This is a genomic window from Wohlfahrtiimonas chitiniclastica DSM 18708 (genome assembly GCF_000375345.1).
Taxonomy (GTDB): Bacteria; Pseudomonadota; Gammaproteobacteria; order Cardiobacteriales; family Wohlfahrtiimonadaceae; genus Wohlfahrtiimonas; species Wohlfahrtiimonas chitiniclastica.
The window spans coordinates 115043-172713 of sequence record NZ_AQXD01000002.1 but is presented as its reverse complement, the minus strand read 5'-3'; the positions used below and the strand labels follow the sequence as shown (position 1 = coordinate 172713).

Sequence of the window (57671 nt, the reverse complement as noted above, 5' to 3'; positions counted from 1 at the left end):
TAAATCATGAGACTTTTTCATCCATGATCACCTGAGTTTTCCTATGTTTTGATAATGATAAATAAAATTTATTCTGAGATTCATTTTTTATCTGATATATCTATTTATCAGCCAGATATTTCAAATATAAATTAAAAAATCTTATTAAGAGGTAATTTATGATCAATGCAGAAATCAGTAAAAATGTAGAGAAATTTGTTGTATTCAATGAAATGTCGCAGTTTGACATGGACAAAATGCATCTCATCAGCGCGAATCTGCATGAGATCATCCCAAGATTATCGAATGATTTTTATTTAGATTGGCAATCACATGCTGGCATGTATTTCCCCGAATTATCTGAATCCATGGTTAAACATCTGGCCACTGCATGGTTGCGTAATTTCTTTGATTGTCCAAACTCCGCCCATGAAAAATATGCCAATACCTTATGGGCACTTGGTGAATTACAGGCACACGATCGCCTTGCTCCCGTTGTGATGGCGGCCATCATCCCCTTCATGCAATCTGCCATTGAGCAGTTCATACAGGTAAAAGATCATGCCATTGCCTACCATGTGCGCTTAGAATTAGCGACATCACTATTTAAAACCTTGGCAATGAATGAAAATATCTTATATCATTGTGTGGCTTATTAGTTTTAGACAGCCCTTTCGGGCTGCCTTAATCACTGCTAAATTACAATGTATCCATCAGTGATAACCAATTTTGTATGCCTACCGGTAAATCCACAACTAAAAATGGGACAACGATATAGCACATAAATTGTTTGGAACTCATATAGCTCCTCCTTTATTTATGTAGGGTATAAGGGCTGCCTAGTAGATTGACCAGTCATTGATCAATGATCGATCAATAGTTTTGCAGTCTTGATTTGATTATGATCTACCTTATAAGCTACAATAAATACGCCAATATTCTGTTTGTAATACTTATTATGAATAGACCAAAGCGGTTTAACCGCTGTTAAAGCTCAGTCGTTTCGATTGGGCTTTAATTTTATAAATATATGATTTTACATTTCTCTAAAGATTTCCTCCTGCAACTGTCGAAGTTGTGCCACATCAATTAAGTGGCCGCCAGAAGCTGTCATTTGAAGCATCATTAAGATGTCTTCAATGTATTCATTCAGTTTTTCTAATTCTTGTTGGTGTTTATTATTTTTAAGGGCTTGAATCTCTTCATCCGTAATGGCGGATAAAAAAGCGATGATGTCATCAGGTTCTTCATTAATTTGCTGAATCAACTGATCTAATCTCATTCAAGCCCTCATGTCATTAAATGTCAAAAATTTCGTCTTCTGAGTCATCTAACACGCTGTTTAAGCGATAGTTGGTATTGTCTGACTCTTGGTTTGCATTTTGCGTTTTGTTCAAATCTAACCAGTTATCCATCCAAACCAATGGTTTAGTTTTGATCACAGGATAAGGATTGTCCACGCCTAAGAAACGATACAAATCTTGGGCATTGTAAAGCACCCATTCATTCAATAATGTTTCATTCAAACCAACAATGGAGCGATTTTCACTGAACAAATATTTGTTCCAAGAGAACTCTTGCTCGATCACTTCACGAATGATGTTTTCCACATCCCCACGAATCTCACTGAGCACCACTTGCCACTCTTCATCCGCTAAGAGAATCTCTAAAATCGCTTCATCCATCATCACGTGCACTTGCTCATCTTGGGCAATTTTTTGCACCAATTTTGCAATGCCTTGGAAGATGTTTTGCTCAGCTAAGGCAAATGTACAGGCAAATGAGCTCATGAACTCAACTTTTTCTAAGCAGTAAAGCGCCACAAAGCCTTTAAGCACCACTTGCTTTAAAGTTGGATCATTTTTATCCACTTGACCCAACTTATAGAGCGCACCATATTTAGACAACTCATTGAAGGTTTCAATCACGGTGGTGGAACGATTTAAAACTTCATCGTTCTTCATCACTTCTTGGAACACTTCTTTAGGATCAGAGATGCATTGACGAATGATTTCTGAATACGTCAAAGCATGTAAGTTCTCAACTTCAGATTGCTTAGAGAGCATTGCCCAAAGCTCACTGTTTGACACAAAAGGTGCAAACAATGGTGCAATGGCACGCGCCGCCACAGAGTCTAATTCCCACTGGAATGCAAGGGTTTTGACCATAATGTCGTAGTTATTTTTTGAACAGTTCAACAAATCCATGCGTGACTGTTCAAGATTCACTTCGTCTTCAGTCCAGTCCATGGACTTTTGTAGCTTATACAAATCAAACAACTTTGGATAAGGCACATTGACGCTGTCGTATAAACCGAGCGCTTCACCTAACACTAATGGATAACGGCCTGTTTGCCAGGCGCTGTTGTCCTGGTTAAAAATTGAGGCTGGCTTACTCTCTTGCATGGTATTCTCCTATAAAGTACAAGCGCCGCCCGCACACCCTTTATCTTCCACGGTTTCAACAAAAGATTCATGGATGATGCCTGAGGCGCTGTTTAAATAATAACGCGTTTTACAGCCCATCTTCATCATATAGATGTAATCTTTGAGCAACTTACTTGTGGAGATATTTCCCTCTTCTTTTAAGTTTAAGTAAAGATCCGCCGAAATGGCTTGGCCTGTAAACTTCTGAATAATCGCATACATGTCAATGAGGTCTTTCGACTCTAAATTCCATGCGATGTCATAAAATGGTCCCAATTCATCTAAGTCTGGTGCTAACAACAAGTTTTTATTATTGCTTGATGTTTTCATCACACGAAGGTTACGAATCGGGTAAACGCCATTGGTGGTGTTGGTCAATTGACTTGATGACTCAACTGGCATCATTGCTTCTAACACGCTGTGACGGATGCCGCCTTGCGCTTTGATCTCTTTACGAAGGGTTTCCCAATCAAACAATAAGGCTTGATTGTGTACCTCATCCACGGCTGTGCAGTAAGTATCGATGGGTAACCAACCGTCTGGATATTTAGTTTTACCAATCCATTTCGCATTGCCCTTCTCTTTGGCTAAACGAAGCGATGCTTTATGCAACCAATAGCTGTGGCGTTCTGCGATTTGATGGATGTAATTTTTACCCTCTTTAGAGGCATAACTTAATTTTTGTTTCGCCATTTCGTGGGCAAGGTTTGTGATGCCAACGCCAATGGAGCGACGCGCTTGGGCGGTTGTTTTCAATGATGGGAATGGATATTCCATCAATTCGATCACGTTATCAATCATCAATGCGGTGTAATACGCCACATCTTCATATTCTTCAGGTTCAACGCGGCCAACCACAATCGACGCTAAACTACATAAACCAATTTCACCTTCAGGATTTTCAGAATAAAGATCCTGAATGTCGCGGAAAGGTTTGGTTGGCAATGCAATTTCTAAACACAAGTTACTTGAATAAATGGTGTCTTTAAATGGCGTGTGACGGTTCATCTCATCGATGTACGTCATGTAGATTCGGCCAGTTTCAGCCGATTCAGTTAAAGCTTTGACTGCAATGTCACNGGCTTTAACGATCTGTTTTTTGCAATCTTTGGCAAAGTAGAATTCATACAATGATTTAAATTTATCATAATCATTGGCATAAAATGCATCGTATAAATCTGGCGCGATTTGATAGCTGATGAGCATCCAATCTTCATTTTTCGCCACTTTTTCGACGAATAAACGGTTAGAGAGCATCGCGTAATCGATGTCACGGATACGTTTTTGTAAAACAGTCGTTGGGTTTTTCAACACCAACAGATCATAAATTTCAGGATCTAACACGTTAAAGTAAACGGTTGCACTGCCGCCACGGCTTGATTGCATGTTTGCATGCACCGCACTTTGAATCATGCGGTAATACGGTAATTTACCTTGATGGATCACGCGGCCTTGTTTAACCGGATCACCTTTTGAACGGGTGAGCAAGTGCGCGCCAATCCCTGCAGAGGCACACGTCATCATATAGGCAATGTGATCACCTGTGGATAAACTGTCCACATTGTCGCCGGTGGTGTAAACGCAGCAAGATGCATAGCCTTTATGTGGCGTACGCATGTTGATCAACATCGGCGTTGGCGTGTTGATTTTCAATTCGTTTAAATAACGATAGAGCTTTTTGATGTCTTCCATGCGACGAGCTTTTGGCTGATTTTGCATGTTTTGCATCGCCATGCCCATGAACATGAATTGTGGGGACTCTAAGCAATAACCCGTCACACGATTTTGAATCAAATACTTATCTTTCATTTGACGCAGCGTGGTGTAGTTATAGTTGATGTCAATGGTGTGATCTAACACGCGATCTAATTCGATGAGCTCTTCGTCGGTGTAATCCATCTTTTCCCAATGACCGAGTTGAATCATGTGGTGATAAAACACAGTTAAGGATGGAATTTTACGAAAACCACCAAACGCTTCTTTATAGATCGAGCCAATCAAAAAGCGACCGGCCATTTTTAAGTGTTTATGATCTTCACGTTCAACACACGCATCAATCATCGCTTTGTGAAGCTCAAGGGTTGTGCAGCCGTCATAGCACTTTCGATACGCTTCTAAAACAATGGCACTCCAATCAACCTCATAATGTGCTGCAAACTCCGCCCATTTATTCAGTTTTTCAGCATCAAACTCTTCGCGTTCGCCACTGCTTTTTAAAATGTATCGAATCATTTCCCTCACCCACGTTTTTGAACTGTAAAAAAATAAAAAAGCGAGGAAAACAAAAAGCACACTGTCATTGCCAAGTCGCTTCTAGAAGCTTCCTCGCCTCTAAAAAATTTATTCCTAAGGGGTGAATGATCACCACTTAGGAAAGGCGCGCATTATAGCATTTTAGAAAAAAAATTTTTGATCTTTTTATACCCTCATTGTCCCTATTGACAAAAGTTGATACTTCATAAACTATTGATTTTAAAAATATTACACAAAAACTGATGAATTTTAAATAAAAATGATTCTCATTTAAATAAGTCTATAGGATTCAACTCAAAACTGCAATATTTCAATGGATCAAGCCTTTTTTTGACTAAAATTTTGGGCAATTTTTTTGCCCATTTAATTTTTTTACAGCGCGGTTAAAAATGCTGCGGCTCCAAAAAGAACACCCGGCGCATTGGCCACCGCAATCGGGTAATCTTTTTGCTTTAAACCATAAATGACCCAAAGTAAACAGTTCACCATCGCGGCAAAGGGCTGCACAGGATTGCCTTTATGCCCGGCAAGATTATCCATGATCTGCGGAATGTACGACACATACATGCCAACGGCAGTACAAGTGGCCACCCAACCTAAAATTTTAACGCTCATCTCTCCTCCTTAAGATTGATATTGTTATAACAGCGATGAGGTTAAACGTGCCACTTTCTCAATGAAGCGCTGCGTTGCACTGCGGCGTTCCCATTCAACAGGATCTAAGCGCACTGAATGCTCAAGGTCTTTATTGAACTCATCACACATTTGCTGGCCAAGGGCTTCATCGTATAGCATGCCATTGACTTCAAAGTTGAGGTTAAAACTGCGGTTATCCATATTGGCCGTCCCAACGATGCTAAATTTTCCATCAAACACTGAGGTTTTTGCATGAATAAACCCTTTTTTATAACGATAAATCTCAACGCCTGCATTCATTAACGCGGTGTAATAGGATGACGATGCCAGCTGCGTGATCAAGGAATTGGTGGCATATGGCACCAACAATTTAACCTTCACGCCACTTAACGCGGCATTTTTAATGGCTTCCATCACACTTTCAGAGGGCACAAAATATGGCGTTGTGATGAGGATTTCCTCTTTTGCCAACATAATGGCGCGCAGCACCGTGTACATAATCATGGGATATTTAGAATCCGGGCCACTGGCGGCAATTTGTGCAATGGTGCCGGATTCTTGGCGCATGTGACTTGGGAACAGCGGATCGACAATCAATTTTTCCTTAGAGCAAAACTGCCAATCACAAAGAAAAATGTATTGCAGCGAATACACAACTGGCCCTTCGACGCGCATGTGCATATCACGATGATACACTTTTGAATCGGGTAGATTAATGTAATCATCGCCAATGTTGATGCCGCCCACAAAGCCAATGCGCCCATCAACCACGATGATTTTACGGTGATTGCGATAATTTAAGCGGTTTGCGAGCGCAATCCAAATAATCTTACGAAACGGATAAACCAGCACGCCATTTGCCTTTAACTCCGCCACATAATCGCCGCGGATCGCTTTACTGCCAAAATCATCATAAATGAGGCGCACCGTCACGCCTGCTTTGGCTTTACGGATCAAAATCTCTTTGATTTGATTGCCGATTTTATCATTACGAATGATGTAATATTCTAGGTGAATGGTCTCTTTGGCATTCTCAAGGGCTTCGATGATGTTCGGGAAGGCATTTTCCCCGTTGATCAAAATCTCAACTTTATTGCCAATGCTGATTTGATCGGCAAAATCATGCCCCACCAATGTGGCTAAGCTTTTAAATTGATCCACCGCGGCGCTTTTATAACTCAAAGCTTCGGTTGAGATTTTCTCAATGTAGGCTTCAGCGCCCTTTTCTAAATCCTTATTCATCAATAATTTTTTAGAATACATCTGATTGTTGCGGTAATTGACGCCAAGGGAGAAATAGAGCACCACCCCAAACAGCGGCACAAACCAGATCAAGGTTAAATACCCCAAAGTTTTGGTCGCGCCCTCTTCATTGTTGATGATGATCACCGTCACCGTCAAAATGGCCAAAAAGTAGAGGATCGTGAAAACCCCCATGTATGTACCCCAGTTTGTGATAATATCGTCAAACAGCGCTTGCATTTATCTTCCTTGTTCTTTTATGAGTTTACTCAACAGTATAGTCAATGGATTGAAAATCTATGAAAAAATATCAAACGGGCCTCATTTTCGGTAAATTTTTCCCACTTCATCCTGGCCACGTCCTTATGATGGAAAAAGCTTTATCAACTGTCAATGAACTCTATGTTTTTGTGTGCAGTGACACCGAGCGCGATCAAGCCTTATTTGAACAAAGCCAAATGATCAAAATGCCCACACGCAAAGAGCGCTTAGCATGGTTTGCGCCGTTAGTGGCGAAGCACCCGAATCTTCACCCGATTGATTTTAATGAAGATGGCATCCCATTTTATCCAAATGGTTGGCTTGAGTGGTCAAACCGCGTCAAAGCCGTTTTGACAGCTCAAAACATTCATGCCGATGTGATTTTCAGTAGCGAGCCACAAGATGTTGCGCCCTATGAACAGTATTTTCAATTGCCCGTGCAACTCATTGATCCTGATCGCGCTGCCATCAACATCTCCGCCACAAAATTGCGCACCGATCCTGATGCTTACAAAACTTACTTATTAGATGCGGTTTACCCCTATTTTTTTGATTAAAGTGGTGCTAACTTACTAGATCCATCAAAATCTAATCTCATAAGGACAAAGGTTATTTCACCATGGATAATTTAATCCGCAATATCCTCACGGCGCGTGTTTACGACGTCGCTGAGCGTACATCACTCGACTTTATGCCACGCTTATCTAAGAACTTACAAACCAATATTTGGATCAAGCGTGAAGATACACAGCCGGTTTTCTCTTTCAAAATTCGTGGCGCTTACAACTGCATTTATCAACTCTCCCAAGAAGCGCGCCGCAAAGGCGTGATTTGTGTCTCCGCCGGTAACCATGCACAAGGTGTGGCATTAAGCGGTCAAGCCCTTGGCATTGACACAACCATCGTCATGCCCATTACCGCCCCTGCCCTTAAAGTCAATGCCTGCCAAGCGCGCGGCGCGAATGTGGTGCTCTATGGCGATAACTTTGATGATGCGAGCGAATACGCGGTGCGCCTTGCCAATGAAAGCGGCAAAACTTTGATTCACCCGTTTGATGATTGGGATGTGATTGCCGGTCAAGGCACCATTGGTAAAGAGATGATTGAGCAGCAACCGGATTTAGATGCCATTTTTGTCCCCGTTGGCGGTGGCGGTTTGATTGCAGGTGTTGCCGCTTACATCAAATTCATTGCGCCTCATTGTAAAGTGATTGGCGTGGAACCTGTGGAATCGGCCTCCATGAAAGCGGCGCTTGATCAAAATGAGCGCGTCAAACTCAAGCAAGTGGGCACCTTTGCCGATGGCACAGCGGTCAAACAAATTGGCGAAAACACTTTTGAAGTCGCAAAAAATTTAGTGGATGACATTGTGTGCGTCACCACCGATGAAATCTGCGCGGCGATGAAGGATATTTTTGAAGACACGCGTGCCATCACAGAGCCTTCCGGTGCGCTTGGCGTTGCGGGCATTAAAAAATATTTAGAGATGTATCCCGACATTGGCTTTAAAAATGTGGGCAATATTTTAAGTGGTGCAAACATCAACTTTGACCGCTTACAATACGTGGCAGAACGCACAGAACTTGGCGAAGGGCGCGAAGCTTTATTGGCCGTCACCATTCAAGAAGAGCCCGGCAGCTTCTTAAACTTTGTCAATGTGATTGGCAAACGCCACATCACTGAGTTTAATTATCGTTATTCCAGTGACCGCCAAGCGATTGTCTATGTGGGCATTCAATTGCAGCAAGGCAAGGCGGAAAAAGAGAGCGTCATCGAAGCGCTCGAAGGTCATGGTTTAGCAGTGGTGGATTTAAGTGACAATGAATTGGCAAAACTCCACATTCGTCACATGGTGGGCGGTAAAAAGCCGCGCTCAATTAAAGGCGAGCGTTTATTGCGCATCATCTTCCCACAGCAGCCCAATGCCCTCTTCCAATTTTTGCACACCCTCAATGTGCAGCTTAATATCACACTCTTCCATTATCGCAACCATGGCTCGGATTATGGCCGTGCGTTGGTGGGCTTTGCCGTGACAGAAGAGAATGAAGCCATCTTCCAAGACTTTTTATCTAAACTTGGATATGACTACATCGAAGAGACGGACAATCCTGCCTACGAACTCTTTTTATAATTAAAATGAAGGGGATGAATGACATCCCCTTTTTGATTGTCATTTGATAATAATTACCATTTGGCATAAGCTATGCCTTTGCCGCTTTAGCCGATGCCATGAAAAAACTCAATTACTTCGAAAAGATCATCCAGCCCTTTGAATCTACCCCCAATCAAACGCCGCCCACGAGTTTATGGGGCTTTTATGCCTTTTATTTAAAGCAGGTGAAAGGTCCGCTCATTGCGCTCTTCATTGTGGGATTTTTCACCGCGATTTTGGAAATTGTGCTGTTTAAATACATCGGTGAAATTGTGGACATCATTCAAGCGGTCAAAAACCCCGCAGAGCTGTTTGAAAAACATGCCAGCACATTCATATGGATGATGGCCGTCATTGTCCTCATTCGTCCTGCGGTGTCCCTCATTCACGACATTTTGATGAATCAGGTGCTCACCACCAATTTCACTTCCCTCATTCGTTGGCAGCAGCACAATTATTTGATTAAGCAAAGCCTGAATTTCTTTCACAGTAATTTTTCAGGCGGGATTGCAAGCCGCGTGATGAGCACAGGGCAATCAATCCGCAATTCCGTCTTAATGCTCACCGATTCGATGTGGCGCGTCACCATTTATGCGGTGACAACGGTTGTGCTCTTTGTGGAACTCAATATTTTGCTTGCCCTCCCAATGATCGCTTGGATTGTGGCGTACATTCTATTGCTGCGCTATTTTTTACCGAAAACCCGTGAGCGCTCCCATCAATCGGCGAAAGCCCGTTCGCGCTTAATGGGGCACATTGTGGACAGTTATAGCAATATTTTAACGCTCAAACTCTTTGCCCACTCTGATCGCGAATCTGCCAAAACTCATGAACACATGCGCCATCAAACGGACATGGCGCTTTACTCAACGCGCCTTGTCACCGCCCTTGATTTCTCCTTAACGGTACTCAATAGCTTGTTGATCGCCTGCACCATCATTGTTTCCCTGCTTCTTTGGCAAAATGCCCTCATCACCGCAGGTGCCATTGCCTTTACGTTAAGCTTGGTGATCCGCATCAATACCATGTCCACATGGGTGATGAAGGTGGTCAATGCGATTTTTGAGGACATCGGCAGCGTGCAAGATGGCATTAAAATCATGACAGCCAAACATGACATCATCGATCACCCTAATGCCCATACATTAAGCGTGACCGAAGGCGCGATTGCCTTTGATCACATTCATTTTAGCTATCATGCTGACAAACCCATTTATCAGGATCTCTCCTTAACGATTGCCCCAGGAGAAAAAGTCGCCTTAGTCGGGCCATCGGGCGGTGGTAAAACCACGCTAGTGAATCTACTGTTACGCTTGTATGAGGTGCAACAAGGGCAAATCACCATTGATGGACAAGCCATCGAAACCGTCACGCAAGAGAGTTTACGCAGCAATATTGGCGTTGTGGCGCAAGATACGGCGCTCTTTCACTGCTCCATTCGTGACAATATCCTTTATGGCAATCCAGATGCCACCGATGATAGGATCAAAGCCGTCCTCACACAAACCAAAGCCCTAGAATTTGTGCAAGATTTGGTGGATCAATATGGTAATAAAGGGCTTGATGCCATCGTTGGGGAAAATGGCGTCAAATTATCCGGCGGACAACGCCAGCGCATCGCCATTGCCCGCGTGTTACTGAAAAATGCTCCCATTCTCGTCTTAGATGAAGCCACTTCCGCCCTTGATTCAGAATCTGAAGCTGTGATTCAAGAGCACCTTGAAACATTGATGGCAGGCAAAACAGTGATCGCCATTGCCCACCGTTTATCCACCATTGCCAAAATGGATCGCTTAGTGGTGATCGATGGTGGCAAAGTGATTGAAACGGGTACGCATGATGATTTGGTGGCTCAAAATGGGCTCTATGCCACCCTTTGGCAGTATCAACAAAACCAATGAATGAAAAATTTTTGAGAATCGTTTGACAACGCTCAGTTTTTACTTTAATTCTATGTGTATGCCGATTTGAAAAAACAGCTTGCGGGCATAACAGCTAAAGCGTCCATCTCTTTTATAAGGATCTTCCTTACGTGCTTCACGTATAGGCAAGTCAAATCAATCGGCATGGTTGAATTGATTTTGTTTTGGAGATTCCCATGTCACATGCATTACCCATTTTAGATTTTTCTCAGTTCCGTGCAGGCGGCGAAGCGCAAGCAAATTTTATTGCAGAGCTTGCAGACGTCACGCACAACATTGGCTTTTTTTACCTAAAAAACCACGGCATTGATCAAACATTGATTGATGATGCGCTCAGTTTATCAAAAGCATTTTTTGCGCTGCCCATTGAAGATAAATTGGCCATCGAAATGATTAACTCACGCCATTTTAGGGGCTATACGCGCCTTTATAATGAGATCACCCGTGAACGCCCCGATGGCCGCGAGCAGCTTGATTACATGCCAGAATATGACGCCTTGCCACTTGAGTCGATTCCCGACCATCAGCCTTGGCTGCGTTTACAAGGGCCCAATCAATGGCCGTCGCAATTGCCACAACTTAAACCCACTTTACTTGCCCTACAAGCGGCACAAGTGGCATTGGCTAAAGAACTCCTCAGTGCCTTTGCACAAGCCCTTGGGCAACCGGCCGATGCCTTTGCCCACACATATGCACACAAGCCTTCTGTATTGTGTAAAGCGATCCATTACCCAGGTACAGAAGATACCAAACAAGGCGTTGGCATCCATAAAGATGCAGGTTATTTAACCTTTGTGTCCCAAGATGAGACATCCGGGCTTGAGGTGTTAAAAGGGGATCAATGGGTCAGTGCCACGCCGATTCGTGGCACTTTTGTGGTGAACATTGGCGAGCTCTTAGAGATTGCTTCCCAAGGTTATTTAAAAGCAACGCAGCATCGCGTCACAACGCCGCCTGTGGGCACCGATCGCTATTCGCTCGCATTCTTCTTAACCTCACAATTAGATGCCACGGTACCACTTTTGGATTTGCCAGCGCATTTGCAGCCTGCCAATTTTGCCATCACGCAAGACCCCAAAAATCCGCTCTTTACGGAGATTGGTAAAAACTTCCTCAAAGGCCGCTTGCGCTCTCATCCGGATGTGGCGCGCGCCCATTATGCTGATCTTTTGGCTCAATTTTAAGGACTGAACATGAAAAAAATCTTACTTCTACTTTCCATATTACTCTGTTTAACGGCGTGTTCTGACCCTGCGCCAAAGGCACAGACCACACAACCAACGGTGCGTTTGATCTCATCGCCTGGAGATTTTGCAGACATGATCCGCGAGCACATTGGCCCTGAGCTTGAAAAGCGAGGCTTTCGCTATCAATTGAGTGAAACCACCAATGGCATTTTACCGAATCAAGCGGTGATTGAAGGCTCGGCTGAAGCGAATCTCTTTCAACACAAACCCTATTTAGATGAATACAATGCACAGGTCAAAGGCGATTTGGTGCCGCTTGCCCAAGTGCCAACGGCGCCGCTTGCCATTTATCGTGCGCGCTTATCGAGCCTTGAGGATGTCAAAGAAGGCAGCAGCATCGGCATCCCGAATAACGTCACCAACTTTGCGCGCGGCTTACGCATTTTAGAATCCCTCGGCTGGATTGAATTAGACCCGAATGCCAATCCCATCACGGTGTCTGAAAAGGACATCATCAACAATCCCAAAAAAGTCAAAATCGTTGCCATTGATGCCGCCCAAGTGGTGCGCTCGCGCGTGGATTTAGATTATGCCATCATCAATGGGAACTTTGCTCAAGATGCCAAAATCCCTGAGGATGACATTTTAAAAACTGAGCCTGGCAAACTCTTTGTGAATTGGATTGTGGTCAAAGATGGGCAGCAAAACAGCGATTGGGCACAAGCATTGGTGGAAATCGTCAATAGCGAGGATTATAAAGCATATGTGAAGGCAAACTTCCCAGCCTTTTATAACCTACCGCCAGCTTGGGAATGATATGATGGGGCTTTGAGGAGTGCATATGGCAACCATTTTGGTCAATGACGTTGAGCTTTACTACACACAAACCGGCAAAGGGGCGCCGCTCCTTTTCCTGCATGGCAATGGTGAAGATCACACCACTTTCACGCCGCTCATTGCCGAACTCAGCCGTGATTTTACATGCTATGCCATCGATAGCCGCAATCATGGTAAAAGCGCTGTGCACCCTGATTATCATTATGATGCCATGATGAAGGACATTCACGCCTTCATCACCGCCTTAAACCTTGCGCCGGTACGCATTGTGGGCTTCAGTGATGGCGCCATCATCACCATGCTGCTTGCCATGAGATACCCTCAATTGGCAGAGCGCATTGTGCTCCTTGGGCCGAATCTATCCCCCAATGATTTTACGCCCGCTTGCACACGCTATGTAGAGCGCTTGTATCGCTTAGATCCAAACCCTTTATACAAAATGATGCTCGAAGAACCGAACATTTCACCGGAGGATTTGCATGCCATTAGCGCAAAAACCCTCATCATGGGCGGAGAAAATGATGTATACATCGAGGGAACATTTGAAACCATTGCCCACAACATTGAGGGCGCGCAATTATTTATTCTAAAAGATCACGACCACGGTAGCTATATTGTGCAAAATGATTTAATTTATGCATGGCTGTATGATTTTCTAAAATAGACTATAATTCACTTGGAGAATTGCTTTTATGCCAGAAACAAGGCATGATAATACAGTCAATTTGTTATCCAACTTTAACAAGGAGTTATACAATGAAAGGTTTATTAAAAGTAACAGGTTTAATCGCTTTAGGTTTAGTGGCTACAGGCTGTGCAACAAACGCACAAAAAACAGCTGATGAAGCATTGGCAACTGCAAATGATGCTAAAAGCATCGCATTAAATACACAAGCACAGTTTGACCGTTATTTCGCAAAAACTCGTTACAAATAGTCGTTGATTTGTTAACTGTATAAAATGCATCAAAGCCTCGAGCAATCGAGGCTTTTTTCTTATTCGCTTTTTGCTGAGCGCTCTAACAGATGGCTCATTGCTAAATGGGGCGGCAAATTCTCCATTAAGATTTGATACACTTCATTGACGATTGGCAGTTCAATGCCCTGCGCCTCGCCAAGCATTTTCATATTGATGACGTTGTTCGCACCTTCTACCACTTGAAACACCTTCTCAAAGGCTTCTTCTTTCGTCAAACCCTGCCCGATGAATTGCCCAAAGCGGTAATTGCGTGACTCTGTACTTGTGGCGGTTAAAGTGAGATCACCGACGCCTGCGAGCCCTAAAAATGTTTCCACCGATGCACCGAGTGATGTGCCAAGGCGCGTCATCTCTGCTAAACCTCGGGTGATTAAGGCGGCGCGTGCATTACAACCAAAGCCTAAACCGGCAGAAATCCCCGCTGCGATCGCAATCACGTTTTTATATGTGCCCGCCAGCTGTACGCCAATGGGATCTGAGTTTAAATATACCCGCATGTGGTGATGATGAAAAAGCGGCAAAAAGGATTTGGCATCGCGCTCATTTTTCGAGGCAATGGTGATGGCGGTGGGTAAATGGCGCGCCACTTCCGATGCAAAGCTTGGGCCCGATAACACCGCTTGCACAGGGTAATCAAACAGCTCATCAATCAAGGTTGAGAAAAAGCGATTGCTGTCATGCTCTAAGCCCTTTGTGGCATTAATGAAGGATAAGCCCGGGCGCTGATACTCCTTGATCTCATTTAAAATGCCTTGCAAGGCAAAAGATGGCACCACAAACACCAATTGATCACATTGATCCACCACTTCTTTTAATTGTGTCGTGGCGGTGATGTTCTCAGGATACACAATGTCCCCTAAATATCGTGGGTTGGTGCGAGTGTTGTTGATGCTTTCTACATCTTCGTTATTAAATCCCCACAGCATCACATCCTGACATTTTGCGATGTGAATGGCCAATGCACTGCCCCAAGAACCGCTACCGATCACGCCAATCATACATTCTCCCCATAAAAATAAAGCCCGCAATGCGGGCCTTATAGTATATAACGTTATGTGACTTTAGTCAGGTCAGATTAGAAATCGTGACGGATACCTAAAGAGAACACATCGTTGTGACGTTTTGCAGATTCAGATTCACCAGTTTCTTTAAACTTACGGTTTTCTTTTGCAAATTCCGCCCATACTTTTGTACGAGTGGATAATTTTTGTTCAAAACCTAACGCCCAAACAGTCATTTTATCTTTTACTTTAGGCTCAACTTCATACTTGTAGTTAGTTGTAGATTGACCTACAGTTGCACGTACTGTGCTGAAGTAATCAGGACCGAATGAGAATTGTGCACCAACGTCCCAACCTTTAGAAGAGATTTTAGCTTGGTCTTGACCATTTTTACGACCACGTTCTGCACCACCGAAATCAGCGTTTACGCCGAATTGTTCGTTAGCAAAACCAACGTTCAAACCGTAAGCGTTACCACGTTTTGCATTTTTGTACATATCTGTACCTAAGTATGCAGCTTTAGCGTAGAAACCAGATTCGTGCTCATAGTTTAAACCTACAGTGTAGATGTCAAAACCTTTGCTCTTATTATTCGCTGCATCATATGCAGTTGTTGGATATTCACCAAACTCATTTGCTTTAACATCTGGCGCTTTAGCAATGCCCGCTACAGTGAAGCTGAAACCTGAGAAAGAAGGTGATACGTAAGCAATAGAGTTACCTACACGTGTTGGCATTTTACCATCAAAATAAGCTGTTTCAAAAGAACCATCCTTTTGTTGTTGTGCAACACCTGCAGTTGGTTTTGCAAATACAGCTGCTGTTGCATAACGCAATGCAGAAGTGTAGTTACCGTTGAATTCGTCAGCGATTGTGCCAGCGTTCAAAGATTCAGTGAATGGGTTGTTTTGACGACCTAAAGCAACTGTACCCCAGTCACCTGTTAAACCGATATAAGCCAAACGGTTTTCAAAGCCTTCGCCGTTAGCGTCGCCATTCATACCGTTAAAGCCCCATTCTAATTGATAGATAACTTTAGTGCCGTTACCTAAATCTTCAGAACCTTTTAAGCCTAAACGTGAACCGAAATCTTCCATTTGAAGGCCACGTTTATTCTTAGTTACTTCACCATTAGCTTTATTTAAGCCAAAATGATTTTTTTGAACTTCTGCGCCTAAACGGATAGAACCGTATAAAACTGTTTCAGCAGATGCTGCTGTGAATGCCATTGCACTCGCTAATGCTACTACTACTAAGCTCTTTTTCATATCTTAAGCTCCAAATTGATTAAAAATAATTTAGATATTTAATGAGTCAACTCTCATATCTATCCATGTGGCTAATTTAATACTATTTGTGACTTTAATGCAACTATTTTTTTCATTTTTAATACATTTTGTTGTTGCATTATTTACACAGAAAAGTTTTTTTAAATTTATTTAATATAAATCAATGATTTATATTGTTGTATTTAGGATACATCTATTTTTGCACGGCCAACTTTTTTATCGCCAAACGGACAATTTCTTTTGCTTGGTTTTGTTTTGTGTCGGTTTTCAGTTCATATTCCGTGTGATTTGTATCAATAATGACAATATGATTCTCATCTTGCCCAAAGACTTGACCATTTGAGACATCATTTGCACAGATCATATCTAGCCCCTTAGCCACCAATTTGCCTTTGGCATAATCAACGACGTGGTCGGTTTCCGCCGCAAAGCCAATCACAAAGGGTTTATCCTTACGCGCGGCAACGGTGGCTAAAATGTCCGGGTTTTTCACTAATGTTAAAGTGAGGGTTTCTTCACCGACTGTTTTTTTCATTTTGTGTGTGGCAATGGTTTCTAAACGGTAATCGGCCACCGCTGCTGCTCCCACAAAGATGGCCGCCTCTGTGATGACGGCTTCCACCGCCGCAAGCATCTCTTGTGCACTTTCCACCGGCACAATGGTGACGGCAGTATTGGGTTTTGCTTCACATCGGCCCAGCACCAAAGTGACATCCGCCCCCGCTGAATGAAAAGCATCTGCCAAGGCTGTTGCCATTTTACCGCTTGAATGGTTACTGATGTAACGCACAGGATCAATGGCTTCACGCGTTGGCCCACCGGTGATCACCACTTTTTTCCCTGCGAGCGGTAAATCCTTAGGCTGGCGATCCGCCATTAAGCGCACGGCAATGTGCTCAGGTTCTGCCATGCGCCCTTCACCCACTTCGCCACAAGCTTGTTCACCGCTTTCGGGCGCGATCATCACATAGCGCCCGCTGTCCGTTAATGTTTGGACATTGTTCACCGTCATGGGATGAGACCACATCAAGCGATTCATGCTTGGGGCAATGTGAATGGGTTTTGGGGAGGCTAAACACATCGCGCTTACTAAATCATCCGCTAAGCCGTGGGCTAATTTTGCCAACATGTTCGCACTGCACGGCGCAATGATGATTTGATCTGCCCAGCGCGACAATTCAATGTGCCCCATACCCATTTCATGGGCGGGATCTAAAATGTCATCCACCACAGGATGACCCGACAAAGCTTGCAGCGTCATCGGCGCAATGAAGGCTTTTGCACCCTTAGTCATCACCACACGCACTTCACACTCAGCTTTTCTCAATAAGCGCACCAAGTGCGCTGCTTTATACGCGGCAATGCTGCCGGTAATCGCCACCACAATCTTTGTCATACGTTCCTACAGTAAAATGATGTCAAACTGCTCCACATTATATAAGGCTTCGGCTTGCAGTTTAATGTTGAGTTTCGTGAAGGTTTGCAATTCTGCCAAATGATGCGCCTCTTCATCTAGAAGCTGCTCGATCACATCCGCCGCCGCTAAAATCAAAATGCCGCTGATGTTTGGATACTGCTTCGCTTCCCTAACCACTTCGCGGAAAATCTCATAGCAAATGCTCTCTTTGGTTTTAATGTACCCTTTGCCTTGGCACGTTGGGCATTTTTCACACAAAATGTGCTCTAAACTTTCGCGCGTGCGTTTGCGGGTCATTTCCACTAAACCAAGCGATGTCACCGCGCTGATCGTTGTGCGCGCATTGTCCATCGCTAAGTGAGATTGCAACTCATCAAGCACGCTTTGCTGATGCTCAGGATTGGTCATGTCAATGAAATCAATGATGATCATCCCGCCTAAATTGCGTAAACGCACCTGATGCGCAATTGCACCTGCGGCCTCTAAATTGGTTTTAAAAATGGTCTCTTCTAAGTTGCGATGCCCCACATATGCGCCTGTATTGACGTCAATCGTGGTCATCGCTTCCGTTTGCTCGATGATGATGTAACCGCCAGATTTGAGCGACACATGGTTAGAGAGCGCCTTTTCAATCTCCTCTTCAATATTATAGAGATCAAAAATGGGTCGTGAACCTTTATAAAGCTGCAAATTGTCCAATGTTTCTGGCAGAAAATCCTCTGCAAAGCCGCGCATTTTTTCAAAAGGCTCAGCGGCATCCACGCGAATTTGCTGAATGCCACGCCCCACGTAATCACGCAAAATGCGTAGCTCTAATGGGAAATTGCCATAAATGAGATCGCCCGCTTTTGATTGCTTGATGCGATCTGACACATTGTCCCAAAGGCGCGATAAAAACTGCATGTCCGCACGCAATACCCAAGGATCAACACCTTCTGCGGCTGTTCTGGCAATGTAAGCGCCGCCCAATTCTGCTTGATATTGGGTTAAATGCTCTTTCAAGCGCGTGCGCTCTTCCTCTTGCTCAATGCGAATGGAAACGCCAATCACGTCGCTTTCGGCCAAATAGACTAAATAACAAGAGGGAATGGAAATTTGTGTGGTCAAGCGAGCGCCTTTGGTGCCAAGAGGATCTTTGATCACCTGCACCACCACTTCTTGACCTTGATGCAAAATGGCTGTGATGTCCGCTTTTGGCGGCGCGATCACAGGTTTTTCGTCATTGGTGCCGCCTTCATCTTCATCGGGTAACACTTGCTTTTCCAACTCTAACGAATTGCGCACCGTATGAATGTCATTGACATGCAAGAAAGCAGCCCGTTCTAGACCAATGTCCACAAAGGCTGCTTCCATGCCGGGCAATACTCGGACAACTTTGCCCTTATAAATATTGCCCACCAAAAGGTTTCGATCCGTCCTCTCAATTAATATTTCTTGTAAAACACCATCTCGCATCACGGCTGCGCGCGTTTCATATGGCGTTTTATTAATTAAGATTTCGTCACTCATATTCATCCTTTAGTTCGCTTTTCTTTCTAACATGGCAACGGCCGGTAACTCTTTGCCTTCTAAAAATTCTAAGAAGGCGCCGCCTGCTGTAGAAATGTAAGAGATGCTTGGCGTTAAACCAAACTGCTCAATCGCCGCAACAGTGTCCCCACCACCTGCAATGGAGAATGCTTGGCTGTTTTTAATCGCATCCCCCACAGCTTTAGTCCCTTCTGCAAAGCTTGCAAATTCAAACACGCCCACAGGACCATTCCATACCACAGTTTTAGAGGTTTTGATGAGCTCTGCATAGAGTTTTGCCGTTTCTGGGCCAATGTCCATGATCATGTCATCGCTCGATACATCGGCAATTTTCTTAACGGTGGCTTCTGTATTCGCATCAAAGGCTTTACCCACCACCACATCCACAGGCAATGGAATGTTTTTACCGGTGGCTTTTGCTTTATCAAGCAATGCTTTGGCATCTGCCACTAAATCAGCTTCCGCTAAGCTTTTACCTACGCTAAAGCCTTCTGCCAATAACAATGTATTGGTGATGCCGCCGCCCGTAATGAGCACATCCACTTTGTCTAACAATTGATTCAATACGGTGAGTTTTGTTGAGACTTTTGAGCCACCCACAATCGCCACGATCGGATGCTCCGGTGCCATTAAACCTTTTTTCAAGGCATCTAACTCTTGGGACAATACCATGCCTGCACAGGCAACTTTTGCTGCATCACCCACGCCAACTGTCGAAGCTGCTGAGCGGTGCGCCGTTGCAAATGCATCCATCACAAACACATCACACAATGCGGCCATTTTTTTGGCCAATTCAGGATTGTTTTTGCCTTCACCCACTAAAAAGCGCGTGTTTTCTAATAATTTCACTTTACCGGGCTCAACGGTGACGCCATCAATCCAATCTTTCACTAAAGGCACATCAAAGCCCAATTTGTCGCTGAGCCATGTTGCGACAGGTGCAAGGCTGTATTCTTCATTGAATACGCCTTCTTCCGGACGACCTAAATGAGACATCACCAATACGCCCGCACCTTGTTTTAAGGCTTGCTCAATGGTTTGCATGGATGCCACTAAACGCGCATCAGAGGTGATTTTGCCATCATGAATCGGCACGTTTAAATCTTCGCGAATCAATACGGTTTTACCAACGAGGTCCAAATTTTCCATTTTGTTGTAACGCATAATAAACTCCTTAATTGATTGTTTCTAAGTATTTTTCAACATCCAATGCTGCCATGCAGCCGGTACCCGCGGATGTAATGGCTTGGCGATACACCGAATCCATCACATCTCCACAAGCAAATACGCCCGCAACACTTGTCGCTGTCGCATTGCCTTCAATGCCTGAACGCACTTTGATATAGCCATCGACCATCTCAAGTTGACCTGTGAACATGTCCGTATTTGGGTGATGACCAATGGCAATGAACACACCTTGCACGGGCACAGATTTCACAGCATCCGTTGCCACATCCAAAATATTCACACCTTGCACCACAGCGCCATCGCCCGCCACTTCATGCAACACGCTATTGAGATGGAGCTCAATTTTACCTTCTTCAACCTTTTGGTATAACTTTTCCACCATGATTTTTTCAGCGCGGAATGTATCGCGGCGATGAATCACATGCACTTTTGAGGCAATGCCACTTAAATAGAGTGCTTCTTCCACCGCAGTGTTACCACCGCCCACCACAACGACTTCTTGATCTTTATAGAAAAAGCCATCACATGTGGCACAAGCAGAGACGCCTTTGCCTTTATAAGCCTCTTCAGAGGGCAAACCTAAATATTTTGCGGTCGCGCCCGTTGCGATGATCAAGGCATCACATTCATAGGTGCTGCTGCCACCTTCTAAGATGAATGTAGAACCTGAAAGATCGACTTTTTCAATGTGATCCCAAATCATCTCTGTGCCAAAGCGCTCTGCATGTTCTGCTAAACGCGCCATTAATGCTGGCCCTGTTAAACCTGCTTCGCCGCCTGGCCAGTTGTCAATTTCTGTGGTGGTCATTAATTGACCGCCCTGCTGAATCCCTGTGATGATCACAGGTTTTAAATTTGCACGCGCCGCATACAATGCCGCCGTATATCCCGCAGGACCTGATCCTAATATGATCAATGGATGTTTGATTCGTTCACTCATAGTTGTCCATCTCAGCCAAAAGTTTCATTATACAAAAGATTTCACTTTTTAAGGGCGCAAAAAAACCCACTGTCAAAGTGGGCTTCTTTTTTAGCCATCTTATAGCATCGGCTTAATTGCTTCGGATGCTCGTTTGATGTCTAGGAAGATCAAACCTAAACGAGCATTTGACTTACACATGACTGATAAAACTGCATCATTACCCGCAGATGTCATAATGACATAACCAGAAGCCCCTTTAACCAACACTTGCTCTAACTCACCTCTCGCTAATTCCTTAGCGATACGTTCACCTAAAGATAACATTGCCGCACTCATCGCACCGACGTGATCTTCGTCCATACTTGCCGGCAAGAGTGAACTCATGATTAAACCATCTGTCGAAATAATCGCAGAAGCCTCTATATCCGCAGATGTACCATTCAATTCACTTAAAATTGAGTTCAACACTTCTTCACGCATATACTTATCCTTTTATTATATCTCTAGTTCTTTTTGAACTTAACATTGCCATATCGATATACTAACACCCATATTAAATCTCGAAAAGCTTTTTGATTTAAAAAAGGGATACCCGCAATCGTCAAGGTAAATTGATTACCTGAAACGTCCATAGCATAAATACCCAACTGCGTCATACCCTGATAGTTCGTAATACCCACACCAACATGGCTATGTCCGCCTAAAATATTAGAAACCGTTGCGTAACTATCATCATACAAAGCGGCTAAACGCGTACTCATTGCTGCTATTCCGTTCAGCTCTTCATCAGGAAAACCAACGTTACCTAATAAGAACCCTAGTTGATCCGAAAGTAACGCTTTCCCTAAACTAGAATACATTGATAACATTGACGGCAGATCATTCTCGAAGTTAATCATTGGCACTGAGACAACTTTAGTCTCCGCCTGAATGAAATGCATAATCTCTAACTGGTAAAAAATGGCTTTAGCCAATTTGATTTTATCAGCAGCAAAGCCGGTCAATTGACAAATCAAATCATCCGATAATTCGGGACTTTCCTTCATACTCAGCAACTTCAACAAGACATTACGCACCGCCTGATTGGTCGTTGACTTCTGTACTGCATATAACGCGCCTTGGGCCGTTACTGTAATATATTTTTTTCCTATCATCGTTCGTTAGCCTTTACAACCATCTTCTCGACCAGTTTAAGAACATCATGTTTTTTCCTAACGTCCGCGGTCATTGTATCAGAAAGCGATGGGTGATATTGAAAAATTGCGTTTAAAAATAGATCGATTTCCCCTTGATCAAACCCTTCAGTTTGTGTCACACCCACGATGCAAGGCGTGCTTTCGATCACTTGCAAATATTCATATAAAATTTGACCCACTTCTTCGACTTTAATGTGGCGCATGCTCAGTAATAAAATGGTGCCAATGGTGCCTTGCATTAAAATGTCATGCATAAAATGGAAACGCTCTTGTCCGGGCGCTGCGTAGATATGCAATTTCAAGCCACTATTGAACGGCAAAATACCATAGTCTAAAGAGACTGTCGTATCGCCTTTAATTGACGCCACTTCATCACTGGTTTTTTTACAAGTTGTCACAACATTATCTTCGCCGCATAAGCTTTTGACTGCGGTGGTTTTACCGCTGGCAACAGGACCGACAAATAATATCTTATATTGTTTCATTTATTTATACCTTTAATTGCTTTATAGCTTTTGTAACTCTGACAACAACGTATTTAAATCCAATTGATTCCTGTTTTTATGATCCTCAACTTTGCGATCAAAATAACCGTAAAGATCGCACATCGTGTAATAGGAAAAGATGTGGTACGGATTGACTTCCGTGAGTAATTCCGCAGTATCGCGCAATGATACATTGCGATAGCGCCAAATGTTCTCCATCTCTTTTGCGTGCGGCAGCGTTAAAACCATCTTCGCTTGCCCATCGTGCTTCATTAAACCTAAGGGCTCTTTGATGTCTTTACCATTGATGATTCGGCCATTTGCCCCCATCAACACCGCGCGGCACATGATGCCTAAGGCATCCCCATACGAATATTGCTCATACCGATTTAACAATGATAAAAATTCTGCCTCAGAGGCCACGGCTTTAAGCACAATCTCATCTTTTGTGGCTTTTGAAAAATCATGCAATCTTTCCACTGCTAAGTTTGATAATACAATACCATCGGCAAATATAAATACAATACCATCGAGATAATCAAAATAGTAGATCGGGCCTTTTTTATCCATTTTGAGGACTTTTTCAAAAAGCCACACACTCGCATGGTCGGCCATGTCCACAAAGCACTCCTCTTGATTGCCATATAGACAAGAGGAATCATACAAATCTTTCCCCGCCGTTTGTTCTAAATAATTATCATACGTGTATTTTGTGAGCCCTTTTCGATCGGTCAGCTCATCTTGCCAAGTGCTAAAAAGCTGATAATCGAGCTTTGCGGATGCAGGTTCTGCGGGCGCTTCTGACGCGACGGCGCCGTTTTGAGCAATCTTGGCAAACATATTTTGCCCCGCTTTATGTTTTGCCATGTAACTTGGGTCTAAAAATTTGGCAAAAGGATTACCGGTGGCTTGTGCATCAGCAATGACTTCATGTGGGGTTTCTTCTACGGCAAGAGCCTCAATAGGCGCGATGGCCGCAACCTTTTCAAGCACCGCCATGAGCTCATCAATTTTGATGGGTTTTTTCACAAAATAGGGATGATCCCACTGCTCTGGCATGACAGAGAGAATGATGGTGTGATCATCTAAATGTTTTTGTAATGCCTTTTTCCCTTCAATGGAGTCGGCATCAATCAATGTGATCGTCCCTTTATCTGCAAGGACAAAACGATCTTTTGATTTCAATTTCAAAAATTGGGCAATGCTCGCGCGAAACCTAGCATCGGCGCCTAACAGTTCTATGGCTATGTTCATGCTCGATCAAATCAATAAGGGTTGGCAATAAAATCAAAAGTGCCTTGCACATCTTCTGTCAAGACACTTTTACAACTGCGTGGCAAAGGTGTACACGGATGCACACTCTTTTCTAAATGATCATAAAAAAAGAGCAACCAATCGTCATCTAATTGAAACATGCCATCTTTCGTCACTTTAGTGCGATCGATGCTCTGTTCTGCATCTGAGACAATGAAATAGTCTAATAATGCGCCCACTAAGTTTTCCGCATCCCCATGTTTGAGTTCAAACTGAATGCGCAACACATGATCGTTCGTTGTCGCTTGTTTGTTAATGATGGAGCTCAAAAACTCCTCACGACGCATTATCTCCATGACACTTCCCCCTCTACTTCCTATTTTTTAGATTCTGCCAAAATTTTACCAATTTTTTTTGATCTGAGCGCGTGTAAGGTTGCTTAATGTGAAGTTTATTGAGATCTTCTTGACCAGGATACAAGATCTTGTCATTAATAAGGTGCTCACTCACGTAAGGAAACGCCGCTTCGTTTGATGTGGCGTACTCAACATAGTTCGCGGAACGGGCATTGTTTTGAGGATCTAACATAAAATTAATGAAGGCGTAGGCTTCATCTTTGTTCGGTGCATCATCTAAAATCGTGAACTGATCAAACCAAACCAGGCTGCCCTCTTTAGGCACAAAATATTTAATGTCCACACCTGTGTTTGCCTCTTCAGCGCGCGCACGGGCTAAATACACATCCCCTGACCAACCAAACGCCACACACGCATCCCCATTGGCCAATGCTGAAATGTATTCAGAGGAGTGGAATTTTTTCACATACGGGCGAATCTGTTTTAACGCATCATACGCTTTGTCTAAATCTTTTTGATCGGTGGATTCTGCCGGAATGCCTAAATACATATTGATGACCGGCAACACTTCACTTGGGTTATCCACCATGTAAATGCCGCAGCTTGCCAATTTCTCAGCATATTTTGGATTCATGATGAGTTCTAAAGAATCCGTTGGCGCATCTGGAATCAATTCTTTAATTTTATTGGCATCATAGGCAATGCCCGTTGTGCCCCAAAAATAAGGCACAGAGTGCTCATTCATCCCGTTAAAGGCGCTCAAACGCTCGGTGACAAATGGCCAAATGTTTTTGAGATTAGGAATTTTATCCGCTTCAATGGGTGCTAATTTATTCGCTTGAATGAGGTAAGCCACCGTATAATCCGAAGGCACAACAATGTCATAACCTGAATTACCGGCCAAACTTTTTGCCAATAACACATCATTGCTGTCAAAGGTGTCATACACCACATCAATGCCCGTCTGTTTAGTGAATTCTGTGACGAGCTCCGGATCAATATAATCCGTCCAGTTATAAATGCGCACTTCTTTCGCAAATGCCGTGGTGCCTAAGGCCATTAAACCGGTCAAAGCAGCTAAGCGGCTAAGTTTACGAACCATTGTTGTCATCAATTCCCTCTCCTATCAAAGTAAAAACAAGGTGAACGGGCACCTTGTTTATGGTTTAACCGAACGGATTAGTCCGCGCGGAAACTGTCATGACAGCTCTTACATGTGCTGCCTAGTTTACCTAATTGTGCTTTTAATGTGGCTTCAGAGCTTGCCGCTGTGATCATCGCTTCGCTCTCTTTCACAAAGTTTGCCGCATCTTTTTGGAACAATTCTGGTTTTGTATTGATTTCAGAACGCACTTTAGAACCTGCATAGCTGCCTGGAATGAACACTTCATCTAAAGAGATGGCCATGGCATTCATCACTTTTGCAGCTTTTTCAGCTTTAGCGGCATCAAAAGGAATTTCACCTTTGGCCATGCCCGCTAATGTGCCCATTTCCCATGCAGCGACTTGGAACATGGATTGACGCACTTTTTTCGCTTGTTCTAAATCTTGCGCAAAACCTGCACTCATCGTGGCAACAGACAAAGCAGCCAATAATGCTAATTTCTTCATTATTTTACTCCCAAATTATTAATATTTTGACAACCGGTGTGATTAGATCACTGAGTGATTATAACGAAAATATCCGCATTGTTTAAATTCTTTACAGCCCTTTACTCACGAAGTGCTTGATAAAATGCAAAAACTGCCAATAAGATGAGAAAAACGCCCAAGAAATCTTCTAAATGATGCCAACTGACGATCGTGGCAACCAGCGTTGCTGCACCGAGCAATCCATACACTTTGCGTGTGGTTTGTTTGGCTTGAATTTTCTGATATTTTTCCAGCGTTTTCTCATTAAGATCCGTTTTAAACTGCCCGCGCACCATGTCTTGGGAGATCAAATAGAGATTTTGCATGGCGTCCGGTAAATGATCAATCCAGCTTGGAATGGCGTTTTGATACTTACGCAGCACCGTTTTCGCGCTCTTTTGATTTTTCACAAATTTAACTAAAAAGGGTTTAGCCGTTTTCCATAGATCCAATTCAGGATAGAGTTTGCGCCCAATGCCTTCAATGTTAAAGAGCGTCTTTTGCAACAATACCAATTGCGGCTGCACCACCATATTAAAGCGGCGCCCCGTTTGAAAAAGACTCAACAACAATCCGCCAAAGGAAATTTCACTGAGCGGCTTATTGAAAATCGGCTCACAAATGGAACGAATGGCAGATTCTAACTCTTCAATCGAAGTATCTGCGGGCACCCAACCAGATTCCACATGCAATTCTGCCACGCGGCGATAATCACGGTTAAAGAACGCCAAAAAGTTACTGGCCAAATAGTGTTTATCTTCTTCACCGAGTGTACCAATGATGCCGTAATCCAGCGCAATGTAAGAGGGATTCGCAGGGTCGGTGGCATCCACAAAAATATTCCCAGGATGCATGTCTGCATGGAAAAAGCTGTCCACAAACACTTGTTTAAAGAAGACTTCCACGCTGAGCTCTGCCAATTTAGGAATATTGACGCCAAGGTCACGCAACGTTTCCACATGATCCACCGGAATGCCGCTGATTTTCTCCATCACCATGATGTTTTTAGAAGTGTATTCTAAATAAATGTGTGGCACATACATCTCGTGGCTGCCTTCAAAGTTGCGTTTTAATTGCAAACCATTGGCCGCTTCACGGGTTAAATCAAGCTCGCTTAAAATGGTGCGCTTGTATTCTGCCACCACTTCCACCGGGCGAAGGCGATCACCGCCGGCCACATATTCTTCCACCGCTTCTGCAATCATCTCCATCAATTGCACATCTCGTAGGATCACTTTTTGGATGTTTGGGCGCACCACTTTGACCACAACATGATCACCATTTTTAAGGATGGCGCTGTGCACTTGGGCGATTGATGCGGCCGCCATCGGCACTTCATCAAACTCACGGAACACTTCACTGATCGGCTGCTTTAACGCGCGCTCAATGATCTCAATGGCGATGTTTGAATCAAAAGCCGGCACATTGTCCTGAAGCTTTGAGAACTCCTCAATGTAATCTTCCGGAAAAAGATCATTACGTGTAGAGAGCACTTGCCCAAGCTTCACAAATGTGGGGCCAAGGGCTTCAAGGGCTAAGCGAATGCGCACCGGTAACGGCGTGTCCTTATATTTATTCAGCAAGTTGACTAAGGGCTTTAAAAACACAAAGAGTCTGAAGAATGGAATCAAAAACACCAATTCATACAAACCATAACGCATTAAAATCCAATGAATTTTTAACGCACGAAGCCAACGTGAGAACATAGATTACCCTTTTAGATTAAAAAACAAAGCCGCGGTGAATCGCCACGATGCCGCCCGTTAAATTTTTGTATTCCACTTCATCAAAGCCCGCTTCTAGCATCATCGCTTTCATGGTTTCTTGATCCGGATGCATGCGGATGGACTCTGCTAAATAGCGGTAGCTGTCTTCATCATTGGCGATGATTTTACCCATCAATGGCAAAGCTTTAAAAGAGTAAAAATCATAAATGGGTGCTAAGCCCGGGGCAACAGGTTTTGAAAACTCCATCACCACAGTGCGACCGCCAGGTTTTGTCACGCGGCGCATCTCTTTGAGGGCTTTGAGCTTATCTGTCACATTGCGTAAACCAAAACTGATGGTGACCAAATCAAAGGTATTGTCCGGAAAAGGAATCTCTTCTGCATTGATGATTTTAAAGGAGATCATTCCGCCAAAGCCTGAGTTGATGACGCGCTTTCTGCCCTCTTCGAGCATCGATGAATTGATGTCTGACAACACCACATGCCCTTCATCACCCACACGCTTGGCCACCTTCATGGCGATCTCGCCAGTGCCACCGGCTAAATCGAGTGCCATTTGCCCTTTACGCGCGCCTGTTAATTCAATCATGGTGCGTTTCCATAAGCGGTGCACACCCATGCTCATGACATCATTCATTACATCATATTTAGATGCAACCGAGTGAAACACTTCAGCAACGCGCTCTTCTTTTTCATCTTTATCAATGGTTTCATAGCCAAAGTCGATTTTTTCTTTGTCACTCATGACTCTCATTCCTTTCATGCAAAATTATGGGCATCATGATAGCAGAATTTGACGCAAATCTTGATAAACCGTTTCAGTTTGTGGCTTGATGCCATGCCAAAACTCAAAACTGAGCGCCGCTTGCTCCACAAGCATCCCTAAGCCATCATAAATTTTAACCGCGCCCTGTTTTGCTAAATAATCCATAAAGACGGTGGGTTTTGCACCATACATCAAATCATAACCAATGGTTTGAGCATCCATCGTACAAGGGAGCGGCGTGAATTCACCATGTAATGAACTGCTTGTGGCATTGATGATCACATCAAAATGCCCCGTTAAATCCGCCCATTCTAATGCAAGCACATTGCCTGATGCATTAAATTGCTCAGCGAGCGCAACAGCTTTACTGAATGTGCGATTGCTGATCACAATTTCTGACGGCAACTGATGCAACAACGGCCCTAAAATGCCTTTCGCAGCGCCCCCTGCCCCTAACACCAAAATGCGGCGATTGCTCAATTCAACGCCACAACGATCTTTCAAATCACACATCAAGCCATTGCCATCGGTATTGTGCCCAAAGATCTCACCATTTTTAAATGCCAGGGTATTGACGGCGCCCGCCTCTTTCGCTTCCACCGTTAAGTGATTTGCTAAACGAAAGGCATTTTCCTTAAAAGGCACCGTAACATTTGCACCTTGTAAACCTTGATCCATGAGCGCTTTGAGCGCACCTTCAAAATCATCGATTGGCAAACAATACGCAGAATAATCGAGCTCAATGTTCATCAATGCTGCAAATGCCGAATGAATCATCGGTGATTTAGAGTGGGCAATCGGATTGCCTAAAACGCCATACAATGGGTGCATTTATTGTCCTCGTAAAAATAGATTGTCTAGTTCCGTCAAACCAATGGACATCCAAGTTGGGCGCCCATGATTGCATTGATCGGCGCGTTCGGTGCGCTCAATGTCACGCAGCAGCGCATTCATCTCTGGCAATGTCATTTTGCGGTGATGACGAATCGCACTGTGGCACGCCATTGTGCTCAAAATTTCATTAATGGCCGCTTTGATCTTTTGGCTAGAGCCATAACGCTCAAAATCCTCAATCACTGCGGTGATTAAAGCATCCACATCACCATTGACAAGCGAAGCGGGCACTTCACGGATCACCACTTCTTTATCTCCAAAGACATCTGCCACAATGCCCACGCCTTCTAATTCTGCCCTAAATTCTGCCACCGTTGCCACATGGCGTGCACTTAAAGTGATCACTTTCGGGATCAATAAAGGTTGGCGCACCAATGGCTCACCGTTGTGAATGTTATTTTTAAAGCGCTCATAAATGATGCGCTCATGCGCCGCATGCATATCCACCAACACCAAGCCTTGCTGATTCTCTGCCAAAATATAAGCGCCATGCAGTTGCCCAAGGGCATAACCTAAAGGCGCATCGTCATCGCTCACATCTGTTGCCGCCGCTGCTTTAGAGTTTGGCACAAAGCTTGAGAGTGTATCTTTCTCTTTGTCCCCTAAACCAAGCGCCGCATAGACATTCACTGGCTCACTTTTCGGCGCCACATATGTAGAATGACCACTGCTGTATGCCGCTTTAAAATTGAGGCGACTTTGCTGTTGTGGGCGCATCGATTCAATGGGTGCACTGTGTCGCATGGGGCTTTCGGTCTGCGCTTCGATTTCCAACAAGGGTTTGGCCACCACTTGATGAATGGTGCGAAAAAGAAAATCATGCACAAAACGCGATTCCCGAAAACGCACTTCATGCTTTGCAGGGTGCGCATTGACATCCACGCCTTCAGGATCCATCGTCAAATAAACAATGAATGCAGGATGGCGCTGACCATACAATACATCTTGATACGCTTGTTTAATGGCATGCGCCACAAGGCGATCTTTCACCATCCGACCATTGACATACACAAACTGCCAATCGGTTTGTGGGCGCGAAAAGGTGGGTTTGGCAATCCAACCTTTTAAGGTGAGATCCCCACGAATGTCTTCCATCGTATGAGTGAAGTAAAAACATTGATCCAAAAATTCTTGGCTAAAAATGGTGCGAATGCGCAGCTCTTGCTCTTCTTGCGTGGCACAAGCCTTTGTGTCAAACACCACTTTGCCATTGTGTAACAGCTTAAAGGCAATCTCAAAGCGCACCAAAGATAAGCGTTTAACTAGCTCCTCAATGTGGCTAAACTCCGTGCGCTCAGTGCGTAAAAACTTTTTACGCGCGGGCACATTGTAAAATAAGTCTTTCACCTCAATGGTGGTGCCCAAAGGATGCGCCGCTGGCATCGGTTTTTCAATGGTGTCATTGCCCGCACCGCGCACTTTAAAGCCGTGATTTGCATCTTGCGTGCGCGTGGTTAACGTGAGTTCAGAGACTGAAGCAATACTCGCCAATGCTTCCCCACGAAAACCTAGGCTTGAAACGCGTGCTAAATCGTGTGCATCACGGATTTTACTGGTGGCGTGACTCGTCAGTGCCAATAAAAGATCCGCTTCGTGGATGCCGCTGCCATTATCCCGAATGGTGATCTCTTTCATGCCACCTTCGACAATTTCTATCACAATTTCTGTCGCGCCCGCATCGATGCTGTTTTCCACCAACTCTTTAACCACAGATACAGGGCGCTCGATCACTTCGCCTGCGGCGATTTGATTGATGACTTGCGGGGATAATTTTTGGATTCTATTCATAATTCACACAAAAAAGAAACGCCTGTCAAACAGGCGCTCTTTACATCAACTCTTCTTAGTGAAGATTGGTTCTTAAACGTTGGATGATTTCGCCATTTTTCTCACCATCTAATGATGTGATGTTGATGGCGGTGCTGTTTTTACCGTTGTCCACGAGCTGAACTTTAAAGCGGTAATAGACAGGTTTTTTATCTGTCCAGAACGCTAAACCGCCGCCGGTGGTTTTCTTCGGATCTTTTTGCATCACAATGTAGCTGCGATCTTGGCTGTTTTGTGATTCCACTTGGAACATTGCGCCATCATCAAGCACGTTGCCCACTTGCGCCCACAAAGAATCTACTGGGCGATTGATCACAACACCTGTTGGCGTTTCTGTGATGTTCACAGCATTGCCACGGTTGATCTCTTTAACATCTTTTGCACCCAATTTCGCCACTAAACGTGACACCATTTCCGCTTCTAACTCAGCATCACGTGGACGATCCACCCATGTGTGGTATTCATTGTCACGGCCAGAGGCTTGATCTTTCATACCATAATGCGTCACATAGACAAGCACTTCGCCTTTATTGCCACGTTCTAAACGAATGCGGAATTTATCACGCGTGGGCGATGAGAATACGTTGTCTAATGTGCTCTTCAATAATTGACGAATCCAAGAATCTGGCACATCGGCGCGGTTTTCTGCCCAACCTGATTCTAAGATACCCGCTTCAGGATTGCTGATTTCGATCGGTAAACCCACTTCCTGGAACAATTGCACAGAGCGAGACCAAACATATTCAGGTGGCAATGTGGTCACGATCCAACGGTTGTCGCCGGCGCGTTCAACACGCACAGCATCTGAAGAGACCAATACGCGATCGGATAAGTTGTTGCGATTGTTCACTTGTTTTTGATATTCGCTCAACATTTGTGTGGCTCGGTTGTTACTATCCACGCGGTGACCGCTGCTCACCAAATCAGGTGGCAACTCCAATGGATTGACAGAAGATGCATTTAAATAATCCAATCTACCTTTAGGCTGAATTGTACTAGTCGAGCAACCCGCAAGCACAACTAAACTTGCCAGTCCACCCATTAACACTTTGTTATATTTCATATAAATTTCCGGATAGTTTGAATACACAAATTAATGATTAAAATTGAGCGACATTATAGCAACAAATTACGCATTCGGTAATTTTGCGATCAAATCCTGCATCGTCAAATGGTACTGTTTATCCAATCCAATCAATGGCAAACGAATGCCGCCTTGGATTTTACCCATCTCTTTGAGCACCCATTTCACAGGAATCGGGTTAGATTCAATGAAGAGCAAACGGTGCAATTCTTTGATCTCTTCGTTCAAAGCTTCTGCCTTTTCACGATCCCCAGCCATCGCCGCTTGCGTCATTTTGTGCATTTGTAATGGGGCAACATTCGCAGATACAGAAATCACGCCTTTTGCACCGCGTAAAATCGCTTCGCAAGATTCACCATCTTCACCGGTGAATACAGCAATGCGCTCGCCGACTTTATCTAGCAATGCATCAACGCGCTCTAATGTTGAAGCTTCTTTGATGCCCACAATGTTTGCAAAGTTTGCTAAACGTTCCACCGTCTCTGGCAATAAATCCACACCTGTGCGACCTGGCACATTATAGAGAATTTGTGGAATGTCCACAGATTCAGCAATCAATTTATAGTGCTGAAATAAGCCTTCTTGTGACGGTTTATTATAATAGGGCGTCACCAATAAACAGGCTGCGGCACCATCTTCTGCCGCCCAATGGGTTAATTTCAACGCTTCTAATGTTGAGTTTGAACCTGTCCCTGCAATCACAGGCACGCGACCATCTGCAAACTCTACAACACTGCGGATCACTTGACGATGCTCTTCATAATCTAACGTTGCAGATTCGCCCGTGGTGCCAACGGCAACAATGGCATCTGTTTTATTGATAATGTGCCATTCCACCAACTTTTCGAGCGCACCGTAATCGACGCGGCCATCTGGATACATTGGTGTAACAATCGCAACTATACTTCCCGAAAACATTCACTAACCCCCAATTGGATAACTGTTTTTATGCAAATTCTTAATACAATAATTTATTTAATCTTTTAAGTAAATAGCCACCGGTGCATGATCAGAGGGACGTTCAAGTGCGCGAATCTCTCTGTGTACTTTTGCGCGCATCATTCGGGCGCTGGCGGCATTGGACAATAAAAAATGGTCAATGCGCATGCCTTCATCCTTTTCAAATTGCCCTTGGCGATAATCCCACCAGGTAAAGAGCGGATCATTCGTCGCAAAAATGCGCAAGGCATCTTGCAAGCCTAAGCTCAGCAATCCTTCAAACGCCGCACGCTCCGGCGGTGAACAGAGAATCTTATCGCGCCACAATTCAGGTGCATACACATCATTGTCCGTTGGCACGATGTTAAAATCCCCCATCACCACAACAGTATCATATTGTGCCAAGGTATCTGCTAAATATTCATGAAATGCATCGAGCCATGCAAGTTTATAGGCATATTTTTCTGAATCCACTTCTTGACCATTCGGCACATAGACATTCACCACACGCACGCCATTGATGGTTGCGGCAATCACGCGCTGCTGATCATCTGCATAATTTGGCAATCCGACAGAGACATCACGTGGTTCATCGCGGCTAATGAGGGCAACGCCATTGTAAGACTTTTGCCCGCTTGCCACTGCGTAATAGCCCAATTGCGTGATGGCATCAAAGGGAAATTGTGCCGTTTCGCACTTGATTTCCTGAAGCCCCACCACATCGGGCGCGGCATCCTTTAACAAAGCCTCAAGTTGCGGCTGACGAACATTGATGGAGTTGACGTTCCAGGTGATGAGTTGCATATTATTCTCCATAAATTGTAACAGGTTGCGTTGCCACTGAATTTGAAGAGCGTAACATCCCTTCGATGCGCACGATCTCTTGCATCTTCATCTTAACAACGCCACCTATGATCCATTGTCCATGAATGGGCACAGCATCCATCGGCAATGATAAAGTTGCCGTTTTTCCACTGCGATTGGTGATGATGAGCTCTAAAACATCATTGGTTTGCTGCTGTGCCAGCATATCTAACACAATCGTTGTCTTTTGTCCGAATATTCCCTCAGGCGCAAGATAAATACCTTGAATGCCTAAATCATTATTCCGTGCTTGATGTGGCAAATGCTCCATCATAATACTGTAATCAAAAGCCATCGGCTTTAAGTCAATATGCTCAAAGCCATAATACGTCGCCATCGAATCACTACTATAATGTGCATCATATGAATCACGCTTACGCAGTGAGGGCACATAATAAAACTCTGGCAAAGTTGGCGCTTTGATTTCATTTGTATGCGCAATATCAATGGCATCGTTCAGCATTGAACCTTGTGCAGATAATCTTTGATAAGAATGGGCAATCATGCCATAAGAAACAATAAAAATTGCAACAATTATGACCAAAGTTACACGATACACAGATCGCCACTGCGTAATCACATGATGCATCAAATAATGCAATAAAACGGCAATGCCAAGAAGTACAAATAAAATCGGGCCACTTGTGGAGCGTGCACTCAACAACGGTGACATGACCATAGAGAGTAAACTCAATAAGCCGATCAAGACCAAAGCAATAGAAATTCGTTTATATTGTGCAGGCATTTGATTTTTCAATGCCACGAGCCACAATACAATAAAAATCAATAAGGCAGGTGCCATACGACTCAAGCCCGTTGGGTAACGATACAACATAAAATCCCAAACTCTATGCATAAAGCTCATGGCATAAAACTCATCGAATGCACCACTGGCGGCACGTGCTGCATTGCCAGGACTTAAAATAAAGAAACAAAAGCCCAACACAATGATGAGTGAAGAGAGCCAAATCTTCCAATCCTGCTGATAACGCATCAAATAATAGGTCGACACAATAGAGAACAGTAAAACAATCCACGTGGTATTTTCATTACTAAACGCTGCAAAAGGTGAAATTATTAATACGCCAACCCACCACAAAATGGATTGAGATGATTGCATATATTTAATCAAACAATATAAATAAATCACAATCGCTAAATTGGTGAACAAATAGTTTGCCGCCCCCACTGTCCAAAAAATGGTTTGCCCCAACGTTGGATTGGTGATCCAATAAATGAGAAATAACCCCACAAATACCGATGTGGATGCTTGCTGTTTTAAAACCAACGCAGGCAGTTTTGCCACCAATGCAACCATGCTTACCACCGCGAATGCCAAAATACCACTGCGTAGCACATCATTTTCTAAGTGCAATAAAATCGGACTAATGTAATCAGAGACTAATCGCCCACTCCATGAAAGATAATGGGATACATGCGCGGACCATTGCAACCCAATGTTGTAATAGGCAAAATCATCCGAGTGAATCGGCGTTAAATACGCAATGTAAAACACTAAACTAAACGCCACTGCATAACTGAGATAACGCGGCCAAGCTTTCGTCATCATTTTTTATCACTCCCCATCTTTTTCAACAAATACCGCGGGCGCTGTTTGCTTTCCATATAAATTCTGCCCACATATTCCCCTAAAACCCCAATACCGATGAGCTGAATGCCCCCTAAAAACAGGATCGACACCAAAATCGAAGGATATCCCGACACCGGATTGCCAAACACAATCTTCTCAAAAATCATGTACGCACCATAACTAAAAGATAACAGCGCCACCACAAATCCCAAGTATGCCCAAATGCGTAAAGGTGCGGTTGAAAAGCTTGTGATGCCCTCCACGGCTAAATTCCACAGCTTCCATGCATTGAATTTAGTGTCCCCAGCAGAGCGCTCTGCCCGCACATATTCAACCACGGCCGTTTGCCCGCCGACCCAAGACAAAATCCCTTTCATAAAAAGATTGCGTTCCTGCAATTTTTTAATATTTTCCACCACGTTGCGGGACATTAAACGAAAATCCCCCACATTTTCTTCTATTTTTGGTGTGCTGATTTTATTATGGAGTTTATAGAATAATCCTGCAGATTGGCGTTTTAAAAAGCTGTCAGATGAGCGATCAATGCGTTTAGCGAGCACCACATCAAAGCCTGCTTGCCATTTTTCAATGAGCTCAGGGATCACCTCGATCGGATCTTGTAAATCCACATCGATGGGAATCACCGCATCCCCTGTGGCATGTTCTAAGCCTGCAAAAAGCGCCGGCTCTTTACCAAAATTACGGGTAAAGCTTAAGGCTTGTACACGCGGATCAGAGATCGCAAGCGCATTGATGATCGCTTCAGTTTGATCGCGGCTGCCATCATTGATGAAAACGATCTCAAGATCATAATCTTTTAAAAAGGGGGCCTCACGCACTGCTTGATAAAAAATGGGCAGCGCCGCCTCTTCATTATAGACGGGAACCACTAAAGATATTTTTATGGGTTGAGTCATGATTATATTTTTATAATGTTAATGGAAAACAACGAATTTAGAATAAAGATAGCCCAATACAAGGCTCACGGCGGAAAACACAACTAAAGTAATCATCGGATAAAGCTGCCAATGATCTGACAATGCACCAATGCCATAGCTTAATAATCCCATAAAGCCCACAAACAGCACATATCGTAGGCCCGTTGCCTGCTTTTTAAAGGTGAATTTAGCATTCATATAAAATGAGAACGTCACCGCCACCACAAACGCGATGAGGTTTGCGCTGCCCTGCCCGATGCCAAAGCCCTGTAAGGCAATCGCGAAAATCAGCCAGTGCAGCAGCGTATTGAGAATGCCAATGGAGAAGTATTTTTGAAACATCAGTGCACTTCATCCCAGTTGCTGCCGATTGCCACATCCACTTTCAGGGGCACTTTTAAGGTGATGACGTTTTCCATCGCTGTTTTTAGGAGTGCAGCAACTTTTTCTGCATCTTTATCACTGGCTTCTAGCACCAATTCATCGTGCACCTGTAGCAATACTTTGGCATCTAATCCGGTTTCATTGAGCTTTTGATCCACTTCGATCATGGCGAGTTTAATGATGTCCGCAGCTGTGCCTTGCAATGGCGCATTGACGGCAATTCGTTCCGCACCTGCTTTTTGCATGCCATTGCTGCTGTTAATCTCTGGTAAAGGTAGGCGGCGACCGAGCAATGTTTCCACATAGCCATTGGCACGCGCTTTTTCTTTGGCATCTTCCATAAATTGCAAAATCGTCGGATAACGGCTGAAATAACGCTGAATGTATTCTTGGGCTTGCCCACGCGAAATGCCAAGCTGTTTTGCGAGGCCAAATGCGCCCATGCCATAAATCAAACCAAAGTTAATGGCTTTAGCGGAGCGGCGAAGCTCACCGGACACTTCATCAAGCGGCGTATGAAAAACCTCTGAAGCTGTAGCTCTATGAATATCGAGATCATTTTTAAAGGCATTGATCAACGTTTCATCGCCTGAGAAGTGCGCCATTAAACGCAACTCAATTTGTGAATAGTCGGCAGAAATCATGCGGTAACCGGGTTTGGCAATGAAGGCTTCGCGAATCTTACGCCCTTCTTCTGTGCGCACCGGAATGTTTTGTAGATTAGGCTTTGATGACGATAAGCGCCCTGTAGACGTCAAAGCTTGATTAAAGGAGGTATGAATGCGGCCTGTGTGGGGATTCACCTCTGCCACCAATGCATCTGTATAGGTGGATTTCAATTTAGACAACTCACGATACTCGATCAACAATTTCGGTAACGGATAATCTAATGCCAGTTCTTGCAATACCTCTTCATTGGTTGAAGGCTGACCTTTGGCTGTCTTTTTCACCACTGGCAACCCCAATTTTTCAAACAAAATCGCGCCCAATTGCTTTGGGGAACCTAAGTTAAAGGTTTCGCCAGCAAGTTCATACGCTTGTGCTTCTAATGCATCTAAACGCTGCGATAATTCACGGCTCAAGGCTTCTAAATGAGGAACATTCACTAAAATACCTTCATGCTCCATTTTAGCCAAGACCGTTAACAGCGGCATTTCGATGGTTTGATAGAGCTTTTGCAGCGTATCAATGCTCGCAACGCGGGGTGATAACGCATGATACAAACGCAGCGTAATGTCTGCATCTTCTGCCGCATAATGGGTAGCCGTTTCTATCGGAATTTCATTAAAGGTTTTCTGTTTTTTACCTTTACCGGCGATCTCTTCAAAAGACGTTGTGGTGTGCCCTAAATAGTTCAGCGCCAAATCATCCATGTTGTGCTTTTCTGTGGCATCCCATACATAGCTTGCGAGCATCGTATCATCGGCAATGCCATTTAAGGTGATGCCATAGCGCTTAAAAATGTGCCAATCATATTTTAAATTTTGCCCTACAAGCGCCACATTTGGATCTTCTAATAAAGGGGCTAAGCGATCTAACACATCCTGCATCGGCAATTGCTCTGGCGCCACCAATAAATCATGCTGCAATGGAATATAAATCGCTTCCCCGCCGGTGATCGCAAGCGAAATGCCCACCAATTTTGCTTGCATGGCATCTAAGCCATCGGTTTCGGTATCAACTGCCACACGATGGGCTCCATAAGCGCGTGCAATGAATGCTTCTAATGCCGATAAATCGGTCACGGCTGTATACGTAATGGTGTTCGGCGGCGTTGGCATGATCCATTCATGCGTGCGTGGTGCAATCACTTGAGAATTGAGCATGGGCTGAAAGCCACTCGTGGGTTTACCTGAAATCAATTGCTTTAACAATGAGTTAAACTCAAATTCTGTGTATAGTTTGGTGAGTTCATCAACATTCGGATCACGCAGCGCTAAATCCTCCACGCGATAAGGCAAATCTGCATCCATCAACAGCGTTGTCAATTGACGGGACAATTCTAATTGTTCTAATGAATTGCGTAAGCGCTCACCCACTTTTCCCTTAATTTTTTCGGCATTTTCAATGATGCCATCGAGGGTTTCATACTCTGCCAACCATTTTGCCGCGGTTTTTGGCCCAACGCCTTCAACACCTGGAATGTTATCGGCTTTATCCCCCATCAAGGTTAAATAATCGCGAATGGCTTCAGGATAGACGCCAAATTTTTCATACACCCCATCACGATCAAGCATGAGGTTTTTCATGCCATCAAACATTTTAATGGGACCGCCCACAAGTTGTGCCAAATCCTTATCACTTGAGGCAATGACCACTTCATAACCTTTCGCTTTGCCCTCTAACGCGAGTGTTGCGATCACGTCATCCGCCTCAATGCCATCGATGATCAAACGTGGAAAACCCAAAAAGTCCACCACATCCATCAAGGGGGTAACTTGGGCACGAAGGTCATCGGGCATCGGCGGGCGATGGGCTTTGTAATCGGCATATAAGTCGCTGCGAAAGCTTTTGCCCTTCGCATCAAACGTCACTGCGGCATAGGCAGGATTAAAAGTGTCTAAGAGCTTTTGAAACATCGTAATCACGCCGCGAATGGCGCCCGTTGGCTGCCCTGCGCGCGTTGTTAAGGGCGGCAATGCGTGATAAGCACGGAAAAGAAAGTTAGAACCATCGATGATTAAAAAGGTTTGCTTAGACATAATCTTCCAAAAGTTGATGTGGGATGGGGAGATTTTACATGATTTATGGGGGAGATGCTGTGGGAGATAATTTTGACCATTCTTAAGCTTTAGAATAGAATATGGCACGCTTTTTTATTCAATAAATTTAATCATACAAGCGGCGCTTGTGTGCACTAGGTACAGATCAATATGAATAATCCTCAACAAAATAATTTACCCGAACAAAATAATGACGAGATTGATTTATTTGAATTGGTGGCCACTTTATGGCGCGGCAAATGGCTGATTGTGGGCGTGACATTTGTGTGTACGGTGGTTGCGATCATTTTTGCATTTATCATTATCAAGCCCGTTTATCAAACAGAAGTTACGATTAGCACCCCACTCACATATCAAATTGATGCTTTGAATAGTGGTCTCGTTATATCCAGTGAACCATCGTTAAAACCCATTAGTTCTACTGAAGTTTATAACATGTTTCTACAAAATCTTCGTTCAACAAACATACAACGTGATTTTTTTACCCACATATATCTACCAAAACAAACTGATGCTATAAAAGCACAAAATACACAGGCAAACTTTGAAGCTTTTCAAAAAAATATTACGATTAAACAAACTGATAAAGAACGCAATATTTATAGTGTCACATTCAATGCTATAGATCCTGAACTCTCTTATGATGCATTGATAGAATATTTTAAACTTACGAATCAGCATGCCATTTCACAAATTCTAAAAAATCGTCAAGCTGAGCTTAATACTGTAATTTTACAAACTAAAGATACGCTTAAAACATTAGAAAATGAGCTTACAGAGCAATTTAATAATGAAATTGATCGATTAAATGTAGCATATCAAATTGCAAAAGATCTAAAACTAGAAACAACTATGGAACGTCCGATTGAAGCATATATGCAAGGAACAATTGCATTAGAAAAAACTCTTAAATATCTAGAAGCTCAGAAAAAGAATTTTAGTAACAACACTAGATATCGTGATATGAAAGCAAATCTTGAATTCTATCAAGATGCAAAATTACCGAATGCATCAGAAGTACAACTCTATCATATCGATGCTTCACCTGTATTACCCGAAAAGCCGATAAAACCTAATAAAGCCTTAATTACCATTATCGGTTTCTTACTCGGTGGCATGCTTGGATGTATGATTGTGTTGATTCGTCAAGCGGTGCGTAATCGTAAACAACTACATAATACCAATTGAAGGAGCCACTGATGACCCTATCTTGCTTCAAAGCCTACGACATTCGCGGCAAACTCGGCACAGAAATCACAGAAGCATTGGCCTATAAAGTCGGCCGTGCTTATGGTCAAATTTATCAACCTAAAACCATCGTTGTGGGTGCAGATGTGCGCCTAACGAGTGACGGCTTAAAACATGCCCTCAGCCGCGGTTTAAATGATGCCGGTGTTGATGTGCTTGATTTAGGCTTAACGGGCACCGAAGAGGTCTATTTTGGTGCGTTTCATTTAGATGTTCAAGGCGGCATTGAAGTGACGGCTAGCCACAATCCGATGGATTACAATGGCATGAAGTTGGTGCGTGAGAATGCGCGCCCCATTGGCTTAGATACAGGACTCAAAGCCATTCGTGATCTGGTCATCAGCGAGGATTTTACGAAGTCACTCCATCAAGGCACCACAAAACCTTATAACATTTTGCCTGAATACATCGCGCATCTATTATCCTACATCGAACCGAGTAAAATCCGCCCCCTTAAATTGGTGGTGAATGCAGGTAATGGTGCAGCTGGCCATGTGATTGATGCGCTAGAAGCTGAGTTTAAAGCCCTCAATATTCCCCTTAAGCTCATCAAAATCCACAATGATCCCGATGGCACTTTCCCAAATGGCATTCCTAACCCCATTTTGATTGAAAATCGCGCTGTGACCAGTGAAGCCGTGCTTGAGCATCAAGCGGATATGGGCATTGCATGGGATGGCGATTTTGACCGCTGTTTCCTATTTGATGAGAAAGGTCAGTTCATTGAAGGCTACTACATCGTTGGTCTACTTGCCCAAGCATTTTTATTAAAATCAAAAGGCGAGAAAATCGTGCATGATCCGCGCTTGGTGTGGAACTCTGTCGATGTCATCGAGGAATATAATGGCATTGCCGTGCAATCAAAATCTGGCCATGCTTACATGAAAGAGGTGATGCGTGAACACAATGCCATTTATGGCGGCGAGATGAGCGCACATCACTATTTCAGAGACTTTGCCTACTGTGATAGCGGCATGATTCCGTGGTTATTGGTGACGATGCTCTTGTCAGAAACACAGCAGAATCTCTCCACACTGGTGGAAAATATGATTGCAAAATTCCCATGCAGTGGGGAGATTAATTTTACGGTTGCCGATACAAAAGCCACCATTGAAAAGATCGTCAATCATTACAAACCCAAAAATCCCGTGATTGATACCACAGATGGCTTTGGGCTCGATTTTGGCGAGTGGCGCTTTAACATTCGTGCATCAAACACTGAGCCATTGCTGCGCCTGAATATTGAGACAAAAGCATCATTGAATCCGCTACCGATGCAGGATTATGTGGATGAGCTCACAAAACTCATCACTGAGTAAACTAAAGCCGAGCATTGCTCGGCTTTTTCATTTCAAACTATCGATAACCTTTTGGATTTTGCTGCTGCCAATGCCAGCTGTCACGGAGCATGTCTTCTAATGTATGTTCTGCATGCCAGTTGAGCTCACGATTAGCACGACTACAATCTGCGTATGAAGTCGCCACATCCCCTGCTCTGCGCGGTGCAAATTTAAAGGGTACAGGTACACCATTGACTGACTCAAAAGCATTTTTCACCTGTAAGACTGAATGGCCGTTACCCGTTCCGATGTTCCATGCACGGCAACCCGTTTCATTTAAACGATTATTGAGTGCACACAAATGCGCTTTGGCCAAATCCACCACATGGATATAATCACGCACACCTGTACCATCGATGGTGTCATAATCATTGCCAAAAATGGAGAGTTCCGCACGCATGCCAACAGCCACTTGCGTAATGTACGGCATGAGGTTATTGGGGATGCCTTGCGGATCTTCCCCAATGCGGCCACTTTTATGGGCGCCCACCGGATTAAAATAACGCAATAAAGCGATCGACCAGCGCGCATCAGCCATGGAGAGCTTTTGCAATAACTGCTCCACAATCAATTTTGTGTAACCATAATTGTTCGATGGCATGCCCGTTGGCATCTCTTCATTCAGTGGTGAAACATTCGCTTCATCATACACCGTGGCCGATGAACTGAATACCAAATGAAACACACCTGCTTTTGCCATCGCTTTGGTCAAGGCAATTGAGCCTGCAATGTTATTGTCAAAGTATACCAGCGGAATTTCTTGACTCTCGCCCACTGCCTTTAAACCTGCAAAGTGGATCACCGCATCAATTGAGTGATTGCTAAACAGCGCATCTAATGCCGCCTCATCCCGAATGTCCCCTTGAATGAAGGTCACATTCCGTCCCGTTAATTCCATCACGCGGCGCAATGATTCTTCTGAACTGTTCGATAAATTATCAAGCACCACAACAGTGTGCCCTTCCTCTAACAATTCCACACAAGTGTGAGAGCCAATGTAACCTGCGCCCCCTGTCACTAAAATATTAGCCATAATTTTTATCCATTAATCGTTGTAATAAGCCTTGCGTTGAGCCATCGAGATCCGCTGAATCCAGCGATTGCCCTGCTAAAATGGGTAAAATTTGATTGGCAATGGCTTTACCCTTTTCAACCCCCCATTGATCAAAGGGATTGATGCGCCAAATCACAGACTGTACAAACACTTTATGCTCATACAGCGCAATCAACATACCCAAAGTGCGCGGGTTCAACTCATCCATCAACAGTGTTGAGCTCGGTTGATTGCCCGCATAATGCTGATATTTTGGCAAGTTTGCCAATTCAGCCTGAGATAAGGATTGACTGCCAAACGCCAACAATCGAGATTGCGCCAAGCAATTGGCCAAGGCTAAATGGTGCTGCTCAATGAGGGCAGATTCACTCTCCGCATAGGTAAATTGCTTAGCGGTATAGCGCTCAATGGGTGCAATGAAATCGCAACTGACCGCATGGGTGCCTTGATGCAATAATTGATAAAACGCGTGCTGTGCATTGGGCCCCACTTCACCCCAGACAATTGGGCACGTGCTCCACTCAACATCCTCGCCATTTCGCTGCACTGATTTACCGTTCGACTCCATCTCTAATTGCTGCAAATAAGCGGCAAAATACTTTAAGCGACCATCATAGGGTAAAACAGCATGGGTTTGAATGTTGAGATGGTTGGCATTCCAAATACCAATCATCGCCAGTAACATGGGGAGGTTTTCTTTAAAAGGCGCCGTTCTAAAGTGCTCATCCATCGCATGTGCACCTGCTAAAAGCGCTTGAAAGCCTGCCACACCAATGGTTAACGCAATCGGTAAACCAATGCACGACCACAATGAATAACGACCGCCCACCCAATCCCAGAGCAACAGCTGATGATCGGGATGAATGCCCCACGCCGTCATTTTCTCAACATTGGTGGACACACCCACAAAGTGATTTTTTAACACCTGTTCACTGTGCCCTAGGGCATTTTCTAACCACACACGCACCGTTTGCGCATTTGATAAAGTATCAATGGTGCCAAAGGATTTGGAGGAGATGATAAAAAGCGTCGTCTCTGGGCGCAATTGATGGAGCAATGCAGAGAGCTGGCTGCCATCCATTGTGGAGACAAAGTGCATATTCAGTGGCTTGGCCGTTGGCACTTTAAAATCTGACAATGCATGGGTCACCATTAAGGGACCTAAATCTGAGCCGCCCACGCCAATGTTCACCACATCCGTGATCACCTCACCGGTGGCACCTCGGCATTGCCCTGCATGAATTTTATTGACGAGTGCAGACATGCGCTCAAGCTGAGCATGCACTGCCTCATTAATGTGCGGTAATTTTGTGTCATCGTGCGGTACTCTCAATGCCCAATGCATCGCGGCACGCTGCTCTGTCTCATTGATGGGTTGATCAGAAAAAAGCTGAGCCATCCAATGTTGTAAATCATGCTGCACGGTCAATGCTTCTAATGCATCGAGCACTTCCGCAGTCAGTCGCTGCTTACTAAAATCTAAAAGTAAGCCATCAAATGTACGGGAAAAGGCATCAAAGCGCATCGGATCATTGGCAAACAGTGTGGATAAATCCACCCTCTTTAATTGTTCTGCCAATTCTTTTAATGTTTTCATCGGCGCCCCACTCCTTCATAGATGAATCCTTGTGCTGTCACATATGTGGGATCATAGATGTTACGCCCATCTAATAATAAGGGCTGACGCATCACAGCTTTTAACCGCTGATAATCCGGGCTGAAATATGCTTGCCATGGCGTCAATACACACAAAGCATCGGCATCCATTGCAGCATCATACGCATCCTCACACAGGATTAAATCCGTTCGCTCACNATATTGCGCAGCAATTTTAGGTAATGCTTTCGGATCATGCAGCTTAACAATCGCGCCTTGTGCCCAGAGTGCGCTCAGCATCTTATGAATGGGCGAATGCTGAATACTTGCAGTGTTCTCTTTAAATGCCGCCCCCCAAATGGCGATCACTTTGCCCTGTAAATCCGTGGCAAAATGGTGCCAAAGCTTACGAAATAGGATCTCTTTTTGATCCTCATTGATGTCCCACACTTGCTGAAGTAAACGACTTTTTCCACCATTTTGTGCCACTTCTGAAGCGAGCATGGTGATGTCATGGGAAAAATTCGCGCCACCAAAGCCAACACCTGCAGATAGATAACTGCCGCCAATGCGCGTATCTGCGGCCATGCCTTGCTGAACGTTTAAAATGTCCACGCCCAACTTCTCAGCAATGTTGGCCAAATCATTCATATAGCTGATGCGCGTTGCAAGCATGCCAGAAATGGAGAGCTTGGTGAGCTCCGCATCAAGCAATGGCATCCATAAAATTTGCTGCGGGCGCGGGAAAAACGGACGCAATAGCTCTTGCATCAATGGGCGGGCATGCTCATCATCACAGCCCACAATCATCTGTTTAGCATCCACAAAGCTGTCCACGGCATTGCCCTCTTGAATGGTATCGGGCAGATAACACCATGGCGCTTGATCATACATTTTTGCCAATTGCGCAGTGCCATGTAAACCAAAAGTGGCACCATTGATCATGAGCTTTGGTGCAGTATGATTTTGAAATTTCTGTAAAAATTCACACGCCTGCTCAAATTGATGAGATGGCACACATAAACACAACACATCCATGTGCGTAGGCAGCTGATCAATCGCGATGCCTTTTAAAGTCGGCTCATGATGCACACAATTACCCACAGCACTGAACAGTTCAGTTAAGACATTTGCCTGCAACGTTTGCCCAATCATCGTAATGTGCATTATTTTAACTCGTCAATCATTGCTTTAAAATCTGCCCCAAGGGTCGGATGATCCACCCCATAATGCAATACTGCCTTGAGATACCCCAATTTACTACCGCAATCAAAGGTTTGCCCTTGCATGCGGTACGCCTCAATTGGCGCTTCTTTTTGTAGCATTGCAATCGCATCCGTGAGCTGAATCTCATTGCCTGCGCCTTTTGGTGTTTGTTCTAACAGCGCCATGATGCGTGCTGGCAACACATAGCGCCCCACTACGGATAAGTTAGAGGGTGCAGCCTCAATGGCGGGTTTTTCCACAATTCCACGCATCACAATGCTTTGCCCCTCTTCGGGTGTCTGCTCAACATCCACAATGCCATATTGATCGACTAAATGTTTTGGCACCGCTTCCACCATAATTTGAGCATGATTCGTGGCATCAAAGCGCTCGATCATCAAAGTTAAATCATGCATTGCCTCACTGTTTTTAATGAGCACATCTGGCAATAACACCACAAAATCATCATCGCCAATCACACTTTTTGCACACAAAACCGCATGCCCAAGGCCAAGGGGCTCAGGCTGGCGCACCGCAACAATGCTCACATTGCTCGGCACAATGTTAGTAATTTCTTCGAGGAGATCAAATTTCTTTTTCTGAGTCAATGTGGTTTCAAGCTCAAAGTTGCGATCAAAATAGTTTTCAATCGACGCTTTTGAGGAATGCGTCACCAAAATGATTTCTGTGATGCCCGCTTTGACAGCTTCTTTGACCACGTATTCAATCACAGGGCGATCCACAACCGTCACCATCTCTTTAGGAATGGCTTTGCTTGCGGGTAAAAATCGGGTGCCTAAACCGGCAACAGGGAGGATGGCTTTTTTGATCATATTCATTACTTTATAAAAATCAGTGATTACCTTTACGCAATAGTTTATACAATTTTTGCAATAAAGACGCAGGTAATAATCGTACACTTGCTCGCACTATGAATAGTGGCAATGCTTTAGGTAAGCATTGCTGCTTTAACGTTCTTTTTAATTGAAGCATCTGCCATTCGCTTTGAACATAGACCCAACCACGGCGCCGACCATGTAAACCATCTGAGCGCATATATAATAATATATCTGGTAGATTCGCAACCTCATAGCTCGCAGCAATAACGCGTAGCCATAGATTATAATCCTCCATCAATAAATGATGCTGATACTGCCCCACTGTTTGCACCACACTCTTCTTCATCGCTACAGTTGGATGATTAAATGGATTGCGGGATTTAGCATATTCGGCAATATCAGTTGTGGTTTCTGGCACCATTCGACATCCTGTAATATGACTCTCTTCCCCCATAAATTCTGCAATCTGTCCGCCAAGTAATGCGATATCTGGATGATTTTTAATATATTGAATCTGCAACTCAAAGCGATTAGGGACAGCAATGTCATCTGTATCCATACGGAATATCCAATCATATGAGCAATGAGTTAATCCTTCATTCAATGCCTTGCCTAATCCAACATTTTTTTCTAAAGCAATAACCTTAAATATATCACCGAGTTTTAATTGCCACTCAGCAATCACTGCATCTAAGGCAGGTGTCAATGGACCATCTTTGACCAACACAATTTCTGTAGGATGAATCGTTTGTGCATCCCAAATGCTATATAATGCTTGAGAGAGATGCTCTGATTGTTCTTTATAATAAATAGAGCATAAAATCGAAAATTGCATATCAAATACTCACCAATGGCTTAAAATATGTATCTATTAATATAGCAGATTGTATAAAAAGAGAAATATATCCCTGCATTACAAACCAAATAATTATTAATATTAGTCTAGAATGAAAGCTAAACCGATATAACAATACCATCGGTATGATAAAAACCTCAGCAAATGAGGCCACAATAGATATTCGACCATTTAAAATAGCAAACTCTGAAAACCCTATCCGAAATATAACAGCTAATACTATACAAAAAAATAAAAATCTATAAGTCAAAACTGAATATAATTTTCTATTTGTTAATAAATAAATAAATATCAATATCAACATCGCACGAATATTAGGTAATGATAAAAGTGAGCGATCAAAAGAATACTCACTAATTTCGCTATAACTAGCCACCCTGGAGCTTAAAATTATAAGCTGAGGCATAACTATATATTTTATCATAAATATAATAAAAATAATAAGCAGTATATTAATTAACACACTTGATTTTAAAACAGTAAATTTTTCATAGAAAATAAACAACATAAATATAACAATCAAAACTATAGAGGTTTGATGAATTAAAATACATAGCATCAAGAATAGATAAAGCAATTTACAATGAGTAAACCTTCTATGTAATATTGCAATGCAAATTAACATTGTTACAGATATAGCTAATCCTTGCCTTATCTGCATGAACTGTTGAATAAAAAAATAACTGCTTGATAAGTAAGATAGCATCACATAAAATAAAGATACATGAATATACCTAGATAATTTAACAATTGTTAATAAAATAAGAAAGGAATAAAAAGAAAAGAAAAAAATATTATTGGCGCCTAGAAGATGCATAAAAGAGCTATACCAACCAAAGGCAATTTCCATACCAGTCTGACTATAGAATAACAAAGGATTAGATAAATTATATAATTGTATATTTTGATAAACATACCAATATACCTGAGTATCTGGCGTATCACCTCTAAGTCCTACTAAAAGCGCTATCAGTATAATCGTTATACCACAAAAAAACGTACTAATATGCTTACTCACTAGTTATACCTATTAAATTTTTTCATTTTAGAGTATAAAAAAAATACTAACTCACTTAATACATATTTAAATTTAGATATTTGATAATAACCTGTTATATCATAATCTCTAGAAAATTCTAAACTACATTGTTCTATTCCAAAATCTTTACTCGCCAGAACATGTTTTTTAGATATTAATATTTTCTCACTATTATTCCAACTCAGAAAATCATGAATTAAATCAAATACTTGAACTTTAGGCAAAGTAAGGTTATTTCTATGGTACTCATATTTATAACATTCATGAAAGAAACCATAACTCACTGGATTTTTCTCTGACTCAATACCAGCAATACATACAACACCTAAAGCACTTGCTTGAACAATTGCAGTACCACTACCAACAAAAATATCATACCCTAATACAGTCGAGTTAAAATCGTTATAAGGTAAATTTCCTTTTAAGAAAACATTATTTTGCAAATTTAACTCATTAATCCTGCACTTCATAATATCATATAAAGGTCCTGTCCCATATATATCATACAATATTTGAATATTGTCAGATTTTAAAGCATATATAATATCCAACATCCACAAATTATACTGTTTAAAGTTAACTAAACGCCCAATTGATACAATTTTTAATATCTTTTGTTTGTTATATATTTTACTAGACATAGTAATATCATGATTAATAACACCTAATCTAAATATTTGAGATGAAGTGAAATTTTTACTGCACAACTCTGTATAATATTGACGCGTACTATCAGAGAAAAAGAAAATATTTTTCTTTGGGAGAAAATCTAATATAAAACGACGATTTGTTTTCTCAAAATAAAAATTTTCACAATTTTTATATTTCCATGCAAACTCTTTGGAGTGATAGACACCTATTGTAATTGACAAGTCCATCCCCATCATATGCTGTAAATGGTTAGCTAATACTGCATGTCTACCGGATGTAACATGTATTTGTGATACATCAGAAAAAAGCTCTTTTACTTTTTTCGCCCTAAATAATGCCAATAATGGAAAATAAGAAAAAAAAATATTACAAAAATAAGTTATATCTGAAAGATAGTAAATATCCGCTATTTTTTCTAATCTTGCTATTAAAAAAGGGTCAGATTTAGATTTAGGAAATAACAAAAGCACTTTTGTATTCTTACCCTCTAAGTATCTCTGCTCACAAAGACGTACAAAAAAAGTCTCAATACCTCCTAAGACCAAAGCAGAATAAATAATTAACATCTATTAAAAACCTCTTTAACTTTTAGTAGATCTTCTCTAAAAACAAAAATTGAAAATATCAATAATATCATCCACACTATACATCTGATATAGATATCAATTTCATTAAATAACAAAAAAACCGTATATGATAAATATATACCGCTTAATATATATATACGAATTCTTGGTAAACGATTCCATAAAAAAGAACTAGCCTCTGTTCGAATTATAAATAACAGAAAAAAAGAAGCCGCTGAAGCAAGAGTTGCCCCTATCGCACCATACTTTGGTATCCAATAAAAATTTAAAATACTATTAATAAATAATGCACATACAGATGATATAGTTATATAAATGGTTTTCTTAGTAATTGAAATACCTACCATAGTTGTTTCTGACATCAAATAAAATAAAGGCAGTGCAATAGCAGATACAATTAATAAATCAATTCCTTCATAACCTATCGGAAGAATTAAAGGAACTACCCAAGATAACATCCCAAATAATGACCACAAAATAAATGCTAGACATGCTGTATTAGAAATTACACAAAATATTTTTTTATTATCTACACCATTATGAATCCATTTATACAGTGTTGGATGCCATATCGTAGAGAAAATACTAACTACAAGAAATAAACTAGAAGCTACAGTAACTGATATGGAATATAACGCTATTTCAGATAAAGTTGAATAGTAATTCAAAAACAAACGATCTAGTGATAACAATCCCCAGTATGCTGCGCTACCTAGAATCAATGGCAAACTAAATTTAAATAAAATTTTCAATTCTTTTATTGAAATATCTCCAATAAAATTGGTATACAAATTTTTTCTACTAATCAACAAAAAAATTAATACAAGAAGAATGGTAACAACTGTATTCAACAATACCAATATTTTGAAATCTAAAACTTCGAATAAAGAAATACCAAACAACACAAATATTAATAACATTCCTTTTGAAAGTGCTTGCGTGACTGAATAGGCGATTACTTTCTCGCTCATTCTGAGTTGGTGTGATAAAAAATTAATAAATACTAAACAAATAATTGTTAAACTGATTAAAGTGTACAGATACAGACCGTTATCGGGCAGATGGAAAAACCATCCTATCAATTGATAAGACAATAGTGAATCTATACCCCATATAACACATATAATTAATATAGAAAAAATAAAACTTGGATAAAAAGACTGTCTAAACAATCTACCCTTATCTTGAATATCATAATAATGTCTTACATAAGCCTGATGTAAATCTAGACTAAACAATAATACACCCAAACTAAGAAGTGTTTGTAATAGACTAAATTTACCAATATCTTCTTGAGAGAAATACCAAGTTAATACTGGCAATGTTATTAATGCAAAAATCCCATTAGTAATAGGCCCTATTGCATAGATTAAAAATTTTTTCAACATTTATTATAAAACGCTAGGATATTTGAACAAATCAAATCAATATCTTCATGTGATAATCCATACCACATGGGTAACCTCAATAATCTCTCACTTTCTTTTGTAGTATATTCATCTACACTGTGAAAGTTTGAATACTTATAACCTGCTTGTGCTGAATGTAGTGGAATATAATGAAATGCCGTTTGAATATTATTATTTTTCAAAAAGTCCATTAATTGAGTTCGTTCTTCTAAATTTTTAGTTTTAATATAAAACATATGGGCATTATGTTTAATACCATCAGAAAGATTTGGAAGCTCTAATTTTCCTTGCTCTTGCAAACATTCTAGAGAATTATAATATAACTGCCATACAGACAACCTATTTTGGTTAATTGTATCTGCTGCCTCTAATTGTGCAAATAAATATGCTGCTTGCAATTCACTTGGTAAAAAACTACTCCCTATATCAACCCAACTATATTTATCAACCATTCCTCTAAAAAACTGACTTCTATTCGTACCTTTCTCACGAATAATTTCTGCACGTTCCAAAAATCTAGCATCATTAATTAATAATGCACCACCCTCACCACCACTGGTATAGTTTTTAGTTTCATGGAAACTATATGCACCTAAATGACCTATTGCTCCCAAAGCACGTCCTTTATAGTTAGACATAACTCCTTGAGCTGCATCTTCCACTACAAATAAGTTATACTGATCAGCTAATGACATAATTGTATCCATTTCACAAGCCACACCAGCATAATGCACAGGAACTATAGCCTTCGTTCTATCAGTAATTGCAGCTTCAATTTTTTTTTCATCAATGTTCATTGTATCAGGGCGGATATCGACAAATACAATTTTAGCCCCTCGTAATACAAAAGCATTTGCTGTACTCACAAAGGTATAACTCGGCATAATAACTTCATCACCGTCTCGAATATCCAACAAGATCGCTGCCATTTCTAAAGCATGTGTACACGATGGTGTTAATAAAACTTTTTGAGATTTAAAATTATCTTCAAACCACTTCTGACATTTTTTTGTATAAGGCCCATCACCACATAAGTGTTGATTTTGTATAGATTCATTCAAATAAGTACTTTCTGTACCGATAACAGGTGGAATATTAAATTTAATCATTTTTTAGTTCTGCCAAATACTGTTCTTCTAAAATTAATAAATCTTTCTTTCTATCTTTTAATCTCTTTGCAGGATTCCCAACATAGACCCCCCATGGTTCTGTACTTTTTCTCACCAAAGACATAGCTCCAACTGAGCAGCCTGTTTCCAAAACTATACCAGGCAATATAATCGAACCCGCACCTATAATGACATGCTTTTTAATATAAACGGCTTTTCGTATCTCTAACTTATACTCTAAAGGAATCGTAGGATTCGTTAATGTTTTTCCACTATAATCATCTGATTGTGTAAATATTTGGACTTGATATGCTGCCCCTGAAAAATCTTCAAATAAAATTCCTTCTTTGCCGCCAGCAATTAAACAAAATGGAGCAAGATGTACATTGTTACCTATAATAACTTTACCTGATACAACACAGAAATCATCAATGCGAGAATTATTTCCTATTTCTATTTGATCAGCGTTATAAATACTAGCTTTATCACTGATTAATACATTTGTACCAATAGATTTAAATCCCATATTTTCTAATTGTATTTGTGTTAAATATGCCATATATCTACCCTTGCAAGCTCAATAAGTATTGTCCATAAGCATTTTTACTCATGCTTTGCCCAATTATTAATAATTGCTCTTTAGTGAGCCAACCATTGTTATAGGCAATCTCTTCTAAACATGCGATTTTATAACCTTGGCGTTTTTCGATGGTCTCGACAAACATACCCGCCTCTAATAAACTCTCGTGTGTACCAGTATCTAACCATGCAAAGCCGCGCCCCATTAATTCAACATGCAAATCACCACGTTGCAAGTAAGCTTGGTTAATGCTCGTTATTTCTAATTCTCCACGTGGTGAGGGCTCGACACATTTAGCCATTTTAACCACATCATTATCATAGAAATATAAACCAGTCACTGCAAAGTTCGATCGTGGTTTAGTGGGTTTTTCTTCAATGGAAATGGCTTGTTTGTGCTCATTAAACTCAACCACACCAAAGCGCTCAGGATCTTTCACCTGATAACCAAAAACTGTCGCACCTGTTTGTCGGTTCATTGCTTCTTTCAGCATGGGTGTAAAACCTTGGCCATAAAAAATATTGTCCCCAAGCACTAAGCAAACATTGCTGTCACCAATGAATTCCTCACCAATTAAAAAAGCCTGTGCTAAACCATCCGGACTTGGCTGAATTGCATAGCTAATGTTAATGCCAAACTGTGAACCATCATCGAGCAAACGTTGATAACCTTCCATATCTTCTGGTGTACTGATCACCAATACTTCACGAATACCCGCAAGCATCAACACAGACAGTGGATAATAGATCATCGGTTTATCATAAATCGGCAAAAGTTGCTTTGACACGCCCTTAGTGATCGGGTACAAGCGCGTACCTGAGCCACCTGCTAGAATAATGCCTTTTGTTTGTTTCATCATACATCTGCTCCTAATCGTTCTCTTTGATAGCTACCATCCTGGACATTACGACACCAATCTAAATGATTGAGATACCATTCGACCGTTTTACGAATGCCACTTTCAAATGTCTCTTTAGGCACCCAATTCAATTCTCGCTGAATTTTACTCGCATCAATGGCATAACGTAAATCATGTCCTGGACGATCCTTTACAAACGTGATTGAATCAGCATATTGACTGCCATCCTGGCGAGGTTTTAATTCATCTAAAATATTACAAATCGTTTTAACCACATCAATATTGGCTTTTTCATTGTGGCCACCAATGTTATAGGTTTGTGCCACTTTCCCCTCTGTGACCACTTTATATAATGCACGAGCATGATCCTCTACATACAGCCAGTCACGAATTTGCTGACCATCACCATAAATGGGTAAAGGTTTACCATCTAATGCATTGATGATCATTAATGGAATTAATTTTTCAGGGAAATGATAGGGGCCATAATTATTCGAGCAATTGGTCACAATGGTTGGTAAACCATATGTTCTTTCCCATGCACGCACTAAGTGATCAGAACTCGCTTTACTCGCTGAATAAGGAGAACTTGGTGCATAGGCTGTTGTTTCAGTAAATAGATCATTAGTCCCTGCTAAATCACCATAAACTTCATCTGTTGAGATGTGATGAAATCTAAAAGCGCTTTTTTTAGCATCATCTAACGTGAGCCAATATTGACGAGCCGCTTCTAATAATGTGTATGTGCCCACAATGTTGGTTTCAATAAATGCCGCAGGACCATCTATTGACCGATCGACATGAGATTCTGCGGCTAAATGCATCACACAATCTGGCTGAAATGCTTCAAATACACTGTTTAACGCACTGCGATCACAAATATCGATCTGCTTAAATTGATAACGTTCATTATTTTCTATTGAACGTAGCGACTCTAAATTACCTGCATACGTTAATTTATCAATATTACACACATGATCTTGTGTATGCTCAATGATGTGGCGCACAACAGCAGAACCAATAAAGCCTGCGCCGCCTGTGATTAGAATTTTCATGATTGTCCTTAGTTACCTTGCCCCAAACCCTGTCAGCATTGTTTTAATGGTTTTAAACACAATGAGCACATCGAGCCAAAAAGAGAAATGCTTAATATAATAGAGATCATATTCTAGTTTGATGCTTGTTTCATCGCTGTTTGCCGCATAACCTTGCGTCACCTGAGCCCACCCCGAAATCCCCGGGCGCACCACATGACGATATGAATAAAAAGGAATCTCTTGCTTAAATTGCTCCACAAAAACGCGCTGTTCCGGCCGTGGGCCAATGAGGCTCATGTCGCCCTTGAGAATATTAATAAACTGTGGAATCTCATCAATGCGCGTTTTACGGATGAATTTCCCTATACGCGTCACACGTGCATCCCCTTGTGTGGCAAACTGAGCCCCTTGTTTTTCGGAATCTTGGCACATGCTGCGAAGCTTATACACAGTAAAATCTTGATCCCCAAGCCCTACACGTTCTTGAGTAAAAAACATTGGCCCTTGACTCTCAAGTTTCACCAAGAGACCAAAAATCAACATCAATGGCAGCCAAATGGGTAACAACAGGAGCACAAATACAATCTCTGCACAGCGTTTGACCATGCCATACGTGGATCGTGTATAGAGCGCACCAAAAATATTTTCAGACAAATGCGTGATCTTAACGCGCCCTGTCAATTGTTCCACCATCTGCCGACTGTGGTACACAGGGATGTTTGCCAGTGCACAATTGGCCAAAAAGGTTTGCCACTCGTTTGGCATATCACTACGTAAATCTGCCACAACCGCATCAAAGCGCGTATTGCCAAGCGTGGGCTCAATTAAAATGCGGGTATCGATGGATTTAAATTGCTCGAGCTCTTGATAATTTCCATAGGGCACAACCGCTAATTTTAAACAATAATAACGCTTACCTAAATAATAACCTAGGACTGTCCATGTATTGGCGATCAAATATCCCACTAATAAAACCGTACGAGAATACTCCACTTTTAACAAAAAAATACCACCCATAATTGCACCCCATGAGAGTGTAACAGATGGCAATAAATAGATAATGGATCGTGCATCTGGAAATTTTTGAATCTTTTTATACAGCATAAAAGACAAGAAAAAAGCACAAATATTAGCTACTGTTGTATAAGTACGGGTATCTGAAAAGTATATAGGGTCTAAATGCAATAATTTAGGCCAAATAATAATGGATGGCAAAACACCTACCAGAATAAACCCTAGTATCATCTGAAACCAAAAGTTAAAAATGACTCTCTCATACCAACGAGAATGCCTAAGCTGCTGACTCTCTACCAAAACAGACCCCACACTGTATTTGCTAATTAATCAATATTCTTTATTGATAATATAAATTTTTTACTATTACTTGTTACTAGTATAAACCATTTTTGAAATTAACCTCGCTAAATTTTCTCTCATTTAGAAGCGTTTATTCAACATTCTAACCACAGCATGACACCAATAATATAAAGATTGCCACAGACCATACCCTAAGTGCTTACGATACATGCGCCATGTCCACAATAAACTTTTAAATTTATTACTCGAAAGTGATCCCGCGTTCACACGGTAATAAGCCAAGCTTTCAGGAATACAGATGCCATACCCAGCTTTTTTAACAATACTGAGCCACATTCTGTAATCTTCATGGCGAATATTTTCCTGATAAAACTTACCAAGCACTGTACTGTCATAAGCGCCAGTTAAATTGCCAATACAATTGCCCTTTAATAAATGTTCATAATCGATGACTAAAGGGGCTTTAACGAGATTGAGAACCTCATTTTTTGCATTACAACGCGTGTAAAAGGCATAGAGCATCGTATGACCCTGTGCAAAGTAAGCGAAAGACTGCTCAAGCTTATGTGGCAACCACACATCATCACAATCTAAAAAACAAATGTAGCGATACTTTGCTGCAGCAATACCAACATTTCGGGCTGCAGCCACTCCCCTTTCTTGAGAATGCAATAAAACAATCCGCTCATCTTGAGCTCGATATGCATCAATCATTGCAAGACTCTGATCAGTTGAAGCATCATTGATAATGATGAGCTCATATTCGTAATAAGACTGCGCCAATACACTGTCAATCGCCGCTTTAATGAAGGCTTCACCATTATGAACGGGCATGATAATACTGAACATACTATTCACCTCTGATTAATTGTTGCCATTTTTGGACAATATTTTCTTGAGAAAATTGTGAAAAATCATATTGCTCAATCGCATGATGCAAATAATATTCAATAAAACTGACCAATGCTGTAACATAATGATGTTGATATTCAGACAGCTCACAAACATAATGTTGAACCTGTGGTTCAGGACGCAATAAAAAGCCATAACGTGTTCTGATGCAC

At 42.3% G+C, this 57671-nt stretch carries 54 protein-coding genes (1 of these 54 cut by a window edge); 10 read left to right on the top strand and 44 right to left on the bottom strand.

The features are described 5' to 3' along the window. The first annotated feature begins 158 nt into the window (after window positions 1-158). Window positions 159-638, top strand: a complete 480-nt coding sequence (locus tag B143_RS0105335) for a hypothetical protein (RefSeq protein ID WP_018122501.1) — start codon at window positions 159-161, stop codon at window positions 636-638. 377 nt (window positions 639-1015) lie between these two features. Here B143_RS0105335 and B143_RS0105330 read toward each other — a convergent pair whose 3' ends face one another. The 5 genes from B143_RS0105330 to cls form a co-directional block, all read right to left on the bottom strand. Then, the gene (locus B143_RS0105330; protein WP_018122500.1) at window positions 1016-1261 is read right to left on the bottom strand and encodes a protein kinase family protein; all 246 of its coding nucleotides are present in this window, start codon (window positions 1259-1261) and stop codon (window positions 1016-1018) included. Between the two features lie 16 nt (window positions 1262-1277). Further along, on the bottom strand, window positions 1278-2384 hold the full coding sequence (locus B143_RS0105325) for a ribonucleotide-diphosphate reductase subunit beta (RefSeq protein ID WP_018122499.1): 1107 nt from the start codon (window positions 2382-2384) through the stop codon (window positions 1278-1280). 9 nt (window positions 2385-2393) lie between these two features. Then, on the bottom strand, window positions 2394-4304 hold the full coding sequence (locus B143_RS0105320) for a ribonucleoside-diphosphate reductase subunit alpha (RefSeq protein ID WP_428837379.1): 1911 nt from the start codon (window positions 4302-4304) through the stop codon (window positions 2394-2396). 726 nt (window positions 4305-5030) lie between these two features. After that, window positions 5031-5273, bottom strand: coding sequence for a SemiSWEET family transporter (locus B143_RS0105315; protein WP_008316316.1), 243 nt, complete (start codon window positions 5271-5273; stop codon window positions 5031-5033). Between the two features lie 24 nt (window positions 5274-5297). Continuing rightward, entirely contained in the window at window positions 5298-6776 is a 1479-nt protein-coding gene (cls, locus tag B143_RS0105310; RefSeq protein ID WP_018122497.1) for a cardiolipin synthase, read from the bottom strand. Between the two features lie 59 nt (window positions 6777-6835). Between cls and B143_RS0105305 the strand changes: the two genes are divergently transcribed. The 7 genes from B143_RS0105305 to B143_RS0105275 all read left to right on the top strand — a co-directional run bounded on the left by B143_RS0105305 (window position 6836) and on the right by B143_RS0105275 (window position 13831). Continuing rightward, entirely contained in the window at window positions 6836-7354 is a 519-nt protein-coding gene (locus B143_RS0105305) for an adenylyltransferase/cytidyltransferase family protein (protein WP_008316311.1), read from the top strand. Between the two features lie 62 nt (window positions 7355-7416). Then, window positions 7417-8928: a threonine ammonia-lyase, biosynthetic gene (gene ilvA / locus B143_RS0105300; protein ID WP_018122496.1), complete on the top strand. Its 1512-nt coding sequence runs from the start codon at window positions 7417-7419 to the stop codon at window positions 8926-8928. Window positions 8929-9026: 98 nt separating this feature from the next. Continuing rightward, complete coding sequence (locus B143_RS0105295; RefSeq protein WP_018122495.1) at window positions 9027-10850, top strand: ABC transporter ATP-binding protein; 1824 nt, start codon at window positions 9027-9029, stop codon at window positions 10848-10850. 197 nt (window positions 10851-11047) lie between these two features. After that, window positions 11048-12055: an isopenicillin N synthase family dioxygenase gene (locus tag B143_RS0105290; protein WP_018122494.1), complete on the top strand. Its 1008-nt coding sequence runs from the start codon at window positions 11048-11050 to the stop codon at window positions 12053-12055. Window positions 12056-12064: 9 nt separating this feature from the next. Beyond that, complete coding sequence (locus B143_RS0105285; RefSeq protein WP_018122493.1) at window positions 12065-12874, top strand: MetQ/NlpA family ABC transporter substrate-binding protein; 810 nt, start codon at window positions 12065-12067, stop codon at window positions 12872-12874. Window positions 12875-12899: 25 nt separating this feature from the next. After that, window positions 12900-13559 (top strand): alpha/beta fold hydrolase, encoded by a 660-nt coding sequence (locus tag B143_RS0105280; RefSeq protein ID WP_018122492.1) that lies wholly within the window; start codon window positions 12900-12902, stop codon window positions 13557-13559. Between the two features lie 92 nt (window positions 13560-13651). Next, window positions 13652-13831, top strand: coding sequence for an alanine-zipper protein (locus B143_RS0105275; protein ID WP_008316302.1), 180 nt, complete (start codon window positions 13652-13654; stop codon window positions 13829-13831). 59 nt (window positions 13832-13890) lie between these two features. On the opposite strand, the gene B143_RS0105270 is transcribed toward B143_RS0105275, so the two are convergent. The 24 genes from B143_RS0105270 to polA all read right to left on the bottom strand — a co-directional run bounded on the left by B143_RS0105270 (window position 13891) and on the right by polA (window position 39859). Further along, on the bottom strand, window positions 13891-14871 hold the full coding sequence (locus B143_RS0105270; protein ID WP_018122491.1) for an NAD(P)H-dependent glycerol-3-phosphate dehydrogenase: 981 nt from the start codon (window positions 14869-14871) through the stop codon (window positions 13891-13893). A 77-nt stretch (window positions 14872-14948) separates the two neighbouring features. Continuing rightward, window positions 14949-16142: a porin gene (locus tag B143_RS0105265; RefSeq protein WP_018122490.1), complete on the bottom strand. Its 1194-nt coding sequence runs from the start codon at window positions 16140-16142 to the stop codon at window positions 14949-14951. Window positions 16143-16356: 214 nt separating this feature from the next. Continuing rightward, window positions 16357-17559 (bottom strand): bifunctional phosphopantothenoylcysteine decarboxylase/phosphopantothenate--cysteine ligase CoaBC, encoded by a 1203-nt coding sequence (coaBC, locus tag B143_RS0105260; protein ID WP_018122489.1) that lies wholly within the window; start codon window positions 17557-17559, stop codon window positions 16357-16359. 6 nt (window positions 17560-17565) lie between these two features. Next, window positions 17566-19089 carry a ribonuclease G gene (gene rng / locus B143_RS0105255; protein ID WP_008316298.1) on the bottom strand — a complete coding sequence of 508 codons (1524 nt, stop codon included), beginning with the start codon at window positions 19087-19089 and terminating at the stop codon, window positions 17566-17568. A gap of 9 nt (window positions 19090-19098) precedes the next feature. After that, entirely contained in the window at window positions 19099-20274 is a 1176-nt protein-coding gene (locus B143_RS0105250) for a phosphoglycerate kinase (RefSeq protein WP_018122488.1), read from the bottom strand. Window positions 20275-20284: 10 nt separating this feature from the next. Further along, window positions 20285-21238: a thioredoxin-disulfide reductase gene (gene trxB, locus B143_RS0105245; protein WP_018122487.1), complete on the bottom strand. Its 954-nt coding sequence runs from the start codon at window positions 21236-21238 to the stop codon at window positions 20285-20287. Window positions 21239-21337: 99 nt separating this feature from the next. Further along, window positions 21338-21700 carry a roadblock/LC7 domain-containing protein gene (locus tag B143_RS0105240; protein ID WP_008316295.1) on the bottom strand — a complete coding sequence of 121 codons (363 nt, stop codon included), beginning with the start codon at window positions 21698-21700 and terminating at the stop codon, window positions 21338-21340. 23 nt (window positions 21701-21723) lie between these two features. Further along, complete coding sequence (locus B143_RS0105235; protein ID WP_008316294.1) at window positions 21724-22374, bottom strand: hypothetical protein; 651 nt, start codon at window positions 22372-22374, stop codon at window positions 21724-21726. Further along, window positions 22371-22901, bottom strand: a complete 531-nt coding sequence (locus B143_RS0105230) for a GTP-binding protein (protein ID WP_008316291.1) — start codon at window positions 22899-22901, stop codon at window positions 22371-22373. Before B143_RS0105230 ends, B143_RS0105235 begins: the two co-directional genes overlap by 4 nt. A 21-nt stretch (window positions 22902-22922) precedes the next feature. Next, the gene (locus tag B143_RS0105225) at window positions 22923-24155 is read right to left on the bottom strand and encodes a hypothetical protein (RefSeq protein WP_018122486.1); all 1233 of its coding nucleotides are present in this window, start codon (window positions 24153-24155) and stop codon (window positions 22923-22925) included. An 11-nt stretch (window positions 24156-24166) separates the two neighbouring features. After that, window positions 24167-24511 (bottom strand): hypothetical protein, encoded by a 345-nt coding sequence (locus B143_RS0105220; RefSeq protein WP_248647505.1) that lies wholly within the window; start codon window positions 24509-24511, stop codon window positions 24167-24169. 13 nt (window positions 24512-24524) lie between these two features. Then, window positions 24525-25622 carry an extracellular solute-binding protein gene (locus B143_RS0105215; RefSeq protein ID WP_008316284.1) on the bottom strand — a complete coding sequence of 366 codons (1098 nt, stop codon included), beginning with the start codon at window positions 25620-25622 and terminating at the stop codon, window positions 24525-24527. A gap of 68 nt (window positions 25623-25690) precedes the next feature. Beyond that, window positions 25691-26122, bottom strand: a complete 432-nt coding sequence (locus tag B143_RS0105210; protein WP_008316283.1) for a c-type cytochrome — start codon at window positions 26120-26122, stop codon at window positions 25691-25693. A 101-nt stretch (window positions 26123-26223) separates the two neighbouring features. Continuing rightward, window positions 26224-27849 (bottom strand): ubiquinone biosynthesis regulatory protein kinase UbiB, encoded by a 1626-nt coding sequence (ubiB, locus tag B143_RS0105205; protein ID WP_018122484.1) that lies wholly within the window; start codon window positions 27847-27849, stop codon window positions 26224-26226. A 16-nt stretch (window positions 27850-27865) separates the two neighbouring features. Beyond that, window positions 27866-28615 carry a bifunctional demethylmenaquinone methyltransferase/2-methoxy-6-polyprenyl-1,4-benzoquinol methylase UbiE gene (gene ubiE, locus B143_RS0105200; protein ID WP_018122483.1) on the bottom strand — a complete coding sequence of 250 codons (750 nt, stop codon included), beginning with the start codon at window positions 28613-28615 and terminating at the stop codon, window positions 27866-27868. Window positions 28616-28648: 33 nt separating this feature from the next. Continuing rightward, window positions 28649-29467, bottom strand: a complete 819-nt coding sequence (gene aroE / locus B143_RS0105195; protein WP_018122482.1) for a shikimate dehydrogenase — start codon at window positions 29465-29467, stop codon at window positions 28649-28651. Further along, window positions 29468-31318, bottom strand: coding sequence for a DNA mismatch repair endonuclease MutL (gene mutL, locus B143_RS0105190; protein WP_018122481.1), 1851 nt, complete (start codon window positions 31316-31318; stop codon window positions 29468-29470). It lies immediately after the preceding gene. Window positions 31319-31373: 55 nt separating this feature from the next. Beyond that, window positions 31374-32420 (bottom strand): NlpB/DapX family lipoprotein, encoded by a 1047-nt coding sequence (gene bamC / locus B143_RS0105185; RefSeq protein ID WP_008316278.1) that lies wholly within the window; start codon window positions 32418-32420, stop codon window positions 31374-31376. Window positions 32421-32486: 66 nt separating this feature from the next. Next, window positions 32487-33359 (bottom strand): 4-hydroxy-tetrahydrodipicolinate synthase, encoded by an 873-nt coding sequence (gene dapA, locus B143_RS0105180; protein ID WP_026165719.1) that lies wholly within the window; start codon window positions 33357-33359, stop codon window positions 32487-32489. A gap of 57 nt (window positions 33360-33416) precedes the next feature. Beyond that, complete coding sequence (xth, locus tag B143_RS0105175; RefSeq protein WP_018122479.1) at window positions 33417-34184, bottom strand: exodeoxyribonuclease III; 768 nt, start codon at window positions 34182-34184, stop codon at window positions 33417-33419. Between the two features lies 1 nt (window position 34185). Beyond that, a complete protein-coding gene (locus B143_RS0105170) occupies window positions 34186-35814 on the bottom strand; it encodes a DUF6056 family protein (protein ID WP_018122478.1) in 1629 nt (542 codons plus the stop codon). Then, entirely contained in the window at window positions 35811-36740 is a 930-nt protein-coding gene (locus tag B143_RS0105165; RefSeq protein ID WP_026165718.1) for a glycosyltransferase, read from the bottom strand. Before B143_RS0105165 ends, B143_RS0105170 begins: the two co-directional genes overlap by 4 nt. A gap of 30 nt (window positions 36741-36770) precedes the next feature. Further along, window positions 36771-37115: a GtrA family protein gene (locus tag B143_RS0105160; protein WP_018122476.1), complete on the bottom strand. Its 345-nt coding sequence runs from the start codon at window positions 37113-37115 to the stop codon at window positions 36771-36773. Next, on the bottom strand, window positions 37115-39859 hold the full coding sequence (gene polA / locus B143_RS0105155; protein ID WP_018122475.1) for a DNA polymerase I: 2745 nt from the start codon (window positions 39857-39859) through the stop codon (window positions 37115-37117). Before polA ends, B143_RS0105160 begins: the two co-directional genes overlap by 1 nt. Before the next feature lie 171 nt (window positions 39860-40030). On the opposite strand from polA, the gene B143_RS0105150 reads away from it, so the two are divergent. Both B143_RS0105150 and B143_RS0105145 read left to right on the top strand, forming a co-directional pair. Next, entirely contained in the window at window positions 40031-41068 is a 1038-nt protein-coding gene (locus B143_RS0105150) for an LPS O-antigen chain length determinant protein WzzB (RefSeq protein WP_018122474.1), read from the top strand. A gap of 8 nt (window positions 41069-41076) precedes the next feature. After that, window positions 41077-42447 (top strand): phosphohexomutase domain-containing protein, encoded by a 1371-nt coding sequence (locus B143_RS0105145; protein ID WP_169328683.1) that lies wholly within the window; start codon window positions 41077-41079, stop codon window positions 42445-42447. Window positions 42448-42484: 37 nt separating this feature from the next. On the opposite strand, the gene galE is transcribed toward B143_RS0105145, so the two are convergent. The 15 genes from galE to B143_RS0105070 form a co-directional block, all read right to left on the bottom strand. Continuing rightward, window positions 42485-43501, bottom strand: a complete 1017-nt coding sequence (galE, locus tag B143_RS0105140) for a UDP-glucose 4-epimerase GalE (protein ID WP_018122472.1) — start codon at window positions 43499-43501, stop codon at window positions 42485-42487. Next, the gene (pgi, locus tag B143_RS0105135; RefSeq protein WP_018122471.1) at window positions 43494-45119 is read right to left on the bottom strand and encodes a glucose-6-phosphate isomerase; all 1626 of its coding nucleotides are present in this window, start codon (window positions 45117-45119) and stop codon (window positions 43494-43496) included. Before pgi ends, galE begins: the two co-directional genes overlap by 8 nt. Continuing rightward, window positions 45116-46285 carry a UDP binding domain-containing protein gene (locus B143_RS0105130; RefSeq protein WP_018122470.1) on the bottom strand — a complete coding sequence of 390 codons (1170 nt, stop codon included), beginning with the start codon at window positions 46283-46285 and terminating at the stop codon, window positions 45116-45118. Before B143_RS0105130 ends, pgi begins: the two co-directional genes overlap by 4 nt. Next, window positions 46285-47157, bottom strand: a complete 873-nt coding sequence (galU, locus tag B143_RS0105125; RefSeq protein ID WP_018122469.1) for a UTP--glucose-1-phosphate uridylyltransferase GalU — start codon at window positions 47155-47157, stop codon at window positions 46285-46287. The genes B143_RS0105130 and galU overlap by 1 nt, the downstream gene beginning before the upstream one ends. 19 nt (window positions 47158-47176) lie before the next feature. Then, window positions 47177-47998 carry a glycosyltransferase gene (locus B143_RS0105120; RefSeq protein WP_018122468.1) on the bottom strand — a complete coding sequence of 274 codons (822 nt, stop codon included), beginning with the start codon at window positions 47996-47998 and terminating at the stop codon, window positions 47177-47179. A 1-nt stretch (window position 47999) separates the two neighbouring features. Continuing rightward, window positions 48000-49037: an EpsG family protein gene (locus tag B143_RS0105115; RefSeq protein ID WP_018122467.1), complete on the bottom strand. Its 1038-nt coding sequence runs from the start codon at window positions 49035-49037 to the stop codon at window positions 48000-48002. Continuing rightward, window positions 49037-50275 (bottom strand): glycosyltransferase, encoded by a 1239-nt coding sequence (locus B143_RS0105110; RefSeq protein ID WP_018122466.1) that lies wholly within the window; start codon window positions 50273-50275, stop codon window positions 49037-49039. Before B143_RS0105110 ends, B143_RS0105115 begins: the two co-directional genes overlap by 1 nt. Further along, entirely contained in the window at window positions 50269-51684 is a 1416-nt protein-coding gene (locus B143_RS0105105; protein ID WP_018122465.1) for a lipopolysaccharide biosynthesis protein, read from the bottom strand. The genes B143_RS0105110 and B143_RS0105105 overlap by 7 nt, the downstream gene beginning before the upstream one ends. Further along, window positions 51678-52814, bottom strand: a complete 1137-nt coding sequence (gene rffA / locus B143_RS0105100) for a dTDP-4-amino-4,6-dideoxygalactose transaminase (protein ID WP_018122464.1) — start codon at window positions 52812-52814, stop codon at window positions 51678-51680. The genes B143_RS0105105 and rffA overlap by 7 nt, the downstream gene beginning before the upstream one ends. Continuing rightward, a complete protein-coding gene (locus tag B143_RS0105095) occupies window positions 52807-53373 on the bottom strand; it encodes an acyltransferase (RefSeq protein ID WP_018122463.1) in 567 nt (188 codons plus the stop codon). Before B143_RS0105095 ends, rffA begins: the two co-directional genes overlap by 8 nt. Window positions 53374-53377: 4 nt before the next feature. Next, entirely contained in the window at window positions 53378-54253 is an 876-nt protein-coding gene (gene rfbA, locus B143_RS0105090) for a glucose-1-phosphate thymidylyltransferase RfbA (RefSeq protein WP_018122462.1), read from the bottom strand. After that, a complete protein-coding gene (rfbB, locus tag B143_RS0105085; RefSeq protein WP_018122461.1) occupies window positions 54250-55308 on the bottom strand; it encodes a dTDP-glucose 4,6-dehydratase in 1059 nt (352 codons plus the stop codon). Before rfbB ends, rfbA begins: the two co-directional genes overlap by 4 nt. A gap of 12 nt (window positions 55309-55320) precedes the next feature. Further along, window positions 55321-56307: an exopolysaccharide biosynthesis polyprenyl glycosylphosphotransferase gene (locus B143_RS0105080; protein WP_018122460.1), complete on the bottom strand. Its 987-nt coding sequence runs from the start codon at window positions 56305-56307 to the stop codon at window positions 55321-55323. A 420-nt stretch (window positions 56308-56727) separates the two neighbouring features. Beyond that, on the bottom strand, window positions 56728-57456 hold the full coding sequence (locus B143_RS0105075; RefSeq protein ID WP_018122459.1) for a glycosyltransferase family 2 protein: 729 nt from the start codon (window positions 57454-57456) through the stop codon (window positions 56728-56730). A 1-nt stretch (window position 57457) separates the two neighbouring features. Then, window positions 57458-57671: the final stretch of a glycosyltransferase gene (locus tag B143_RS0105070; protein WP_018122458.1), read on the bottom strand. Its footprint extends 899 nt past the window's final position; only the last 214 of its 1113 coding nucleotides appear in the window; its start codon lies off the right edge, out of view; the stop codon is at window positions 57458-57460.

What these genes read in the sequence shown, in the direction of transcription:
- B143_RS0105080 (WP_018122460.1), bottom strand. Translation starts at nt 56,307, where the DNA reads ATGGGTGGTATTTTTTTGTTAAAAGTGGAGTATTCTCGTACGGTTTTA.
- B143_RS0105330 (WP_018122500.1), bottom strand. Translation starts at nt 1,261, where the DNA reads ATGAGATTAGATCAGTTGATTCAGCAAATTAATGAAGAACCTGATGAC.
- B143_RS0105110 (WP_018122466.1), bottom strand. Translation starts at nt 50,275, where the DNA reads ATGTTAATTATTTATTCTGCTTTGGTCTTAGGAGGTATTGAGACTTTT.
- B143_RS0105250 (WP_018122488.1), bottom strand. Translation starts at nt 20,274, where the DNA reads ATGCGTTACAACAAAATGGAAAATTTGGACCTCGTTGGTAAAACCGTA.
- rfbA (WP_018122462.1), bottom strand. Translation starts at nt 54,253, where the DNA reads ATGATGAAACAAACAAAAGGCATTATTCTAGCAGGTGGCTCAGGTACG.
- B143_RS0105215 (WP_008316284.1), bottom strand. Translation starts at nt 25,622, where the DNA reads ATGACAACAATGGTTCGTAAACTTAGCCGCTTAGCTGCTTTGACCGGT.
- galU (WP_018122469.1), bottom strand. Translation starts at nt 47,157, where the DNA reads ATGATCAAAAAAGCCATCCTCCCTGTTGCCGGTTTAGGCACCCGATTT.
- galE (WP_018122472.1), bottom strand. Translation starts at nt 43,501, where the DNA reads ATGGCTAATATTTTAGTGACAGGGGGCGCAGGTTACATTGGCTCTCAC.
- B143_RS0105230 (WP_008316291.1), bottom strand. Translation starts at nt 22,901, where the DNA reads ATGAAACAATATAAGATATTATTTGTCGGTCCTGTTGCCAGCGGTAAA.
- B143_RS0105220 (WP_248647505.1), bottom strand. Translation starts at nt 24,511, where the DNA reads ATGGAGATAATGCGTCGTGAGGAGTTTTTGAGCTCCATCATTAACAAA.
- B143_RS0105290 (WP_018122494.1), top strand. Translation starts at nt 11,048, where the DNA reads ATGTCACATGCATTACCCATTTTAGATTTTTCTCAGTTCCGTGCAGGC.
- ilvA (WP_018122496.1), top strand. Translation starts at nt 7,417, where the DNA reads ATGGATAATTTAATCCGCAATATCCTCACGGCGCGTGTTTACGACGTC.
- cls (WP_018122497.1), bottom strand. Translation starts at nt 6,776, where the DNA reads ATGCAAGCGCTGTTTGACGATATTATCACAAACTGGGGTACATACATG.
- B143_RS0105295 (WP_018122495.1), top strand. Translation starts at nt 9,027, where the DNA reads ATGAAAAAACTCAATTACTTCGAAAAGATCATCCAGCCCTTTGAATCT.
- B143_RS0105265 (WP_018122490.1), bottom strand. Translation starts at nt 16,142, where the DNA reads ATGAAAAAGAGCTTAGTAGTAGTAGCATTAGCGAGTGCAATGGCATTC.
- B143_RS0105210 (WP_008316283.1), bottom strand. Translation starts at nt 26,122, where the DNA reads ATGAAGAAATTAGCATTATTGGCTGCTTTGTCTGTTGCCACGATGAGT.
- B143_RS0105335 (WP_018122501.1), top strand. Translation starts at nt 159, where the DNA reads ATGATCAATGCAGAAATCAGTAAAAATGTAGAGAAATTTGTTGTATTC.
- B143_RS0105315 (WP_008316316.1), bottom strand. Translation starts at nt 5,273, where the DNA reads ATGAGCGTTAAAATTTTAGGTTGGGTGGCCACTTGTACTGCCGTTGGC.
- dapA (WP_026165719.1), bottom strand. Translation starts at nt 33,359, where the DNA reads ATGTTTTCGGGAAGTATAGTTGCGATTGTTACACCAATGTATCCAGAT.
- rffA (WP_018122464.1), bottom strand. Translation starts at nt 52,814, where the DNA reads ATGATTAAATTTAATATTCCACCTGTTATCGGTACAGAAAGTACTTAT.
- B143_RS0105105 (WP_018122465.1), bottom strand. Translation starts at nt 51,684, where the DNA reads ATGTTGAAAAAATTTTTAATCTATGCAATAGGGCCTATTACTAATGGG.
- bamC (WP_008316278.1), bottom strand. Translation starts at nt 32,420, where the DNA reads ATGAAATATAACAAAGTGTTAATGGGTGGACTGGCAAGTTTAGTTGTG.
- aroE (WP_018122482.1), bottom strand. Translation starts at nt 29,467, where the DNA reads ATGCACCCATTGTATGGCGTTTTAGGCAATCCGATTGCCCACTCTAAA.
- xth (WP_018122479.1), bottom strand. Translation starts at nt 34,184, where the DNA reads ATGCAACTCATCACCTGGAACGTCAACTCCATCAATGTTCGTCAGCCG.
- B143_RS0105240 (WP_008316295.1), bottom strand. Translation starts at nt 21,700, where the DNA reads ATGCGTGAAGAAGTGTTGAACTCAATTTTAAGTGAATTGAATGGTACA.
- rng (WP_008316298.1), bottom strand. Translation starts at nt 19,089, where the DNA reads ATGAGTGACGAAATCTTAATTAATAAAACGCCATATGAAACGCGCGCA.
- trxB (WP_018122487.1), bottom strand. Translation starts at nt 21,238, where the DNA reads ATGAGTGAACGAATCAAACATCCATTGATCATATTAGGATCAGGTCCT.
- polA (WP_018122475.1), bottom strand. Translation starts at nt 39,859, where the DNA reads ATGTCTAAGCAAACCTTTTTAATCATCGATGGTTCTAACTTTCTTTTC.
- B143_RS0105075 (WP_018122459.1), bottom strand. Translation starts at nt 57,456, where the DNA reads ATGTTCAGTATTATCATGCCCGTTCATAATGGTGAAGCCTTCATTAAA.
- B143_RS0105285 (WP_018122493.1), top strand. Translation starts at nt 12,065, where the DNA reads ATGAAAAAAATCTTACTTCTACTTTCCATATTACTCTGTTTAACGGCG.
- B143_RS0105275 (WP_008316302.1), top strand. Translation starts at nt 13,652, where the DNA reads ATGAAAGGTTTATTAAAAGTAACAGGTTTAATCGCTTTAGGTTTAGTG.
- rfbB (WP_018122461.1), bottom strand. Translation starts at nt 55,308, where the DNA reads ATGAAAATTCTAATCACAGGCGGCGCAGGCTTTATTGGTTCTGCTGTT.
- ubiB (WP_018122484.1), bottom strand. Translation starts at nt 27,849, where the DNA reads ATGTTCTCACGTTGGCTTCGTGCGTTAAAAATTCATTGGATTTTAATG.
- B143_RS0105280 (WP_018122492.1), top strand. Translation starts at nt 12,900, where the DNA reads ATGGCAACCATTTTGGTCAATGACGTTGAGCTTTACTACACACAAACC.
- B143_RS0105160 (WP_018122476.1), bottom strand. Translation starts at nt 37,115, where the DNA reads ATGTTTCAAAAATACTTCTCCATTGGCATTCTCAATACGCTGCTGCAC.
- B143_RS0105120 (WP_018122468.1), bottom strand. Translation starts at nt 47,998, where the DNA reads ATGCAATTTTCGATTTTATGCTCTATTTATTATAAAGAACAATCAGAG.
- mutL (WP_018122481.1), bottom strand. Translation starts at nt 31,318, where the DNA reads ATGAATAGAATCCAAAAATTATCCCCGCAAGTCATCAATCAAATCGCC.
- B143_RS0105305 (WP_008316311.1), top strand. Translation starts at nt 6,836, where the DNA reads ATGAAAAAATATCAAACGGGCCTCATTTTCGGTAAATTTTTCCCACTT.
- B143_RS0105235 (WP_008316294.1), bottom strand. Translation starts at nt 22,374, where the DNA reads ATGATAGGAAAAAAATATATTACAGTAACGGCCCAAGGCGCGTTATAT.
- B143_RS0105225 (WP_018122486.1), bottom strand. Translation starts at nt 24,155, where the DNA reads ATGAACATAGCCATAGAACTGTTAGGCGCCGATGCTAGGTTTCGCGCG.
- B143_RS0105095 (WP_018122463.1), bottom strand. Translation starts at nt 53,373, where the DNA reads ATGGCATATTTAACACAAATACAATTAGAAAATATGGGATTTAAATCT.
- ubiE (WP_018122483.1), bottom strand. Translation starts at nt 28,615, where the DNA reads ATGAGTGACAAAGAAAAAATCGACTTTGGCTATGAAACCATTGATAAA.
- pgi (WP_018122471.1), bottom strand. Translation starts at nt 45,119, where the DNA reads ATGAAAACATTAAAAGAATTGGCAGAACAATTAAAGAGGGTGGATTTA.
- B143_RS0105270 (WP_018122491.1), bottom strand. Translation starts at nt 14,871, where the DNA reads ATGATTGGCGTGATCGGTAGCGGTTCTTGGGGCAGTGCATTGGCCATT.
- B143_RS0105170 (WP_018122478.1), bottom strand. Translation starts at nt 35,814, where the DNA reads ATGATGACGAAAGCTTGGCCGCGTTATCTCAGTTATGCAGTGGCGTTT.
- B143_RS0105150 (WP_018122474.1), top strand. Translation starts at nt 40,031, where the DNA reads ATGAATAATCCTCAACAAAATAATTTACCCGAACAAAATAATGACGAG.
- B143_RS0105325 (WP_018122499.1), bottom strand. Translation starts at nt 2,384, where the DNA reads ATGCAAGAGAGTAAGCCAGCCTCAATTTTTAACCAGGACAACAGCGCC.
- coaBC (WP_018122489.1), bottom strand. Translation starts at nt 17,559, where the DNA reads ATGACAAAGATTGTGGTGGCGATTACCGGCAGCATTGCCGCGTATAAA.